The organism is Leclercia adecarboxylata, from assembly GCF_006171285.1.
Lineage (GTDB): Bacteria > Pseudomonadota > Gammaproteobacteria > Enterobacterales > Enterobacteriaceae > Enterobacter > Enterobacter barmai.
On sequence record NZ_CP040888.1, the window covers coordinates 173,015 to 230,685 of the forward strand.

A 57,671-nucleotide genomic window follows, 5' to 3' on the forward strand; every position below is an offset into this window, starting at 1 on the left:
ATCTTTCTCATAGTTCGGACAGCCGTCATTGCTCCAGCCAGCTTTTTCCAGCAGCTCGTCAATAGCGACCAGCTCAGCCATTGGTGCATGTTCGATAATGAAATAATGGACACGGCCCCAGGCATATGCGCGTGAACGGCCATCAACAGAAGTATCAGAAGTCGTCTGACGGGAAAGTTTCATGAGGTACTCCAGTTCTGCCCGGTACCGCCGGGGCGGTGGTGCGAAAGCCGCACCATGAATGACACTATGATCCTCCTAACTTCTATTGTCAATACAATTGAAGTGGCGTTGTATTTATTCATTATTTGGACCCGGCTCGTACGGAACGACCGTCGGGACTTGCCAATTATTCTGCGGTGAGCAGGGGGAAGGGAACATCCCACCGCTTGTTTCAAGATGTACAGCCAAGGAGGGCGCAGAATGCCTGACAGAATCATCGTGCAGCGGTAGCGAAAGACCTGACAAACGGGAAAAGTATCCTTTTATTCCAAAGCCAACCTCAGCTTTTAATGTCGCCAGTACGTTTCTTAAACATGCCAAATCGGTCTCTTATACGGCCGGATGGGCCCGATGAAAACGATAAAATGAGAAACAGAACCCGACACATCGCTGCTCTCTGGGAAAGCCGGTCAGCAGATGGAGCGCCAGGAACTAAATCCGCTGGTTTTAATAATGATTGAGGAGAACAAGATGAAAGATAACAAGACACGTCCTGTAGACTCGTATGCTCATGCTGATTTCATGGAGTCCGTCTTCAGCAACCTCAGGGCTTTCTGTGATGCGGAATGCCAGCGGCTAACTGCCGGTTATCCCCCAACTGTCAAACCAGAACAGCAAAGCACTGACGGCCAGCTGTCGGCGGCATAAATCATTACCTGCCAGTTCGTTCAAATTTCCGCTTCCTTAAGCCCGGGCCAAAAGCCCGGCTCAATCCAAAAACTGAACGTACCGGTTTACCTCTATATCTCCTCAATCCCCTGCGACTTACAAGAGACCCGCACCGGTTTAGCCATTCCTGTCCTGCCACTCTCTCATCACTGGCCCAGACAACCGGAAAAGTAACTTTTCTCTCCGACTCACCTTCTGAACCAGCTATTTTGCTTAAACGTAAAAACGGCCCACTGTTGTGAAGATTTAAAACGGACGGATCGAGTAGTATTGTCTCAGGAATTTTTTTTAAGAAAAGTTACTTTTTCTTCTGTGCAACCTATTAGAAAAAATGTCGAACCTGGTATTGTTGTGTTGTAGCGCAGTTAAACAACCAACCAAAAGAGAGAACAAAAATGTCCGCAATCGAAACTGAAGTAAAAAACAACAGCAACGAAATCAGCCTTCGTGGTTACCTGGAACGCACTGGTAACGGTGCCCGTAAAGGTAACGGCCTTATCATTGACCCTTCGGTTGTTGTAGAGCAGGAAGGCTTTAACACCCGCACGGCCGGTATGGGCGAGCTCTACTATTCAATGCCTCACGTTGTGGAACACCTGAACAGCCTGGCCGATGCCTACATGGAAGACCCGTTCAGCGTGACGCCTATCGTTGTTCAGATGGTTAATGGCGTACCTGTACTGCGTCAGGGGGCTTGCCGTATCCGTTCCATCGCTATTGCAAACCGCCAGCTGGAAGCAGAAGGGCGTGAACGCATTACTCGTATTCGCTGCGAAGAGTTTCGCGGTAGCGCTTCAAAAGCAGAACTCTTCACCCTGACCGGCAACTCCAACCTGGCGCTGTCTGTCGTAGCTGAAGCGCTTTCAATTAAGCGTCTTGTTGAAGATAAAGAAGAGCCTAAGACCTTTGCGGAACTGGCAAAAAAACGTGGTAAATCAGAGCAGCATCTTCGCCAGATGGTTCGCGTACTGGACCTGCCTTCTGAACTACAGACCATGCTTGTGAGCGATCAGGTGAGCATGTACGTTGCGCTGGACGAGTATATGTACAGCGGTGAGGATGCGGTAGATAACATCAACAAGGCGATCTCCATCTATGGTAAAGCGACGAAAAACACGCTGAAATTCGTCAAAGCTGCCAAGGTAGAAGAGCGCATGGCAGATCCGCAGACTCCGGAAAACTCCGGTGATGAGCAACCGGCAGGTAATGCTACCGTTAACACCCCGGTACCGGATCAACTGAATGATGAAAGCAATACAGAGACGCTGGTTACGCCACCGGTACAGGAACCAGCTCCGGCTCCAAAGGACAGCGCTCCTAAACAGAACCCGGCAGGTAAAGCACCATCCATGTCCAGCGTTCTGAACAAAAAGACCGTGACCGTCATTGCCGACACCGCGATCCCGATTTTTGAACGTATTGCTGAAGAAGCCAAGCTTAAAGAAGGTGAATCTGTCAGCACTGATACTTACACGCTTGTTCTGACCAATGATGAAATGAACGATATCATCAATGCTCATGCTGACCTGAAAGAGTACCTGCGTAAGCATGCTGAGAAGATGAATAAGGGACAGGCATGATTTTCTGACCGACCCCTCCATCCGGACGGGTCGGTAACTTTTTCAGGACAAGGGGAAACAGGGCAATGAAGAAGGCTTTTATCAACGTAGACAAGACTAACCCACTGCCAGTCCTGACGGATTCGGTGACCCGGGTAAGTATTCAGTGCACGGCAAAAGATGAAAACGGGGCAGGGATCGAAGTGAACATCCTCGACCTGATTCAGGATCATGATACGGATGAAGTGAAAGTGCAGTTTGGGAGCTCGCCTGTTCAGGCTCTGGCGATGCTCCGCCGGGTTATGACAGCACTGGAAAAGCAGGCAAATGCAGAACTGCAACAGAATTCCTGCTCGCGTATGCAGTAAACGGTAAAAGCAGAATGTTCCCTACTGGATAAACCCGGTGGACCTCACGGAGAGCAAGTCACCGAATGGTTCACTGTTAAGTGATATACATCCGGATTTATAAGGTTTTGCAGCATCCGAATAGGCAATAAATAGAATTATTTTGATTTATCTCAGCAAGGAAATGGAAAGCTACCAGATTTTAGGATAGCGAAATGCCTGTATCGCTACTCTGCTGAATTAGAAATGATTTTAAACGCAATGCATAATGATAGAATAGCAATGCCTTTAATTATTTGTCACGTCTGAATTATATGTAGACTTACGGAGAGGATATGGTAATTACTTATTCATTATCGGAAACGTTTAATATGTTTTTACGCGAGATTATTGCATCTGGACTTGCAGTTTTTTGCGCATGGTGCGTTTTGTGTCTTTTCTCTGATCAGGAACGAGGTAAAGAGGTTCCTGTTTCTATGAAAAAAATAACTTCAAAGTCAGCTTTCTCCTACTTTATCAGTTCTCAAATTGCCGCTTTTATTATCTCCTTGTTGGGTTCAATCTTAAGCACGAAATGGGACAACATCGTCTGGAATGATGAAATAAGACAGTTTTATCTGCATGTAGGATTTGGGCTGGTAGCTTGTGTATTCTGTCTGCTTGTAATCTTGCATGAGAAATTTATCAAAAGAAATTTAAATGTTTATTCTGGTTATTGTGGTTCACTGGCAGTTAGTCTCACAGGAATCTTTGTACTTTGTGCGTTATATCTGACATTTTCATTACCATTTCATTATGAAGAACGTCTACTTAATGATGCATCCTTGGTGGCTTCGGATGGCGTTGAAAATTCAGTCGTTTTTGCAGACGGTCGTTACTGGGTTTTTGAACTGGGCTTACCATATTTCAAACAGTCATTGCTCAAAGAGGTAAGAAGGGGCAGGTACCAGCTAATCTGCACTACAGAAAAAAAACCAACATGCTGGTCTGGCAAAAAACTTCCCGAAAAACCAACCTCTTTGAAAGCTAGTTCATAAAGATTTAAACTGCTCGCTTAAATCCACACTGGTCCAATTTTGAAAATTTATTGTGTTTTTAAAAGAAATTACAGTGAGGGTTATTAGCCAGTAGGTCGGAGTTTTATATAATACCCAAAAACACAGGAGGTATTATGAAAACCAATCTGGCCTATGCATCTAATTGCTCCGATTCTGTCTACTCCTATATTTATCAGGCACTGCAACAACGCTCTGGTGCCGAGAATGAAAGCCTTTATCAGCAGGCCATTTCCAGCTGCTGCACAGATAAACAAAAAAAGAAACTGGCCGGGTATTATGCCGGTCCATGGCAGCTGCTATTCAACGCGTGGTGTAACAATCGCGTCCCTAACACAGCGGTGCTGGCCCTTTTACTCCAGCAGTGCTTATCTCATTTCCAGTGCGAAGAAGTGATCGCAGCCTGGCAGTAACCCTATCAAGCCCCTTCGTATAGCGGAGGGGCAGGAGATATCTCATGTACAGAAACGACAGAAACGTGGATTCCTTCAACCTGGTTAATGCTCTTCAGCCGGTCTTTCGTAACACCGGCTGTGGGATGTTTGAATATGATCGTAAAAAGCAGAATGAAACCGCTGATTCAATCTTACGAGCGTTGGCGTTAAATGCCGATTTCGCGAGGGCCTTAAAACAGTACGTCCGGATTAATTCTGTACGACGGGTTGTTCAGTTCGATGACGGCTCGGTTCGCTATGGTATTCATGCCGAATTTGAAGGGCATAATAAAATTAATTCCTTCCGTATTTTTAAAGATGAAGATACAGACGCATTTGACTCCTATTTTTATTCGGTTTGCGATAATAAAGCTGAGCTGGTGGATTTTAAAATGGACTCTCTCGATATTCAATTGCAGGCAGTTTTTGAAAAGGTGACAGGTATTTTTCTGTCACATTAAATATTCAAATTTTCAATCCTCGGGCTGATAGACAAAAAACGCACTTTAGAATATAGATGAGATGAATATGAAAAACGTAAATATTTTGGATACCGATATTGCGGCCATTAATGCTCTTTCTGGCGTAGAACTGACTGACTTTCTCACTGCCGGGTATCAGGTAAACTGGTTAGGAGAAAGGGAGGTTTCGCTGGTGGGCTTTCCGTGTTTAGCAAGCAACAAGCAGCCGGTAGAAGTTGGTCCCGGCATTTTCATTAATCGCGTGTACAGCAGAGACAGCCAGTCTCTGAGCGGGAAATTGCGCTATGACCTGTCTAATGGTCTGGCAACGAGTGCATTTTCATTTTTCTCCCAGTCAGGCTGGTATGGGGGATTCCGTGTCGTATCTTTCCGTGACAACGGGCCAGCTGCGTTAATCAACATTGGTATTGTCCATGAGAATGTTTTGAATGCATTTTGTGCTGACTTCCCCCGGGCCAATGTGAGCGTAACCCGTTTTCATTGTGGCATGACGCTTGAGCAGATCCGAATGTTCATTTCAGACACTGCTTACGATATGCCGCTTTATAACAACGAGTCTGACTTTCGCAGGCTCGCCAGTTAGCATGGAGGCTGACTTCAGTGCTTACGCCTAAAAGCCGGTGAGCGAGGTGGCGGAACCGGTTGGCTTCGCCCAGTCTTACTTACTTCTCTCAAGGTACTGCGCTGCAAGCGTACGTAAAAAAAGTAAGTAGCTAAATGGCGTGAGCGATTAGTTCTATACGGGAAGAAGTCATAGTATTCTGAAATGATAGTTATCTCATACGAACGATAGTAATGGAGTTTCTTAATGGGCGTTGATATCTGCTGGCGATTTCAAAGGGAAGAAAAGCCTGGTAAATGGATTAATTTATCAAGCAATTATAAAGGGGACCGATCATATCTCCACTTTGCCTGGCTCGGATTTGATGTAGATCGTGAAAGGGCGAGCACATCAGCAGTTTTTATCCACGCATTACGCGGATTACCTGATGATATACCGTCCGAAGATGATGATTTATTCGGTGAACATTCATACTCATGGCTGACTTCGGAAGAAATTTTGTCAGCCATACCACCCGATAACGCCGGAGAGGTGATCCAGGAATTTGTCGAAGAAGTAAAGCGTCTCCACGTGGAGAACGGCAGCGTCCGTTTCGTCTTTGGATTTGAAGGGTAACCCGTAAGAAAGTAGCTATCTTACCCGGCTAGGTCTCCAATCTCTCAGATGCTCAAAGAGGGCCGGGCATGGTGCCCACACATCCCCTACCATTCCGATTTGATATTCGTCTAATACACCCTTTAAAGAAAACAAGCAGACGGCAATGAGACGTCGGATTAGCGTCAGCAAATATGAGACGTCAGTAGTCGATGTTTGTCCTGCGGAACGTGAATCTGTTTACAAGGGGTAAAGCCGTACCATCCATGAGGGCTCAGAGAGCCGGGGTCTCCTCCAGATCACTGGAAGTTATTGACTCTGGCAGGCCTATCCCTATGACTTTTTCCCGGATGGCAAATTAAGAGCGAACAGGGCCAAATTAGTACTCTTTTCTAAACGGAAATACTGAATCACCCTGATATAACTGGTCTCTCACAAGACAGGAGATCATCAATGGAACGTGTAATATTTTCAGTAATCTTTTTTATGATGCTGGGCGTACCTTTTTACCTTCTTTATAAAATTGCCCGGGACATTTTTGGTACCGCCGGTGCTGGTGAGCCTGCACAATTGCCTCAGGGCAAGCAAAGACGCTCAGGAGGCGCTGGTTCGGGTTCGATCTGGCAAGGACACCATCTACAGGGGAGCAGCCATTTGAACCCCCTCGGAGGTGATTGTAATGGTGAAAATAGCATAGCTGGTGGTTGTGATGGTGGCGGTGGAGGAGGTGACGGAGGTGGTGGTGGTGACTGATAGCCTGCAACTTTAACTATCAGGATGAAACCTATGTCCAGCAACCGGAAAAAGAATTCATTTCAACCGAAAAGCCCTGCCTTAAAGTGAAGCGTATTAAACGTGAAGGATGCTGAATTAGAGGGTATCGGTTTTATACTGAAGCGTAACTGGAAGAAGGATCTGAAATTAACTATTACGGAAAAGTAACTTTCTGACTCACCACGTACGCCCCTCGGTTATGCCATACAGTTTGATACGAAAACAGATCAGTAAGTAGATTGCTATACGCCGGAGAGAAGTCTATTTTTCATGCACCGAACCTGTTTGGCCTGCAATGGAAGCAGGTATAATAATCACATACAAAGGAGGGCATTATGAATACATTTTTATACGTGCTTTTGGCCTGGATTGTTGTGCTTTTTATCGCCAACAAACTGCTCGCAAGACGTAAGCCCAATACGGTTAAAATCCTGGTACAGCGCAACGGGAAAGCCGCAGAGGTTGATGCTGTAGTGGTTCAGGGTTCAAAGAGAGCTAACAACAGTTCTGTTGCGGACAGCGACGCGGTAGATAGTTATTTTGAAATGAATCCTTACTCCCGCGAAAACCAGGCGAATGGTTGGGCTATGCTGGCCAGAGACGATGACCAGCTTAAATAATCAGTTGAGTGTGATGTGTAAAGCAGCTTAAAACTCTAAATGGACGAACAGGGGAGGTGACAAAGATGACAACCAATACAACAACGACCACCTACCGCTCAGAAGAAATCGTGCCGTTCAGACGGCCCAAAGGGGATCTGGATAGTCGGTATATGCCTCAGGTGTATGCAATGGTGCGGAACTGGGCAAGTAACCCTGCTCAATATGGTGAGGGTGTACTGGCCTCCTACCGCCAACCGGCAGTAAACCTTGCCTACCAGGTAAAAGGAACTCGTGTTGTTTTAATTCTGGTACCAGTAGAGTGCGAGCCACCTGGAGTGATAATGACGGAAACAGTCCTGTGGCCGTCACTATCACTTGTAGAAGTCTTGCAGACCTTGCAGGAGGCCTGGCAAAATATTCCGGCGTTAAACCCCTGACGACTTCTGTCAATATCACCGGCTAGTGATTTACCTCTCTGCTGGTGGTCAGCCCGCCTAAGTTCAAATTATCTCTTTCTAAATTAGCCCGGATAAAAATCGGTCCCTCTAAAATAGCCTGCCCTGAGTAGGCTACGTCATACAAAGCGTTGGCCAGTCACCAGCTGGCTGGTGGCCATAATGCTCCACAGGATAAACCGTATCAGAACTACGCAAAGAAAAAGCCCCAACAATTTACCGATGGGGCCTTTTGCAGACATTTTACAGCCTTACCAATGATAGAGCGCTAAGGCTTCTGCTTAGTGAACAGACTTGCCCACAGATAATGGATAAAGTTGAGCAGAATGTATGTTACTCGTTGCTCGAATTTCATCGGGGCTTTGTACTTTGTCGTTATGTTATGAATATGAGTAAGGTCCGTATAGAGCCCTGGCGACTTCCTTGTTGACTTCAACACCGAACAGATGTGCTGAACAGACTCCGGTGTGAACAACCGTAGCCCTCGTCGTTGTTTGACTTTATGGATAAAATCGTCCATCCCCATACATAACCATTCCGGCTTGATGCCATCAAACTTACAACGTCCGTTTATGATGACGACATTGATACATTCCAGTTCTCTAGCCTTAAGAGCAGACTGAATAGCCCTGATGTGCCCCTGGTTTTGCTTAAACGGGTTCTGCAACTTGAGGGTTCGGGACTGAGTCCATTTCCGCCAGTGGCTTTCCTCCAGAGTACCGTAGAGCTTGCCTACGTAGTTTTTCTGCTCTATGACGTATATACCATGTGGGGCTACGAGAATGTGATCAACCTGCGTAGTGCTATGAGCCGACAACTGAAAGGTGAGATCACTAAGTAGCCCCTGAGCTTCTTCAGGAAGCCCAGATTCAATTGCCTTTGCAGTCCGCCGTTCCGCTATGGCAGAGGTCATAAATCCCAACAGACACAGCAACACGACGAAAATAAGGATAATGAAAGCTACCCCCGTAATGCTCCACAGCAGATTGAAAGCATCCATGTTACCTCACAGAGGGGTAGCTGGTGGCATTAACAGATTCTACTAAGCGGGTAGTGGTACCGGTAAGGCTCTCAATATTTGAAGACAGGCTCATCAGCATGCCGAGTGCAGAACGGAGATTACGATGAGGCTCATTGTAGTTTTTGAACGTGTCAGTGGAGTACATTTTTGAAAGACGTGTACGGATCTCTACTGACGTAAGATCTCCATCCACCAGGCCGTACTTAACTGCCTGAGGTGTTGGCCATACACGGCCTGAATAGAGAGAAACAGCATCGGCATCATGACGCGAGAGAAGCTTTTTACCCCGTCCAAGTTCAACATCAGTTATAAATTTTTCATGCATCGTGTTCAGGATCTCCTTCTGCATGAACTCCCTCGTTGAATCGGACAATGGGTGGAAGGGGTCAAGAGCATCTTTGAACTCACCGGCCGTAAGGGGCTCATTCTTGACGCCTACTGTGCTCATGATCTCTGACAGATTCCAGTGGTCCATACGCACACCGATAGAACCGATCAGGGCATTACTGTCGGCATAAATTGCATCAGCGGGCGATACCGCGTAATAGCATGCGGATGCGCATATGCCTTTCACACTAACGATGATTGGTTTATATGAGTCTGCGATATCAGAGAAAAAACGACCGGTACCGCTGGAGAGTACTTCGAGGGAGTTTTGCTTCGACCGTGCTTCATCGCCACGTTCTGTGCTCCCGGTTTTGTTACTCTTGTCAGCGGCTACAGATGAAAGAGAGCCACCGGCATCTGATACGCGTTCAATCTGTGGCTGGTGGTTTTTAAGCGCGTTTATCTGGCGGTAAATAATGATGGCGTCAGAGGGACCACCACCACCTGACTCTGCCTCGATAATAACTGCTTTGGCATGGGGATTATTGTAAGCTTTGGCAAGAGCTGTTGCGATCACTGTTCCATCGCCCGTTTCCGAGCCGGTACCCATCTCGCCAGAAATCCGTATTACAGCTATATGGTCTTTCTTCCCTTCAGCGTCCTGCCATTGTTCGTAAAGATTGTAGAAAGAAAACCCTACAGCGGTCATGGCAATTAGCGACATAGCAACTTTTGCCGTGGTATGAATGCGAAACATCTTATAAAAACGGTCAGCGTTATCATTGAGCGATTCTTTGATATTTGTAGGGGACTTCCTTTTTTTACTGCTTAACATCTGACCACCTTTACATGAGTTTTTGAAAGTTAGACCACAAGCGATTCAATGCAATTCCCAGTATCAATAAAGCGACTGGTGGGAAAAGTTGAGCGATATTGTTAAATAGTGACATATTTGGCATGACCAGGTAGACCATCGTTAAAGCACTGATCACCCAAAATGCTCGAAACCAAATACGATAAAACTGAACTGTAACCTTACCAAATACGTACCTCTTCAATTTCCACTGGTACATTCCATCTGCTAGCATGGCAAATAGATAGGGCAGAAAAACGATTAGCCACCCCAGGATTAAGTTCCACCGGAAAATGGACTGATAAAGTAAGAGGGGTATGTTTTTGGCCATAGTGTAATTAATAGAGGTAAATTTTTCAGCAACAATGTTAATACCTCTGGCTGGTTTTTTGGTGTCAGGGATCAGAATAGTATTCAGATAGTCAATTAACTTATAGTCATGTACCAACCAATTTAAAGTCGCTTCACTATTTGCAATGACAGACTTCCAACGGTCATTTGATATGATGGACCGGCTTGCATTAACCTCCTGAGTAATCTGATATTTGAGCTCCTCAGTATTCTGGAAAGCCAAGCTGTAACCAAAATAAATGACCATGCCAAAAAAAAGCATTGTTCTGAGCACTGCTGCCCTGCTTGTATTATCCGCAGCCATTGCTTTCCCTCCATTCACGAAAAAGAGCTAGCCTCTGATCGTGATTGCAATAGTTGTTACGCCACATCGTCGGGATACCCAGGAGCCAGTGGTACTGTTTAGGTATGATTTGGTCGATGAGGCTTAACTCCGCCAGTTCTTTATGCTCTGCGCTTTTCCACTCGATCTGTCCCACATCAGGAACAAATACAGCGGTCCTTGCTTTTGCGGCCTGGCGGGAAAATTCTATAAAGTTGATGCCCCACGGCGTCCAGTATCTGTACTGCTCGTTTAGGCCGATGTTAAACACCGGCAGAGAAAGAGTTGAGTCGGCAAAAGCCGAAATCACATTTTTGCAGACTCTTGGACTATCTATTTTTTCCTGTTCGGTTTTGAGATGAGTCAGCAGTGCACGGTCAATAATGCTGTTAAAGGTGTTTGTATAAAGGCCATTAGGGTCAGGAAGCTGATCTATGGCAGTAATGATTTTAAATTTTAACCGAGAAAGAAAGGGAGAGTCCTCAATAGTAACTATATGACTATGTGTTGTTTCTGGATGAATCTGGGGTTTGATGCGCTGTACTTGTTTAAAAGAGACACTACCTGGCAAATTAATGAATGCGCCCACCGTGCGTGTTAAATCGACGAAATAAGGCAAAAGATAACAACCAAGCATACGGGCATTCTTTTTTACAAGATCACACCGTACGTCATTGTTATCGAAAGAAATACGGAAACTAACGAATTTACGTTCAGGACCTTCGCTGGTGGTCAGTGATTGAATCCATTCATGGCATGATCCTTGTGGTACCGACCAGTAGCTGGTTTCACGGTCCCCAAAGGGATCAGTCGTGATCAACTCTCCCTTTAAAAGGAAAAGCTCAGACAGGGTATTTGCCATGGAGAATAGGGAATCGATATCGTTGCTCTGACAAAATTTTCCCAAATGATGAAACGCGTTTTTTTCTATCATAGTTAGCCGATCTCGAACTTCCTGAGAATCTGCGTACTTTAAACCCAAAGACTGAAAGCGCCTTTTTACGAGCGAGCGACATTTGCTGACTTTTAGTGCAGAGCTTAAAATTTGCTGGCGCGTCAGGACAATTTTTTCATCCATCAATGCAACTTCCTTAGAAATTTATTAAGATTTTTGATATCGAGATTTTGACGCAAAGTAACTTTTCCGGCCTTCTTGAAAAGCATTTCCGACAGAGTTGTGTTTGGCTTCATTTGTTTCTCAGCAACAGCAATAGGGATTTGGCCTACAACCTTCCTGCCATCTTGAAGCCTGGCAACTATGTGAAACATAGGGACCTGACCCAAGAGATCCTTTGGAATACTCTCTTCTAAAGTTGTCTGCTTTCTTTCTGAGATTGAACCTGAGAAGTTATTATGCGGCAAAGATGTTTCTGAACCGGTCGTATAAGTGACCATATTTGTGCTTATCGCACTCTTACCAAAGTTCTCTACAACAAGCGTCTGAGTAGGAGTATCGTTGACTCGCAAGCTTATATAATTGTTGCAGAGCCCCGTAATTCGATTGGCAGTTTCAACACTTGCCGCAGCAATAAAGTCGGAGATGGTTTGGGTGCAAATAAACAGTGCAATTTTCGCTGCACGACCCTGCGCCAGAAGGTTAATCATAGGGTTGTTAATGGCTGAGTGTGCCTCATCAACAAAAATACTTATCCTGGAATTAGCTGACATATCACCATCTTGAGCGTTGTAGCGACTACCGGCACAGGAGGTCAGATCTGACATTATTAATTGAGAAATAGCAGCTGCTGTATCGGGGTTTGAAAGGCCATCAAGCGAAATGTATAGCACCCCGCCAGTGCTGAACATCCCTTCGCTTGTTACAATTTCTCTTGATGATACTGAGTTCGGGTTAGGAGATAAAAGCTCATTTAAAGGTTTTTCAATGAGCATATCGAAAACAGGCATAATACCTGCGGTCATTTTAGCCATATGCTCTGGGTCGGACATTGAGTAATCAATAAGCTGGGAAACAGTATCTAACCAGTCTATTTGTTCGGACCCCTCGTAATTCATGAAATGAGCCGTAAACCATTCAGCGAGACGCTTGAAACGTACCGGCAAGGTATCGTTAGCGACGTACTTAACTTTTTCGGTCCAGACATCGTAACCATAATATCTCGCGTAACATGACTCCATTACCTTGACTGTAAGATTCACAATAGACATGTGGCTTTTCATGTTCTTGTGAATCAGATAAATAGAAGGCTTTTTCTCTATGTAAGAAAGCCCGGAAATCACATTGGAAACGAGAGCCTTGGCATACTGAACGAATGGGTTAACCTCACCGGGAACTGTCACCAAGCTCAAAAGACGAGATGTTAGGTCAGAAACATTAGTATAGGTGTTGCAGACATCAATACAGACCGAAGATGCTGGCTGGCCAGGATGAAATTTATAGAAAGGAAGACCGAGGGTCTTAGCCTCTTCCATTAGAGATTCTCGCCACTCTGCATCGTTCTTTGGATCTATGACAACAACAACATGACCAAGATGAAGCATGCTAATGCTTAGTAAACGCTGTAGCACCGTTTTCCCGGTACCCACGTTTCCGGTTATCAGAGTATGACCAAACCAATTGTCTTCAGTTACAAATATGGGTTCCCTACGTTCCACAGCAAAAATTGCATTGCTGCCGCCCATCTTACGAGCCATTGCGTCAAAATGTCTCTTAATTGGGTTGAAGACGAATGGCAACTCGATCTCACGTTTATCACTGGAGAGGTTAGCTATTTGATATGCCCGATCCGCATGTTCCGGACCCCACTCAAACCCATCACAAAAATAGGACTTTCGCTCGGGTATATCCTTATTTTTATTTTGATAATCCTGAACCAGTTGACGATACTTTCGCTCATTGGAGAAAAAGTTACTTTTGTTAATTACACGCAGTGAATCAAGACTAACGAACATGAAATGTCGCTTGAATACACGCCAATGAGCCATCAAAAATGGCGCTGCTGTTTTGCAACGATAAAGGCACAGCAAAAAAAGCAATATTGAGGTGAACAGAACTATTGGGGCGATGTCCAGTCCGTCTGAAGAAAGTCCCATATAAAGCATAGAAACCGAACAAATCAAAAGTATTGAGGCACTACGATACTCAAGAATAGGCCGATAAAAATTCTCTTGTGCATGGAGGTTAGTCCTCTTCGAATCTGACATTATAGGTTCCCAGCCTCTTTCAGGTTATTGATAATTCGTTCAATGTCCACTTTCGCCCGGTCTGATGCGGCCAGCAAAGTAGGCATGTTAAATGCATGGCATTTTGTATTGATCACAGCACCAGAATTAACGAGGTACTGAGGAAGCTTATTGAAAAGATCTTGAGCCTCTAACTGCGACCCAAATTTTTCCACGCAAGATTGGGTCAGATAGAGAGTATTAGGAGTACTTACCATAAATCTGTTTTTGCGCTTTCTTTTAAACGCCACCTCCATTTTGGACAGAATTTGATGCAGTACTAACGCAATTTCTACAAATTCAAGCTCTGTAACGTCACCTTCGCTTATAAGCGAGAATTCACCATTTTGGTCTGATTCAGTAGATGCAAAGACTTTACTGTTCAGATTGTGACCAGAAACAGGTGATGCTGGTTTTTGTACTTCTGCTTTGTCCGATGATTTATTCCGGTTGCGCTTGGGATTTTGTTTTTCTACCGGTGCTGTTGGGGCGAACAGTCTGGCCAGTGCTGGCGAAAGATGATGCCCCTTAGCGTCTGTGGGCGCATGCTCTCCATTTGATTCTTCAAGTACAGGAGGTAAGGCGGGCTCTTCACTTGCCATCACACTGGTTGCGGCTGCTTCGGTCTGGGAATACACAACTTCAGCTGGTGGTGGGCAGTTACCCTCAGTATCTGGTTCTGAGTTTTCTTGTCCTACAGAAACATCCATAGAGCGTTCATTCGTACCCTGGGGATCAGCGTTCTGTTCTCGGTTAAGTTCTGGTAATTCTGACGGCTCGGAGAGAAGCTTTTCATTATGGACCGAAGAGCTTGTTGCACAACTACCGACTTCTGGCCGAGAAACACTAAGCTGTGAGAAATCGGTATAATCAATGATCTCATGCTCTTCATCTTCTTTCTCAAAAAGATGTTGATAATGTTCATATTCCACAGCCTCAGTTTTCAGCGGACCAGTCGCGGATGCACTATCGGTTCCATGATATTCCACGTCGCCAGAATGTTCTTCGACTGCATTTACACGTGGGGGAGGCAGCTCAAGCGTTTGCTTTGGACGTGGGGCAGAGTTTTCAACAGAAGACTCATCATTAATCACTAATGCCTGATACATAGAAGTATTGAAAAGTGACTTTAAAGTTGTTGGCCTTCTTGGCTCATGATAGGTGAGCTGGAACCCGGCGCAGTTATCGCCGAGCTGGACTAAACGCAGATCGTCAATGTCCCTTACTATCCACATTCCATCGAGAGAGCCTTCTCTGAATGTCAGTTGGAAATAGGGCTCTTCACTGAATGCTTTTTCATCTAATCCCGGCAGCAATGCCATAGTGGTATCTATGTTGAGGTAGGGGACAGCATCAACACACACTATATAGTCATTGGAAAGTGGAGCGCTTAAAAGGAGTTCATGAAGTTGGTTGACCAGGACATGGGATTCCGTGTCCTTTGCCGATTCATCTTCACTTTCTTCTATATCAGGAATGACAGGATCAGCTGCTTCCTCACCCTCAGATTTAACTATCTGCGTGTCATTATCAATTTCATTATCACTTTCGGCTTTCTTCTCAAAATCGTCGGATGAGCCTTCATTTTTCTTAGAATGTATATCAACATCAATAGAGGCAGAGGAGCGGCCTAAATCATTAACCTTAAGAACAGCCGTCTCAACAGTATCAGTAATTTTAGTTATAACGTCCCGACCGGGCACTGGTCTTCTGTATTCAGTAACTGTTTTTTGCTCGTCAATGTAAATAAAGTCTTTATTGGCATTAACGCTAAAAAGACCCGGCACTGAGTCAGGGATTTTATAGGAATCAAAGATTAAACCAATCCACCTTAGCTTAAGAAGGTTATAGAATTCTAGTTTCCCTATCCCATTTCTAAAGATGTTTGATATTTCGTTTTCCGAATAGATACCCGGAATGAAGTAGTGAACGACACGCTCATCATCATAGGGCTCGACGTAACCACGTTGAACTAGGGATTCTACCAATACGGTCTTACCAGCCTCTCCCTGAGGGAAGTTATATTTATGTAATTCGAAATCATTGAGAACAAAATCAAGGAATGCGTTCTCGTTAAGGTATACCTCACCATTTACGATAATGATGTGCATAGGCTTAGCATTGTAATTGTTGATATTGATACTGGTAAAGTTGTGCTTGATGGTACTAATGGCCCTTGCTGCTGCATCATTAGAACGCAGACCCATGATAGGGTCACGTAAAACATTAAGGTCTGTACCAGTAGAATAGAAATCAGCGGTCCTCACGCATTTAGACAAAAAGTCATTCCCATCAGTATAAACGTTTAGGGCGGTGATCATTTTTGAATAAACACGTTCTTTATTTACCCGATCCAAAAATGCAAGACATACCGGGTTTAGGATTCGCTCAAGGAAAACGCTGGACCAGATATTATGTTGATTATGAATACGCTTTCGCCAGTGGATTTCGTATTCAACCACGTCATTTTCACGTGCCCAGTCAAGAAGACTTTGTGAGCTTGGCGTCCAAATGATCGGACTAGCTAAATTCAGGCTTACAATGTCGAGATCGTAAACCTTTCCGGCATCATGGACTAAACCACAGATAAACGCAGCATAGAGATATACTTTTCTACGGACTACTTCTTCATCTTGATATCCGATTGGTCTCAGTTCTGAGTGATGCGCATTTTTTAAAGAGAGTATGGCCACTTCCAGGCTGTGAGAAAGTAACCCACCAATACCATTATGATGATGATTTTCGGAAGCTGGCAAAAGATGTATCCAGCGAACATATTCAACCAAGGGCTTTAAAACTAAATTAGTAAATGTATATGCATCGTCCCTGATGTCGCTATCGCTGATAGCTAACATCATTGAAATTGAGTGCAGCTTTTCCCGATACAGAGACAGGATTGACTGTTCATTAAATGTCTGTATGCCCGTCGGACGAGTTGGATACTCGATGAATTTCAGGACTTCTGGATTTGGATGATCAGGAACAGTGTACTTCTGATCTCCTAGAATCTGCGCAAAAGGAGAGAGGCTTGATATATCCTCAATCATTACAGAGGTTGCATCATTCTCCTGAGATGAGAATATCCCCAAAATCCGTTTAATACATAAATACAGCGCCCTGAAATTCATCATCATACCTTATCGACGTTTGCCTGACAGTTCGGCTGCAATGTATGCCTGCACACTTTTATATTGCATTACTTTGGTGATGAACTCTGCTGGACTGTATGGCCCATCCTTACGGCGAGAAACATTCAGAGTCTTTTTCACATTCTCAACATATAAATTAATACTCTTTATAATGTTGTGAGACATAACCGGATAGTCGCTTACAGCCAGTAAACCCAATGAGTTGTACTCATACATTGTGTTCATGAGCTGGTTCATCTCGAAGATGTACTTGTAAAACCTCATGGTGTTGTGGTTATTGAAGTTGAGTTGTACTGGTTCAAAACTGAAAGGTACAAACTGAGTTGATGACATGAATGAGTCATTCTTGTCGAACTCAATTGACTTAATATAAGCAACAAGATTTTCTTTCATCTTATTGTTTTCTTCATGCAGCTCGTTGAACCAATCCTGAATAGCCTGAACAAGGTCAGGATGTTTAACTGCATCAACCGTTTTAAAGAGAGAGGAAATAGCGATACTCACATCATCAAAACCTCTGATGACTGCTCCATTTCTGGCAGTTAAAAACCGGTTAAAGTCTGGGGTGCCGGGGTTAATAATAACTTTGGCCATACCCTGGTGCTCTGGTCTACGTTGAGTAGAAGTTTGAGCGTTTACGCCTTGCTTTTTATTTGAACCTTTTACCATTACATCTTTTGGTTCAATGTTAATACGCTCATTGTCCGTGATAATTGCGTCGTTCATTGTGCCACCTTAGTTTTTGAGTATTGACGGATTTTTCGTCCAAGTTCGATATATGCTGAATGATAGAGCTCAAGCATTTCTCTGTAAGGCTCCAGCAATGCTTCCGTTTCAGAAATCATTTCGTATTCCCAGCTGGCATGGTTTACAAAACAGTTCTTAGAATATTTTCCACTTTTCATTGGTTGCACCCGTTTTGACATGTGGCTAGGCGCTCTTGTTTTATAAGGGCTGAACTGATGCCAAGTGATCGTTACTTTTCTGGCATTACCAATTAGCTCAACTTTTGGTGCGTAAGAACCCAGGTACTCCCTCTTTGGAACTTTGCTATGTCGGGTAAGGTTAATCTCTTGGTGGTTTCGTTCCTTCCACTTGATCCAGTATTTTGTAATGAGATCTTCAGCCTCAACACGCAAACCTTCAATCTGAGCACGTAAATTTTTACGTGTTAGCTCTATAGAACTTATAAGATTTGAATTACTCATGACGCCTCCTGATGTGAAATTACTATACCGGAGGAAATTTCCGTTTTTTTTCACGAACAGAAGATTTTTGAATGCTCTTTGATGAGGGAATTGAACAGATGTAATGCACTCGCTGTTTCCCCCATTCGGGAGGGGCCTTCAGAAACAGTAACAGCGAGTTTAGCCTCACTTCCATCGCTACCCCCTAAAGTTACTTTTGACAGAATGACCATTGTGGATTATTGCTTTTGATAATGTGCATTGCTCTATTAAAGTTATACATATATCTAGTGCCACTTTTCCAAAAAAAATGACCCTATGGAACTTTGTCCATAGTGACACTTTTATAAAAAGTGACCCTATGACGACATTACATAGGGTCACTTTTCAAACATAAGTGACCCTATGTGAGGCATTCATAGGGTCACTTTTCTTTGTTTAGTGATCCTATGTAAGCATGAGGTTGATGAAAAGTAAAAATGTCAGTTTATGACGGTCAGTGAAAGACGTCGTTATTCTAATCCAACGTTGGGAGGGGCTGGATTTAGGTTTTTTTTTAATCGCTTCACATTTCGTTAGCATGCGCAGGAATTTTTGATAAAATTCTGGTTAGTTTGGTTAAAAAGTGTTACAAGTAAGCGGTGTGGTTGAAGGGATAGATTTAAGGCTTATTCAAGCCTTAAGAAAATACTAAAAGTTACTTTTCACCCTACCGAACACCTAACAAAAAATCCATGTTGAAGATTTGAACAATTGTAATGGCGCAAGGACAATCAGCACATGTCAGAATCTGATAATTTAACTCGTAGCTTACTCGGTAAACTTTTCCGCACTGAGATTTCGCTTATTCGTAGTTACCGTGCATTTTTAATGTTATTGCCTGTGCATGGATCTTCTGCATATCAAACTGGGACTCCTCTTCTCCAGCGTCGCCTATTTGGGAAAGGATTTAGTACAGCCGCTGATTTAGCTTTTGAAGTGGAAACACGTCCAGGTAGTTTTTTGGTTCCGCGTACACTCGGAAAGGAAATTACATGGGAGAGGTTTTTTTCTGCGGTCTTGGACGGTGATTCCAATGTAATTCGTGAATATGATACAAATGATATTGACTATGGTATTTACGATGCCGGTGAAAAAGTGACTTTTCTGAATGGTACAGTGGATATCTATAATCCCAAGAAGATTCATGAGTTGCGTTCTAAATGTGTTGATATACAGAATGACTACTTTATGCAGGTGTTCTTTATCTCAATGCTCGCACCAGAGTTTGTAAGTATTTTCTTTGGTTTAAAACCAACTACAGCTGATGCTATTAAAGACATTGGTTATTCATCGTTAAAAACAATTAACGATGTCGTTCTTTTCCCACGTACAATTGCTTTCTCACAAGGGCATATTGAAGAGAGTGTTTCACTTAAAACGAAAGTTTTTGCCTGGGCTTATGAATTGTCTGCTGACATCCGGTTAGGAAAAGTTAGTGATGATTTGATGGAACTATTACGTTATGACACTATGTTCACCAGTCACCGTCAGGATGTGTTCAACACTTTAACAAATAAAGTTATGTTAAAGGATTATTGATATGGCAAAGGTCGATCAAACAAAAGCTAATGCTCTATTGCGAGCAGCAAGAACTATGTCGCTTGGGGCAAATAAAAATACAATACGAATTTTGTACGGTAATCATGTTGCTGAAAATATCGATTTTGAGCCTGGTGCAAAAACAAAACTCAAAAAAGGTATCCGGGGCTGGAGCAAACGCACAGATAACCGCCGAGCCTTTTCTGCTGTTATTGATGTCGCAGTTAACTATTTTGGTTTTGATCCAATAAATCCGGAAGCGAGTTTTCGGCAAATTGACTTCAACCGAATAATGAGTGTCCTTCATAATCTGGGATACTTTGTATGCGCACCGGAAGTTAATAAAATAATAGAAATCCTTACTTCTATGAAAGAAATTGAAGAACTAGGTGCCTGCGAAAAATGTAAACGCCCATACATTGTGCCAGTGACAAATGATGCTCATTGTCCACGTTGCAGATTATCTTCAACTGCTTCAGCCATAGAGAGGTATTCTCAAGAAGAATTAGATTAAATTTAAAAAAGATATCGCGAAACTTGCCTTGTCTGAATCTAAATATTGACTTAAGTCAAATTCTGTTGTTTGCTTTACAATCAAATATTAGTTACAACTTAAATATCAACTCTTGACAAGTAAAGATATAATTTGATTTTTCTTTATTCAGTTTTTCTTCGTTCCAAAAATGTGCACCTTTTTTTCTGTTGAAAACGTAAAACTACTTAGGTTCTCAAAACCTTCTATGCATGACGACTTCTTAATCGCTTTCAATTAATATATTTTATATTCTTGTCTAAGTTCGCTTCTTTGATCCTTAGCTATTCCTTTTTTGAAATATAGAAACAGCATTACTTGTGATGATTTTTTTCAGCTCTAAATACACCTGTTTTCAAAGCAATATTTGCTTTTAGATATTCGATAAAACCATGTTTTTGTTACACCGGATTTTTGACAACGTGCAAGATGGATGATCTTTCCATCACCGAGACTATCTTCTTAGTCAGCACTCCTTTTCCGTCCTTTTCAACATAAAAACGACCATGCTATACGAGCTCTAACCTTTTTTTTGTATGCCATCATAACCGCATCAGAAAAGGAGAACGGTCTATGACTCGTATTGCATTAGCGCCTTCAAAGATGGTTTTGCTTATGTCTTTGGTAATTACTGGTGCCCACGCCAGCCCTGAGCAACCCCTAATAAAAGATACGCCCTTTGTATCTGGCCAGGCTTATAAGAAGGGTTTCTTCTGGTATGACGATCCTGCTAAAAAAAGCGAAGCTGAACAAGAAGAGGTTTTGCCACCAACCGGTGCTGCTAGCTCGCCTTCAAAAGAGGAAATGGTAGATTTAAATTCAAAATGGCTAAAAGAGAATATGCCTCGACTGTTAACGCAGGCAATGGATAACCCTACCGCAGAAAATCTATCACGTTATTACACGGCGCAAAGGTTAATGCTGGATATCAGTACGCGTTTTTCTGACAAATCAAAAGATTATTTTCTTAAAAACCCGATGATGTCTGAAAAACGCAGGCAACCAGTGGAAAAGGTGGCACTGGATGCTCACCGCACTGTTGTTGAAAAAAATCAGCAAACGGTAATGAAAGATATCTTTACTAAGTCAGGTTTATTTTTCTTTTTCCAGAGTACTTGCCAGTTTTGCCACGAAGAAAGCCAAATACTTCAATTTATGCAGAACTATTATTCGGTAGATATTCTTCCAATCAGTATGGATGGAAGGCCATTGCATAATGGCCTTTTTCAGGATTTTAACATCCCCAACGCACAAATTATTGATCAATTTAAAATTCGAGAGGTACCTACAATTTTCCTGGTTTCAAAGGATGGGACATCAGCTCAGCGCATTAGTGAAGGCATGATCTCCGCTGATGAATTAAAGAACACTATTATACTTGCCGCGAAGGGCATGAATCTGATCGATGACGCTTCGTTCCAGTCAACTCTAGATATTAAAAGGCAATATACCATCGGCGATGATGGCGTTATTACCGTTAATAAATCCGAAATGGAATCAGACCCATTCCTACTTCAAAAAATAATGGACCAAAAACTCGAAGGCTATGACATGCCTACGGCCGATCCGGTCAATTATCTCAATGCTGGCGGCAGTTTTGGAGGCACTTATGCGCAGTAATGCCGTTTTCAACTTCAAAAAGTTACTTTTGTCTCTTTCTGTTTGTGCTGCAATTTTAGCCCCGACTGCAAATGCAGACAACGCAATGCGTAACATTTTCAATGGCATGATGACGTCTACCAGCCCGGCCACCTTTTCCACAGCAACCCGTACAGGCATAGTTGGCGGGTCAATGTCTTACCGAACAACAAACGTTAATACCAACCTTGTTTCCATGTCGTTTCCAAAAGCTTCTGTCGGTTGTAACGGTATTGACGTTTTTCTTGGGTCCTTCAGCATGATCAACGGGGACCAGCTTGTGCAGGTGGCCCGTGGTATTGCCCAGGGTGCGGCTATCTATGCTTTTAACGTTGCTGTTTCAGCTATTTGTGCTGACTGTGCTGCAACGATTAATGACATCCAAAACAAACTGCAAGCGCTAAATAAATTTGCGAAAGATTCATGCAATGCAACTTACTCTTTCCTTTCTGAAAACGTGGGTACGCCAAGCCAGTTCGCTAACTCAGTTAGCTCTGGACCAGCCTCAATTCTGGGATCGATTAATGGTCTTATTCCTGATTTTGGCTCATCGATGACAAAGTCACCTGAAGCTGTCACTTCTCAGGTTAAAGCAAAGGATCCCGAAGAGTTCGCTGAAAAATTCAGTGGTAACCTCTTCTATATGTCGTTCATGGATATTGATAAGGGAACGATGAACATCGGAGGGGTAACGGAGTTATCCGGTTATAAACTGGCAGAACAACTTATGTCTCTCGTAGGTACTGTCATTATCAACTGGGATAGCAAAGGCGAAAAAGCGGGAATGGAAGTCCGCCCGTCTACCATGACTGTCACGGATTACATCATGGGGCCACCAGCTGGCGGATCAATTAAAATGCTCAAGTGTTCTCCGGCACCAGATCCATCATCCCCACGAAAGGCTCAGTGCCTTGTCATGTCAGAAGTTAATGACGGTGGTTTTAAGGGATTGAAGGATACCATTTCTGATCTTCTTTTAAACGTACAGAAAAAAATCATCAACGACGTTCGTGTTTCAGATGATGAATTACGCATTATCTCCTATATCGGCATCCCGACCATTATCGACTCTTTGCAAACATTCGAAGCACCGGAAGGGTACGCATACATTCAGGACATCAGCACTATTGCTGCGACGAGCCTCGTAATAAACATGTTGCGCCAGGTTGAGGCCAAAATTTCAACCATGAGCATACCGAGTGAGTCGCTGTCGGGTAAAAGGGATGATCTCAACCGATTAACAGACAATCTCTCAAAACAGGTTAAAGCCGCCTATGAGCTATCGCACAGCCAGGTCGGTACCAGCTCGGACGTCATTTCAACCTGGGATAACCGTCGCCTGCAACGGAAGGCTTTCACTGAAAGTATTCGTGGCACACGTAACTGAGGTCTGACATGGATTACAACATATATACCCTGGGTGATATTGATTTTGTCTGGTCGGCTTTTACCGGTATTGCCCTGATCTTTTCTCAATATACTGGTGTAAAAGAGTTCCTGACCACGGCCGCCGTTGTAGCAGGTGTGAGCCTATTCTATAAAACGTGGCTATGGCTTCAGGCTCCGACCAAAAATGAATTACCGTTTTTCTCCTGGTTTTTGGGGTTGATCCTTTTCATGATGGCAATGGTTCGAGTGGATGTAACTATTGAATCTGTAAAGTCGGGAGAGGTCAGAAACGTCGACGGAATTCCAATTTTTATTGCTGCGATGGCAACCGTCACCACTAACTTAAGCCAGGGTTTGCTGAAGGATTATAAAACAGCGTTTGATCCGCTTTCTCCGGTGGACCTGTCTGCAACAACTCTGGACGATGACATCACCCTCGGTCCGATGATCCGATTCGTGAAGTTTTTGCAATGGGGCGGCGATAGCCAGGGCTACTGTTCCGCATTTCCTGAACCGGCCAGCGGGCTAGGGCCAATGAACGTATGTGCTACCGTTCAGTCTCTTGCATACAACTGCCTGAAGGCTACCCAAAACTCAAGCGCAAATATTGCCGGTAAAGAAACTATTTTTAACGATATTTTCTCAGCTAATCTGGCAGATAGCATGGACCGGATTAATCAGGCGATGAAAGGCGCACTGAAGAATGCCTCTGCCAGTATTGTTGGCGCTAACGGTTCAAAATCTGGTACGTGTGATGAGGTCTGGTCAACTGTGAAACAGGTTACCAGTACAGCTGAAGCTCGCCAGACTATTTCCCTTATAGGACAGACAAACGGCATCCTTACTCCAGACGAAGCAAATGGTGCACCTACCGGCGCAAGCTTTACTGATGTTATGGCGTCAGCAAATGGTATGTACGGTAAGGCTATTGGTTCGTATGACGCCACCCTGAACCTGTTCATTATGAATGAGCTCAGAAATGGCGCAAGCAAATATAAGACCCCACTCGGTCTGGCTTCCGATATGCAGTTGTTTGAGGCTTCTCTGAAGCGAACCAACACAATGGCTTCACAGGGCCAGTTGTGGTTACAACTGTCGGGAGCAGCAATCGCATTCCTTGAAATGTTTGCTTATATGGTTGCTCCATTTGCTTTGCTTATGCTGCTGGCGTTAGGTGGTAATGGTGTTGCCGCTGCGGCGAAATATTTGCAACTTATCCTCTTCGTGAATATGTGGCCGCTTACGGCAGTAATGGTCAACGCGTATGTGAAGAAAGTCGCGACGGCCGACTTGGATACCTGGAGCACCCTCAACAGCCAGAATAATGCCGTCACGTGGATGGGACTCCCAGGGCTTGCGGAAACATACAGTTCATACCTGTCTGTTGCTTCCGCCCTCTATGCTCTGATTCCGGTACTCACATTATTCCTGATGACACAGTCGATTCACCCGATGATGAATGCGGTTAAGGGAGTGACCCCCGATGCGCCGGTGGATACTGGTCATGTAACGCCCAAAGTATGGGATGGCCCTAACAGCGGTAAATCTTCATTTGGTGACGTGACACGAACCGCCTTAACCAGTACCGGTCAGGGATACAGCGATGGCGGCGCAGTTGATTCAAGTAATTTCCGTCTTGGAATGTGGAATGCTGGTTCAAGTATCGCTAACAGCCAGGGACAAGGATCAGCTGTAACCTCATCAGTTATGAGTGCGGCAAGTAATTCATTCCAGGCTGGTTACAGTCAGATGAGCGAAATTGGAAGGTCAGGACAGTCGAGCCAGCAGTTCTCAACCAACCTGCAAACAATGAAGCAGATCTCGGATAAGATTGGTGCCTCTGTAGCAGAAGGTATTGCAACGAAACATGGGGTGAGTGCGTCTCAGATGGCCAGCATTGCTTCAAATGTTATTCTCAACGCTGGGCTTAATGGAGGTGTTGGAACTGGCAATGGAGCCGGGCTGAAAGCGGCTGTAGCAGGGCAATTGAGTAGCGGTGCATCTAAGACCAATACAGGCAGTGACTCGCTTTCAAATGACCTTTCAAAAGCAATCACGAATCAGCTTAGCCAGGATTCTGCGTTAACTGACCAGTTCAGTAAAGCGGCGTCTCAGGTAAGCAGCGATCAGATATCCAATACTAATGCGTTTAAAGAAGCATCGTCGAAAATGAACCAGGCGACACAGACGATGGCGCAAAATATTTCTACATCGGTTTCGACTAACGCAAGCTCCAATAGTGGAATGAGCCTTGATTCTAAACAAAGCATTAACCTGGACAGGTTCTCCGATTCTATTCGCAACAAAAACTTCAGTGATGATGATGTAAGGAATTTTGCTCGTAAGAATGGGCTGGATGAGAATGCGTTTATGGAGAAATTCAACTCCTATAACGATACCTTCAAGGCCAGTAATCAGCTTGGATCGCAGCTTCAACGTACTGACGCGCTTGTGGCTGCAACCCGAGATTTCAGTGAGCAAAAAATTGCGATTGATACCGCCCGGGGAGAGACGGCCGAAAGTAATAAACAGGATCTCCGTGAAACCTCCAGCCTGCTTAAAAGTCTGGTTTCCGACTTCGGTGGTAATGCACAGCAGCTGCTACCTATCACCAATCAGCTCGACAGAATTTCAGGTGACGGGTCAGGAATTAATACTATCACTCAGGCACAGGATAGAACTCCTGACAGCGTAAATACGTCTGGCGTGATGAGTGCGTCACGCGTAGGGGAACTGGGTGGAAGTGTAGATTCGCAGGCTAAACTCGGTCTTTCCTCCAACGCTCAGGACGCGACACAGCATGTCCCTGGAAAAAGTGAAGCTGGCTTTACTCCGTATAACCTTGATAACGCGGGCAAAGGCGATATTCAGGGAATACATAACAACAACGTGGGCCGCACTTATTCTGATGAAGAAAGGAATGTGCTTAATTCTCTCGAAAAGAATGGACCTGTACTGAATAATCAGGGTGTAGAGAAAGTCGTCAATTCGGGTCAGGATGTCAGAAATGCAGAAGGCACATTTAACGATCTGGAAAAGGTTGGAGGTCGGGTGGTTGGTGATGGAATGGATCAACGAGCCACTGCTTTGAACAGTATGTATCAGAGCGGGCAAGTTCGTGGCTTATCTAATAACACTGATAACTACTTTAGTCGTGTTGCCAACAACCCGAACTTAAGCCGGGACGATAAGCGAGCTGAATTGGCACAGCAAGCTGTCTTTACCTATGGTGCCAGCACCATGGCTACCGGTGCCGAAAGAGAGCAGCTCAAAGCGGATACCCAGAAGATCCTTAATGAACTGGGTAACTATAACGTTAACTGGAGTATGAATGACGTTAAGAGCATCCATAGCAGTTTCAACACTCATAACAGAGCTGATGGTTCACTTGAGTCAGTCGTACGGGCAAACCTGGGAGAAGGTGGGTCGGGCGGTGGTCTCGTTGGTAACCGCACTCAGACCGTCACAGATCGCTTGGTTGGGGAAAAGATAGAGGCCAACACTGAGCGGGGCGCGATTTCTGGTGCGCTACTCGGGGGCCAGCAATTTGTTTCGGATACGCTAACCAGCGTTGGGGCGAAACCGGTAAATGAGATGCTTACGGGAGCGGGCATCCTTCAAACCCAGACATCGATAGCAAATGATGCCTCTAACCCTGCAAATATGCCTGATTCTCTCCAGGGTAAAGTCCTTAATCACATGCAGATGTCTGATGGCGTCGCAGCTGTAAGTGACCGGTATCAGAGTATTAGCAGCGACGGCGTTTCGACTTATGCGAATGCAGCGCAGAACTCTGAAAGGGCTATCCGGCAGCAATTGACGGATGACCCACGCTTTGGGCCTCAGAAAGCAGATGAATTCATTCAGTACATGAAGTCAGAGCTGAGCAACACAAATGAGCCTTACCAGTCACGTGTCGATAAAGCGGATCAGTGGCTTAATGAAAATAAAAAATAAGGGAGGTTGAATATAACCTCCTGAAATGACTATCAATAGATTGTAAATTACTGCTAAACAATTAAGGCCGCAAAGTATGTGTTTGCGGCCTTTTTTTCAGAAGTACCGCTCTTGCGGAACATTCAACTGACGGTTTGAATCAGTGAAGACAAAAATCTATCAAACTCTGTATGAGATTCAATAACATAATCAGTAGATGCTTTGTCTCTTATCTGAAAGCAGTCGTCTGCAAAACTATAAGCGAAAAGTGACATGCCATCTTCTCCGATTAACACCTTATCAGTGAGATTTGGGTCAACGTAGATTTCATTGTCTCGTGCTTCAAAGTTGCGTATGTAAATATTTGACCACAATAGATTTTCGTTCTCTGCCTGAACAAGGTTATAAAACGTAAGTCCGTTGTACTCAAAACCATCCATAGCATTAAACACTTGGGCATAATCAAGCCTGGTTTTAATGAGTTTCTGTATATCTATATAGGCGCTCTTTTTGTGATCTGCCCACTCCACTGGAGGCGGATTGCAGATTAAGTCTTTCAAGACTTCCGGGGCTACCGGGCTGGCTAAAGGGTAGTGATCTGCAACCATCAACCTCTTTAAGCTGCTGAGTAGTTGAGTTAAATCTTTCATGAGCGCCTCTTACTTTCCTACCGGGTAGATAACACCGTTCGGCGATGGCCATAGAACTTTGGTGCTTGAATTATACGGTAGATCCTTCGTAATGATGGATTGTGCTTTCGACAGTGCTGAATGGTATGGTGAATTCTGAATAAGTACCAGGTTGTCTATAGCGTTTGTGCCACCATCATCAAGAGGGATCTTGTGGTGAACCTGCCACCCAGAGGGGACCTTGCCTGTTGCAAGTTTCATCAAATCGTTAGGTTCAAACGTAGCCAGGGCATCTGGGTGGTCTGAAAGTGATTTAAGGAAGTTAGGGCGTACAGTATTGTTGAATTGTCCACGGAGAGCTAAATATTCAGCTCTGTCTCGGCGCATGTAGTTCAATTCGCTAACATTCATATCATCGAGCAAAACGTGTGCTTTTTTGTACTTGCCGAGATAACTTGTCAATTCATCCGCAGACCTTGGATTTCGGATAACCAGAAGTGAAGCCGCTGCAACCAGCATACCTGAAGTTGTTTCGTTCAATACCTGGTCATAGCCTTCAACAGCTTCGCCGCCAAGTTGTTCAGCCGTATGTCGAAATCCCTCCACATTTCCATTATAAAGCCCGCCAGCTGCGAGAAGACGACCAGCCGCTTTGGAATTAATGGTTTTTGTTGATTGGGCGTGCTGTGCTGGTGTCGTTGATCGAACGTAATACCCCGGGCGTTTCAACTGACGAGAGATGATATCGCGCAGACGGGTAAAGAGGGACAGGGGCAGGTCATTGCGTAGGTTGCCATTTGATATAACCCCCGGCCCGGCATTGCCGGTTATGTCTTTTCTAAGCAGAACGATCTTACCGTATCTGATGTCGTCAAGCGTATCGCGGTAAGCGAGCCAGGGGCGTTGATGGTGGAACTGGTGATACCGGCTGACAAACTGTGTATATCCCTGCGGTAAATTCCATTCCTGAATAATCCGGTTTGGCAGGGCGGTATCTTCGAGGTCATGTACCGCCGTGGCCGGATGTATGATGTGGGGAATATCCTCAAGGTATATGTCATCCAGTGACTTAGCCTGACAGTGATGCAGCATAATGTCCCTTTCTTGTCGAATTCATATGAGACATTATTGCGTATGGTATAAAACAATCAATCCTAAAGTGGATGGGCGTACGAGATCAGCAGTGACAGGGTAAAAGGAAAGTTACTTTGTTCATCAGCGTCCCATGAGCTGATGGTACCTTGCGTTAAGAGCTGCAAGGTCAGATTCGGTGAGGCCCGTGTAATAATCGGTTTTGTGCAAATGCGGATAACCGGCCGGAAATAATGATTCGTCGTCATCAAGGCAGATAAATGCTTTAACTCGATGTGAAAAGACAAAGTCCTCACACTCGGCAGCCCGCACACCAGTCTGTCCGTGTTTTAAATATACCGAACCGGTTGCACCTATGATTTTGTCTCTATAAGGCACCCGGAACAGAGATTTCAGATAACTTGTATTAGCGCACTCACGCCATGAGCTGGAGATAACAATCACCATGGCAGGGCAGTTATCCAGCAATTTCTCTAACAGTGGCATTCGCTCAAAGGTTTCATTTTTACACCTGTGGCAAACCCCATCGAAATCTAAGAAAAGCACGACATGCGAATCAGGGAGAGGGGCCCATAAACCAGCTGTTGTTTCTTCATGAACACATACTTCTTCATGATGAGGGTTTTTCTGGATCAAGAAAGAAGAGAGAATCTTAAATAAATTTCTTGCAGAAGAAGACAATATATTACTCCTGAGTCAGTGTGAAATATTTGTGGTGGTTTACCCAAGCCACTCGATGATCTTCTGTAATATCGGGTTGTATTTATTTAACAACAGGAGTCGGGTTTTGCTCCGGGACATTTTTAGCTATATGGCCATTGTATCGAGGAGGTTGCTGGGTCCATTGATAAAGCTCACCCATCCCGTTACGCTGCTGGATCCGGCGATTGTACTTTACCATGAAGTTAAATATGTACTTTGCACGTACCTTTGGGGTTTTGCTGTTGTAATCTGCAATCCCTTCAAACACATTGCCCTTGCGATCAACAATTTTTCTATAGAGCCACCATGTTCCAACCCAGAAACTTGCGCAAGCATCGTAAGCCAGAACCCGCCACGTTACCGTCGGGAAATGCTTTTTTATTTCAGGTAGATTGGATGAGTTGATCTGCATTGGGCCAATATCATAAGTGCCGTTAGTATTCCTGCTGAAAGTACCAACCTTACCGCCTTCATTGTCAAACAACGTAAAAACCAGTTCAGCATCAATTCCGAAGTAGCGGGCGGCATCCGTAATGCACTGAGTGTAAATCTCATCAGGAACGGGAATAGGTTTCACATCATCTGCTGGTGGTGTAAACACAACGATTTCTCCACTGAATCTACGTTTTATCTATTCTCCCATATATCTATCGACTTTCTTTCGGCTTTACCCGTTGATTTAAGCGTTTAAGCAAAATTCTGGAATTTTGGGGCGTGATAATATTAGTGCTCGATTTAAGGAGCGGAAATGAAAAAAATTATTAAGGCATCGGTATTACTTCTTTCATTAAGTACCGCCTTCACGATGAATGCCGAGCCGGTTAATACAATGGTACTGCCAGATGCAGCCCGGGATAAGCTCAAAGCCATTGGGCTTTCAATCGAGCACGTCGAACCCTCGCCAGTAAAAGATATTTTTACGGTGATTTCCAGGGAGGGGGTAAGTTACGTGAGCAAAGACGGAGATTACATTTTTACCGGAAGCTTATTCCACGTGAAAGGTAAAGATGTGATAAACACCACTGAGCAGGCCATTTTAATGGGCGTCCGGGAATTCGCATCCAAAACAAAATCCATCGACTACAAATCACCAAACGAAAAATACCGGCTTGCTATCTTTACCGATATAACCTGTGGATACTGCCAAAAACTGCATCATGATCTGAAGTCTTATCTTGATGCCGGTATTTCGATTAAGTTTCTTGCATTCCCACGTGCAGGACTGAACTCGGTAGTAGCCGGGAACATGGCCAAAATCTGGTGTTCAGCAAAGCCAAACGAAGCTCTGGATGCAGCGATGAATCCGGTTTCAACTATCCCGGAAGGACGTCCTGATGAGGCTTGCTTAAACATTATCAAATCGCATTTCCAGGTGGCCTCAACAATCCCGCTGCAAGGTACTCCTACCATGGTGACACTAAGCGGCAAACCGCAGTTATTTACGGGGTGGCTGAGCCCGGAAAACCTGGTGACCCAAATGGGCGCTGCGCAAAAGTAACTTTTCCGACTGTAAGAGGTGTGTATGAAATCTACTTTACTGAGTACGTTAATGCTGGTTGCTGTAGGTGTACAGCCCGTTTTCGCTGCACAATGTCAGTACGGAGCCTGTGGAACGGAAAACGATCCCGGAATCGGATTTCTGATGTCATCGGTACAAATGGATAAAGGTGAACATCTAAAGGAACTCTCTGGTGTTGCGACCACAGGTGACACCATCTCTAAAAAGATGGAAAGCTACCTGGGAAATAAAAAGCTCAAGGTAAACACCGACAGTACCCGCAAGGGGCCGGGTAATACCACCATCAGGCCTACAGATGAGCTCGCCCCAACGAGGCAACTAAAAGTTATCCGGCCCGAACTGGTAAAAAATCCCGATTCGCAGCTCGTGGTAGCTTTCAATGAGCGCCTGGCCTGATTTATTGACTGAGAGCGTCCAGAAGGAAAAAAGATGTCGATACTCAGTAGCTTCGTCATCAGAGCAACGGGGATACCTGACAAAAAGTATCTCCGGGATCCCGTAATAAAACGTTGTTATAAACGTCTGAGTCGTAGGGTGCCTGCTCTAATGACGGGGTGGCTTCTGTGCATTCTGGGTTCAGGGTATGTCAGTATGGCACTGGAACAGCCTGATAGCACTGTATTACTCAGTCTGCTGCTGTTGTATGTTATGTCAGGCATTTTACTGATGCAGTTCCAGTATATGTATTCAGAGCGAAGCATAGGCTACAAGTTCTACCTGGAAGTGCTTATGAATGCAGCTGCCAGTACTCAACATAAAGAACAGTTACAGTATCTGTTCATTAATAAGCCCAATTCCATCACGATGGGCGATCTTTACCGACTTTATGATTTTAATGGGGGAGGGCGATAGCCACGTTAATGTGCGTGTCCAAAAGTCACTTTTGAACATTCTCTTCCCGCCGTCTGCTTTCAGTTCCAGGGGATCACTGCAACATAATTTCCGGAACGCAGCGGCGCATCAAATTTATCAGTAAAGGCGTCGATCATTGCTGAATAAGCAATGCTGTCTGACGGCACAGGTGCATTGCTTTGCATACTCACTTTCAGAACCTGCTTTGCTCCTTTCGCTGACGGGTATACCTCGACATCCAGCTGTCGCATATAGTGCATCTGCGACATCGTCTCAGTGCCTATTACCCCATCGACTGGCTTGTAGTCATAGTCAGTATGCAATTCGCCATGCTTGTCAGTTCTCGTTGTCTTTTTATCTACAACGTAGCCTGTCACCCCAGTAAGAAGCTGCTCGCTATACTGCATGTTCTCCTGTGAGCTGCTGATTCGGAACCTGAGCACATAATCTGGCTGGTGAGTGGAAATAATGACTCCTTTTTTTGCTAATCCATCAGCAAAACGGCCTGAAAACATTCTGGACTGAATACTTTCGTCCGGAGGGACTATCTGAAACCTTTTATTTGTAACAGGACGAGGCATTAGATCGTACGCATCTACCTGGTTTGCGAAATGATATCCGCATCCACTCAAAAGCATTGCGGTTGTGAGTATAAAGCCCTGCCTAATCATCCTTTAATCTCCAAAAAGCATTGTTTCACGAATAATTCCGATTTACCGGGCCAGTATAATCCATCGCAGGTTAATAACTAACAGGCTGAAAAGCATAAAGGTAGCTATGTCTAAAGAATTTTATTTAAAACCGATGGCCACGATTTTAATTTCTGCGGTTATTGCTACCGCTGCCTCGGCGTTAATCACGGCAACTTATTTTAAACCGAAGGTGCTCAGTGAGGAAGAAATTGGCAAAATTGCCGCTACTTACCTGGTAAAAAATCCCCATTATTTAGTGGAAGCAGGTAAGGCGCTGGAAAATCAGAACGTGAGTGCCTCAGTGGAACGAATAATTCCATATGCGCCAGCTCTGCTGGATACCAAGGAGACGCCAAACATCGGCCCTGATGACGCCGACGTCGCGGTAATCGAGTTCTTCGACTATCAGTGTATTTACTGCATGCGGGTTACACCTGTTGTTGAATCGGTAATGAATCAGAGCAAAGATGTAAAATTCTTCTTTAAAGAATTCCCGATTTTTGCCGGTTCAAAACCTGTATCTGCCATGGGGGCCGCTACGGGTCTGCACGTCTATCAGAATTTCGGTGCTGAAGCCTATCGTAAGTACCACAACAACCTGATGGCTGTGGCTCATACCTTCATGACCTCTCAACGCAAATTCGAACTCACTGACTTTAATACTGTGGTGGAAAAGTCAGGGTTTAACAGCACGTTTTCTGACAGGGAAAAAAACCGGTATGAAAACGTGATCTCCGGCAATATGCAGCTGGGCGAAGCGCTCGGGATCACCGGCACACCCGGTTTCATCATTATGAATATGAAAAAGCCGAATGCGGCGACTACCACATTTATCCCCGGGGCTATGGACGCAGCAACTTTGCAGGGCGCAATCGAAAAAGCTCGCGGGGCCTAAAGTTACTTTCACATTTGATGAGTACGGCCATGCCGGTCATGGCCGCTACGCTTTTACAACGAGTAATTCATCCCAGCGGGTCGTATATCTCGGTGATAGCATGGCCTGCTTCATACGAAAATCCTGTTGAATGCCTTCCCCCAGTAAAAACAGAGCTCCGCGCTTTTCTTTATTGAACCGGTCCATAACTTTCATCAGTGCCTGACTGCCAGGCCTGGCCGGGCGAGTATCAAACAGGCTGAGTTGCTCTGTGCCGTCAGTCATAGCGGAGAGCATTACCCCTGCTTTCGCATACGCTATCCCGGGTCTGTAAATGCGGTTCAGGATGGTCATGGCTGCATCAACCAGATCGCGGGTGTCCTGTGTAGCGGTAAGCGGCTCGATACCACAATTGCTGTAGCGGTTTTCACCTTGCGCATAATTGCTACTCTGAATGAAGACTGTGATTTGACGGGTCCACGAGCCATCCTTGCGCAGCTGCTCTGCCGCCCGGGCGGTAAAAAATGAAACTGCCTCATGTAGCTTGCCTATCTCATTAAGGCGCTGACCAAAACTTCTGGAAACGATAATCTGTTGCCTGACAGGAGGAGACTCGTGCAGCCGGAAACATGGTTCGCCATGCAGTTCCCGCCAGGTACGCTCGATTTCAACGCCAAAGCTTTTACGTAAAAAGCGAACGTCGCTATTATAAAAATCACCGGCAGTGATGATCCCGAAAGCCGACAGGCGTTCACTAATCTTTCGACCAATACCCCATATTTCTCTGGTACTGATCAGGCTCAGGAGCTTCCTGATCCTGGCCTGATCAGTCAAAACTACAACCCCGCCTGTAGCTGCCCATCGTTTGCTCGCATAGGTGCATAATTTAGCGAGGGTTTTGGTGCTTGAACAACCCACACCACAGGTAAGGGACAGATTATGAAGAAGTGTACTTCTGATCAACCGGCCGTAATCTTCATAATCTATTATCTTGTTCATGTTTTTCAATAACATGAAATTTTCATCTATGCTATATCGACTCGATTGAGGCGCGAAGCTTTCCAGCGTTTCATGGAAGCGATTTGAGTAGTCTTCATACAAAGTAAAGTTAGAGCTCCGGACTTCGATCCGGTGTTGCTGAATCAAATCCCTGCACTTAAAAATTGGGGTCCCACGCTTAATACCAACGCTTTTAGCCAGTTTATTCATTGCAATGACGGACGAATCGTTATTGCTGGCTATGATGAGCGGCTTTTTTGACAGCTTGGGATCCATCGCACACTCAAATGCCGCATAGGCTCCGTTAATATCAACGTGCATGTACATGGCTGAACTGATTCAGTGCAAAGGTGACGACGCCCCATATCTCAAGGGATTCAGGATTTACACGTATCGGCTTATAGGCTGGATTAGAAGGCATCAAAAGCAGCTCAGGATACGTGTGTAAGATCTTTACCGTAAACTCTCCATCCACCAGCGCAACGACGATAGAGCCGTGTCGTGCTGTTAAAGACCGATCCACAACCAGTATTGCTCCATCATTGATACCGGCATTGATCATACTGAGGCCCGCCGCCCTGACAAAGAAGGTTGAGGGGCGGTTGCGGACTACATATTCATGCAAATTTAATTCATTATCTTCATGCCCGGCGCACGGACTCATCACTCCACAGCTTAGTAAATCACTGAAAAAAGGTGCCATTTCGTAAGGCTTGTTGCTAATGTGCTCAAGGATAACAGACATAGCTACACTCGAATTCCTGTACTGTATGTATAAACAGTATTGCGAGTTGAAGAGAAAAGATCAAATCTCTCCGGTAACGCTATCAAGCCTGACGAAAAATTAAGCTTTATCATAAACATCAAAAACCATCTTTTACCGATAATGGCGAGCTGGCCTACGAAGAAGGTATACAAGCTAGGATGAAAGGATTCTGATGCTCCTCCCACCAAATTTTTTATCTCCTGAAGACCAGGCTGAGTACGATGCTTATATGGCAAGGTTCAGCGAGGTAAATCACTATTATGAGCATTGCACTGTCCCCGTGATTGACTGGTTTTTTAAACAAGCAACCGAGGCGCTGCATCATGGTCTATGGTTACCGGCCTGTACGAGCTTTCTGAATGGGATCGAAACATCACTCAGGGTTACGCTGAAGTTGAAATCAACTGTTAACGTTCAGCAGTCAGTTCCTGTACTGGTGGACTTAGATGGTACGTCAGTAATGAGTAACGCTTTAATGCGAAAGGCTAAGCAGGAAGGGATGCCGATAGAATTACTGTCATTTCCAGCCGAGAAGAATATGTTGGCAAAGATAGACGCTGGTAAAAAACCTGAAGCAGATATCGTCAGGCTTAGAAATAGTCTATGCCATGGCAACATTCTGGAGTTCATTATGAGTGTTAAAGTCGGTTCTCCAGATCCCATACGAATTTTTACTCCTGGTAACTGCTGTGGTTTAGCGCTTTTACTTTCGGCCTTATCGAAGAAATGGACGGTAGGCTTGCATCAATACTGGATCGACAACAATCTGACGTCCTGCTGAAACCTCATAAATCATGCCTACTAAAGTCACGTGCAAAAAAACGTTGTAGCATGATATGTTTAAAGTCAAAACAGTGGGTTCTATGTTTTGACGGCAAACATGATATAACTAATACTTCATAAGTAGATATCAATAGTCATAATGGAGTGAACTATGAAATTAAAAAATATTCTGCTGTGTGCGATGATGTCAGTCGCTTTTGGCTCCTCTGCTAATACTACACATAAAGTTGAAAACGAACCTATCCCAAACATTATTCTTGATGGTAAGGTTGATGATATTTGTAAAGATGCAAGCATCCGAACTGAACTTAATCATGATAAAGCAAAGGAACTGGTAACCACCAACCTGAAGCAGGCATTACCATTAAATACGGTACCGGATAAGTTGGATGAAGTTGCAGAAGCCTTTGTAAACCGCGACAAAGGCGCTTCAGAAACAGCAGACCATTGCCTTGTTAATGTACGTAATAAATACTGGGAAATGTATCCCTCTGAAGATAAGTAGCATTTATTATTAAAGGCTTCACTTAAGAAGCCTTTTTTAACCCTTTGCGAAACCTGCTTTAAAAGCAATGCGCTATTCATATCTAAGAATCTATTTAATTAATGAATAATAGTGGACGGATTCATTTCTAGTGAATGCCGAAGTTGGTGTTTTTTGAGTTATTAGACGGTAAGTGCAATCTGGTATGATTCACCTAACATACGAATCTGGAAGGAAAGGTATATGGGTGACCTGGTCAGCAAAAATAACATTGACCGTTTAGAGCGATTTCATTCTTTGCTGGCGGGTCAGTACTGGACGTCCACTGACAGCATCCCTGAAGAGGGTATTGTGGCAGGGGATACGCTGCTCATTACGTCTTTGCGTTACGTTGAAGATAAGCTGCACACAGTGATTCTACGCGCCCATCCCCGCGTTTACGGTCAGACTGTAGCTATTGTCACTGAAGACAGCAGCGGCAACCGTAGGGAACGTGGCAAAGAAATGCGAGAGCATCGCTTCCTGGTTAAGGATTTTCTGTCCAGTTTTGTATTTGAACCCGACCATAAGGTAATCCGGGATGCTGAACTCAGACAAGCTCAGGAAGAAGTGAATAGCCTACAGGCATCGCTTACAGCCCTCGTGAGCGATGCTCAGGGGCTCCGTGACCTTGCGATTGAGCAATTAGGTACAGATGACCGTGAAAACCCTGTGACGGGCCTTAGCGTTGCGTTAGTGCCCCCACAAGAGCAGCAGGCGGTAACCTCACTGGCGATTGGATCAGTTCAAAATGCTCTGTCCTCTGGTATTTCAGATACCCGCATTGAACAAATCAGAGAAGCGGCCTTAAAAGAAGGGCAGATCAGCACAGCCATCAGCAAAATCATCACACAACGAACGCAGGCAATCGCTAATGCCAGCAAAAGAATGCTGCCCTATTTCGAGGAAGTTGCAGCGGCAAGTCTGGCCACTACAGAAGAAGCCATGGAATATGTGAAGAAAATCCACGATGGCGTTGGCAGTCTGGAACTGTATACCGGCAAAGACGTTGAGGTAGTGAATATCGTGAAGGGTGAATCCGCTCCATCACACCTCCCGCTCCAGGTCGTTCAGGCAAAGCTGATGGTGGATGAAGAGCTGGCCGTATGGTGCGATCTCGATAGCTGGTTCGACTTCTCTGATATGGAAAAATTTCATGAAACTTTACGAACCAGCCCCGGGCTGGTGGAGCAGATTTTTCCGTCCGAACGTTCCATCGTATGTATGGCCACAACACGACGTTATATCGATTACCGCGATCCCTGGGAAAATCATGTCCGCAATGACAGGAACCGGGTTGTATTCCTTCTGGTCCGGGACGGTCAAAATATTCATCAGGTTTACTCTTCGGTAGAAAGCCATCTTGGGGCTTCGCAGCTATTCCCTTCCGCCAGCGAACAGGAAGCACATTTCCAGGGGATTGATGGCAGCACCATAAAGTTTGAGGACGTCAGTTATACCGACCGACTGAAGCAGCATGATCTTATGGCACTTCACTACCGTCGTTTCCTGATCCTTATCTGCGGCCTCGATCACCGGCTCAAACTATTTGGTGATTTCTATGATACCAATACCCCTTACAGTTTTCTGAGCCTTGAGTTCCAGGAACGGTACTTCCAATTTCTGCACGACAAAGACGGTTCTGGCCTTTTGGGTATGGCTGAGACACGGCCGTCTCTGCAAAGTTATCTTGAACAGGCAAACTCATGCCTTCAGTCCGGATCCCGGGTAATGTGCAACTGGGATTCGTTGATGAACCCAGTGACAGCACCAGGAGCAGTTCAGGAAGACAACAGCTACTCTGGCTATAAATGGCTTGGGAGAACCCATAAAAACTATGAGCCGGTTATTGCATTCCGTCAGGGAGACGATATCTGTGTCAACGCAACAGTAAACAGATACTCAACGGATCGAGATTTCAATTGTAAGGTGAATTTGTCTTTATTTAAGGAGTCCAGCAGGAATGATGCTGAACTGGGTTTCCTGTGCATGGATACCATTAAAGCGGAGGAGCTCGAATGGTACATTCACAGACGTAAATTCAGGTCTAATCACCTGTTTTACATTCGCTTCTTCAAGATGGCTTTAAATTATATTCGTGCCGAGCGTGAGGCAGAAGAACCTTACCGGCAGATGCTGAGCCAGGCTCTGGCCGATGGAAATATTGGCCAGCCTAATCTGAGATCAGAGTTGATAGATCGATGCATTGTAGCCTGGCGAGCTGATAACAGGGGGGCGACGCTGGAAGCTGCCATGAGTACAGAGAAGGGCTCCAAAGAGCTCCTGAACCAGCTCTATATGCTCGCTGATGTGGGGCTCAAACATCTTCCCGGGGTTCGTAATTTTATTAGCAGCAAAGGCTATGAGCTGGTCAGGTTATCGGTAAATGCTTCAGGGAAACTTGTTGCATATGCCGCACCAGCAAATTTTGAATGCGACAACCGGATGGAAGGGCATGCCTGGGTTCATCGAATGGTACTTGCTACATCCCGAAATGTCTTAAACGTCACTCATCAACGTTTTGCGAAAATGAAACACTTCTTACCAGCTGAAAACACCCTGTTCGAAGATGAACAGCTGGTGGCCACATGGTCGGGCAAAAAGACTGCTTTCAAAAGCTTCGAAGAGAAGCAGCGTTATTTTGATACATGCTCCCGTGGCGCTCAGGCTCTTAAGCAGTTTTTAAAGCTGAACGATCCGGTGATTTACACCAATCTGCTTGGCCAGTGGATTGAGGCCTATGAAAGTATCAATGAAACCAGTGAGTACGTACAGCAAGTAAGCCTAATGGCTCCTGTTGCGGTCAAGAGCGAAAAAGGTAAAGCCAGCCTCATCTATATTGGCACTAAAGACCTGGCCGACTGGTTTTATCAGAAAGCGCCGACACCCGAGTTGCAGGCGCTGTTCCTTGAGGAATACCTGTCCAAATTTGAAAATAAAGAGGTCAATAAAGAAAAGCTACTTTCACGCAGAAATACCGCTCTGTCTCTCAGTTTTTACACCATGGACAACGGGGAAGTACCAGATGAAATCCTCGTCACCAAATCAGTTGATAATGCCAGACGGTGGTATTCAGGAATGTTCACAAGCATGCCAACGATGTTAAATGACCAGTGGTCCTGCCATGTTGCGCATTTTTCCCGTAACGGAAAACTCTATTTGACGCCTGATCTGGTCACTGATGAAGGGGAACCTGGTTTTGATGAAATACTCGGGTATCCGCGCCCGGAGGGGCTGGTACCGGTAACCGTGTGTGAGTTTGAAATTGACCACTTTAACCGACGTGGCATTGATGCGAATGGTGATAAGGTGAATATTACACAGTGGGTCGATATTTATCAGGGTGAGCGTGAGGTTACGGAACTGCTGGGGCCTATTTCTGAAGAAGGGGTGAACATCAAAACCTACAGGATGGACACTCTTGAGCAGGCGATGAAAAACATCTCCCGGGGCTCGACGCGCCTCAGACCGTCAACGGAGAATAGCGAGTGGCAACAGCCAGCAGAAGGTGTGAGCCGCTATGTACTTCGGTCATGGTAAAACGCGGGGGCAGGTGCCATCAAAACATCAAACAAAAAGCCATTACAGGCTCAAAGACCCCTTATCGCTCAAATTTGAAAGAGATAAGGCTTTATGATGGCAACGAGGATTATCACCCATCTCGCCGGAGTAACTGGCATAAAAATTGTTTAATCTTTATGCCAGCGCTTCGGCATTTGCTGGCAAGGAGACAGTGTTGAAAGACCATATCGTACCCCCACGAAAAACTAGCGCGAGTTTATCTTATCAACTCAAACGTATTGGGCGCATGCTCCTTCTTTTACTGAGCTTGGCTTTTATAGTTTACGGATTCGTACTGGCTTTCCATCCGCCGCTAACAACCTGGCTACTTCAACCCGGTGGACACTTTGCCCCAGATGACCGATTCATACTGGTTAGTGTTAAGGTTCAGTTTACAACCGGAATAATGGGGCTAATTGTTTGGCGCTTATGGTAAAAGTGGCAAGCAATGATGGGAGAAGGATAACGTTGCTCAGCTCAATCCGGTTTACTGATTGCTTAAATAGAAGGCAGTCATGCCTACATCAGAAAGGAGAAGCATAGATGGTAGAAGCACGTTATCAAGGCAAGCCTGTTAGCAGTCTTCCTGAAGAAGCTTTTGCTGAAGGGTTATCGCGATCCGGTTTAAGCCCCGTTCTGCTACTGGCATCCCCGACCACAGTACCCGTTACCACGGATGAGCGCTGGTGGCTCGCAAAGGAAAACGTGTCAGGACATTACGGCAGGATTTTTTATGCTGCGGTGCGGGAGTTGGTCATAAGGTCGGATATCATCTCAGTAGTGAGAAGTATTGCAGATGAGAATTTCACGTCCGAACATATGGGGTACTTCGAGCGACTTACCTCTGATGAAAAAGAAGTCGTGTTTAGTGATTACCTGCGCACTCTCGCTGAAGGCGGTCTTACCTGCACTGAGAAGAATCTCGTCAAACTGACGCAAGATTTATACCCGATTGATGCAACTCCTGACAACATTAGAAAGCTATCCACGGACAGGGATGCACTGAACGAACTACACATCGATGGTATGGTACTTTTTATTACCGGCCCTGCGCTTTGATTATGGAGATAATACATGCGGTGTTATCCCTGTTAAGGGTTAAGGTAACATTCTTCTAGAATTACAGAAAAATAGAGGTCTAACATGATAGTAAATAAAAACAGGTTTATGCATAAAAACGGGAAAAGGTTTAAGTCCATCGGAAGGTATTTAAGATTTTGGCAAGCAGTAGCGTCCTCTGGTTTACCCATGGACATGGTAATACGGGAAAAACCATATCAACTTATGGTCGCTTTGATTGCTTTATATACGGCCATCCCTGTTGTTACAATAGTAATTTTATCTGGTCAGCAATCGCATAAGTTGGAACTAATTGCTGTGCATTTCAGTACAATTATCACGATGGTGTTTGTTTTGCGTCGAAAGATGGGGAAACGTTGGCTGGATTTATTTGAAGAAAAATTAGCCATTTATAAACCTAATGATAAACTCGCGCTTAGCGAATTACACGAAAGCATACGTGAGAAAAATGGGCTAGACTTGCAGGATTTACAAGATTGGTACTGGAAAGAGAAGATGACATATGAGTATCACAAAGAACGTAAAACAACTATAAGCTATCAAAAATTCAAGTAGCGTTTTAAAATGACAGGGGAGGGCTATTGTGATTTATTAAGTCGGCAAGGTTATTAGGTAGGGGTGTTCAATATGATAAATTCTTCGAGTGAGGTTATTTCAAGAGTTGTTCTGGGCCTTTGAGATAGCTAATTATCATTACAGACTTTATCGAAAGGTATGAATTATGAACATTACCGACAAAGAACTTAGCTCAAATACAGTGAGACAGTATGGATGGAACTTAGGAGAGTTCAATCACTCAACGCCTTTTACATCTCATTTTATTTATATCACCGACTATCATAAAGATAATACATGGATGATTTCACTTTCGCAGGAGGATTTTAATACAACCAAAATTTTAACATCGTTAAGTCTAGGGAAGGTGCGAACAAGTTCCTGATATGAGATCATCATATTCATCCGGAGCGCATCCCAGAGGGACATCATGAGCCATCAACTCACCTTCGCCGATAGTGAATTCAGCACTAAGCGCCGTCAGACCCGAAAAGAGATTTTCCTCTCCCGCATGGAGCAGATTCTGCCATGGCAGAATATGACCGCTGTCATCGAGCCGTTTTATCCCAAGGCGGGCAATGGCCGACGGCCCTATCCGCTGGAGACCATGCTGCGTATTCACTGCATGCAGCATTGGTACAACCTGAGCGACGGTGCCATGGAAGATGCCCTGTACGAAATCGCCTCCATGCGCCTGTTTGCCCGATTATCCCTGGATAGCGCCCTGCCGGATCGCACCACCATCATGAATTTCCGCCACCTGCTCGAGCAGCATCAACTGGCCCGTCAATTGTTCAAGACCATCAATTGCTGGCTGGCCGAAGCAGGCGTCATGATGACCCAAGGCACTTTGGTGGATGCCACCATCATTGAGGCACCCAGCTCTACCAAGAACAAAGAGCAGCAACGCGATCCGGAGATGCATCAGACCAAGAAAGGCAATCAGTGGCACTTTGGCATGAAGGCCCACATTGGTGTCGATGCCAAGAGTGGCCTGACCCACAGCCTGGTCACCACCGCGGCCAACGAGCATGACCTCAATCAGCTGGGTAATCTGCTTCATGGAGAGGAGCAATTTGTCTCAGCCGATGCCGGCTACCAAGGAGCGCCACAGCGCGAGGAGCTGGCCGAGGTGGATGTGGACTGGCTGATCGCCGAGCGTCCCGGCAAGGTAAAAACCTTGAAGCAGCATCCGCGCAAGAACAAAACGGCCATCAACATCGAATACATGAAAGCCAGCATCCGTGCCAGGGTGGAGCACCCGTTTCGCATCATCAAGCGGCAGTTCGGCTTCGTGAAAGCCAGATACAAGGGGCTGCTGAAAAACGATAACCAACTGGCGATGTTATTCACCCTGGCCAACCTGTTTCGGGTGGACCAAATGATACGTCAGTGGGAGAGATCTCAGTAAAAACCGGAAATAACGCCAGAAATGGTGGAAAAAATAGCCTAAATAGGCTGATTCGATGTGTTTGCGGGAAAAAAATCGGCCCAGATCCGCGAAATTTTAATCAGCGAGTCAGCTTGGGAAGAAATGGGCTTTGTTGAATAAATCAGATTTCGGGTAAGTCTCCCCCGTAGCGGGTTGTGTTTTCAGGCAATACGCACGCTTTCAGGCATACCTGCTTTCGTCATTTTGTTCAGCGCTCGTACCAGGGCCATAGCCTCCGCAACCTGACCATCGTAGTCACGCAGCGTCAGTGAACCCCCGAACAGCTGTTTTACCCGGTACATCGCCGTTTCCGCTATCGAGCGACGGTTGTAATCTGTTGTCCATTTCCACCGCGCATTACTCCCGGTCATTCGCTGATTAGCCACTGCACGGTTACGGTCTGCATATTCACCGGGCCAGTAACCCGCACCTTTTCGGGGAGGGATAAGCGCGCTGATTTTCTTACGCCGCAGTTCATCGTGACAGAGCCGGGTGTCGTAAGCGCCGTCTGCCGATGCTGCCCTGATTTTTCTGTGAGTCTGCCGGATAAGACCCGGGAAGGCTTCTGAGTCCGTCACATTGTTCAGCGACAGGTCAGCGCAGATGATTTCATGTGTTTTACTGTCAACGGCGAGATGCAGCTTACGCCAGATACGGCGGCGTTCCTGGCCATGCTTTTTGACTTTCCACTCGCCTTCACCGAAGACCTTCAGCCCGGTGGAATCAATTACCAGGTGTGCGATTTCACCCCGGGTGGGCGTTTTGAAACTGACGTTAACCGACTTTGCCCGCCTGCTGACACAGCTGTAATCCGGGCAGCGTAGCGGAACGTTCATCAGAGAAAAAATGGAATCAATAAAGCCCTGCGCAGCGCGCAGGGTCAGCCTGAATACGCGTTTAATGACCAGCACAGTCGTGATGGCAAGGTCAGAATAGCGCTGAGGTCTGCCTCGTGAAGAAGGTGTTGCTGACTCATACCAGGCCTGAATAGCTTCATCATCCAGCCAGAAAGTTATGGAGCCACGGTTGATGAGGGCTTTATTGTAGGTGGGCCAGTTGGTGATTTTGAACTTTTGCTTTGCCACGGAACGGTCTGCGTTGTCGGGAAGATACGTGATCTGATCCTTCAACTCAGCAAAAGTTCGATTTATTCAACAAAGCCTCCATTTTGATAAAAAGCAGTCAAACCATCAGAACCAACTATTCCTTTATAATAGTAGGTTGAGTCGGGGGAAGCATACGTATTTGAAAGCGTATTATACATTCCCGATAGAACCCAAACAGACTCACCTGGAGCTAGAACATTATCACATACTGGAAGCTTCCAATTAGGTGGGGCTTTGACAATAGTATTTTTTTCTACTTTTAAAAGAGCGAGGTCCCGGTTCTTAGGATCATCAATATTGATAACTGTTGCTGGTTGGCTCCCATTCCTTGTTATTATACTTAGACTATAATCCTTGCTTGCATCAAGCCATAAATGTGAAGCTGTAAGAATATGTTGTTCATCGATCCAAGTACCTGAGCCGGAGATTGTCTTATTTCCAGACTTGATTTGAATTTTTACAGCTGAGTCCGAAAGCTCAAAATCATTGTGGTGCATACTTTGTTTATGAGGATTATCGGTGGAACAAGCAGAAATCAGTAAGGCTGAAAGAGCTAAAACCTTTCTATACATAGTCAGTTTCCTTCGAATAAGGCGAGTTTGGTTTCTAGAATATTTTATCCAGCGAGGAATTCTTCTAACGTGCTATCTTGGTACTGGGGATATATCTGCTTCATCATGCCAAAAGCAGCAACCGCTACGCTTTCTAAGTCGGAATAGAATTTAGGCTCCGTATTAAGATCATCACCATTCTTCAGAACGCCCTCGAAGCAGCTATAATCATTTCCGAACTCTTGAACAATAATCCAGCGCCCATCACGGAAACCTACGAGCATAACCGCTGAATTAGGATAGTCGCCAGCAGGCGTTAGCCAATCAAAGTGATAGTGCTTTATCGTATCATATTTCAGATGTACATTCATTATTCCTCCGTTGGCGATTACATTATTTGAGTTTTTTCATGGACTCTAAAGAAGCGAGGTAGGAATTATAGCGATCACCAAATTTTTCTTTCGCACGCTTAACGCGCATTTTCTCCGCGAGCTCAGTCTTGTTTTCTGCCTGGTAGGTCCTATTATTTTGCGTCTTTACTTCGGCCCCTGGGCCTGCTGCGTACGTTTTGTTTTTCTCGCTAATACACGCTCGGCATTTACTCTTGAGGCCAAACTTGCCCTTGAGCTCTTTTCCAAACTGTTCAAAGGGTTTAACTTGCTGACATGATTTGCATTTTTTAAAGCCCGGGGGGAGGTAGGTGTCAGCCATGAGCTGCTCCAGTAGGTATTGATTATAGGTGATTTTAACTTAAAGACGACGTCACTTTCAAATAAATCGACTACTTAACGCTGATCTTACATAATCATGATTATGCGCACTAACATGTGTAATGGCTCAATAGTAATGTCCGCCTGTGGCTCAATTCAGATGTCCGCGCTATGGTAAGCTTCACTGGTCCGTTTAAACTACCGGGAGGCATATCATGAGCGCAGAAAGCTCAGGAGTGTTTACTTTGAAAGAGATCAACCGGATCAAGATTATACAGGACGTCATTGAACGTCGCATCACAACGCGCCGTGCGGCCGAGCACCTCGGTATCAGCGACAGGCAATGCCGCAGACTTCTTGCCCGTTACCGTGAAGGCGGACCGCTTGGTATGGCCAGCAGACGATGTGGCATGCGTGGTAACCGCCAGTTGCCACCCGGGCTCGCAGATCAGGCTCTGGAACTGATCAAGACGCGTTATGCTGATTTCGGTCCGACTCTGGCGCGTGAAAAGCTCGAAGAACTCCACGGACTGTTTCTTGGCAAAGAAACTGTCCGGCGCATCATGGTGCGGGCTGGCTTATGGGTTCCCCGTAAACAACGTGCCGCAAGGATCCCTCAACCACGGTACCGGCGTCCGTGTACTGGTGAGCTGATACAAATAGATGGCTGTGATCACGACTGGTTTGAAGGCCGTGGCCCGGCCTGCACCGCGCTGGTCTATGTTGATGATGCAACCAGCAAACTGATGGAACTGTTGTTTGTTAAATCGGAGTCCACGTTTTCTTACTTCGAAGCCACGCGGCGCTATATCGATAAGCATGGTAAACCGCTGGCACTGTACAGCGATAAAGCCGGTGTTTTTCGTGTTAACAATAAACACGCCACAGGCGGAGACGGGCATACTCAGTTTGGGCGAGCCATGCATGAACTGAACATCCAGACTATCTGTGCAGAAACCAGTCCCGCCAAAGGGCGTGTAGAACGAGCTCACCTCACTTTACAGGATCGTCTGGTCAAAGAGCTGCGGTTACAGGGCATTTGTTCAATGGAGGCTGCAAATGACTTCGCTGAGGCCTATATGGCTGACTATAACCGCCGTTTTGGCAAAGTACCGCGACATGATTTTGACGTACACCGTGCTGTAGAACATGATGAGGACCTGGGGCTTATTTTCACTGTTCGTGAAAAACGTAAAGTCTCAAAATCGTTGACGATACAATATGATAAAATGTTGTACCTGATTGAAGACAGCGAACTGAGTCGCCGTGCAATAGGTAAATATATCGATGTGTATCACTATCCTGATGGCAGAAAAGAGCTGCGCCTGAACGGTACGCTACTTCCCTACTCTACCTACGACCGACTGTCAGAAATCGACCAGGGCGCGATTGTCGATAACAAGCGTCTTGGCCGAACCCTGGAGTTTATCAGTCTGGTGCAGAGCAAGCGGGATAACACGCGCTCTCAGTCAATTCCCGCTGGAGATGGCCCTTCCCGACGACGGCCAAAGCAGGAAGGGAAGAAATCCCAGCGCTCACTGGATAATGATGACATGCTCGAAGCACTCAAACAGCTTCAGTCACGTTCAGAGGACATTTTTGGTAAAAGAGCCCGCTGATGGTACTCACTGGCCGGACAGTGGTTGCTCACCAGTTGATATTGTCCGGCCAGACCCATGATGTATTATTCATTTCGTTCAGCATCTTTATGTCCTGCTTTTCACGGGCATACTTACCCCATAATGAATGAAAAGAACGAACAATACTGATTAACTGCTTTTTTCTTTGCTCCGGAGATAGGCTGATAAAATAGCAGCACCTGCTGTCAATATTATCCTCAATGAAATTAAAATCAGAGTCTGATGCATATTTTACTGTTAGCATAATATCATTCGACGTTGTTCTCTCAGACTCTGTTAATGCTGATTCTATCAGGTATTCAAAGGCATACATGACAGACAGCTGGTTTTTGTCTGTCTGAATATAACCCATTGAGTTTCTGAGTATTGAGGACTGTACCAGGACCAGAGGCCATAAAAGCTCAACACCATAAAGCTTATATGTATCATGTTGATCATACTGATGTTGCTCAACACGACGATTACCTTCCCGTGCTTTACGAATATCATAGGCAAGGGATAACATAAATCCGTCTTTAACTTTAATCAGTGGGCTTTCATCCACGATGTAATGAATGAGTTCATGTAATTCATTCAGGGCTTCTGAATCTCCCCACAGTATAAAACCTGCATTGTTCGGCGTTAACTCGTATCGAAGCATGGGCTCAATCATCCTGTTGTTTCAGTCGGAGGAAAGTCTATCAGTAAAGAGAATGAGAGATCAAAGTGGTCATTTTAATTGAGCTGGATAACGGACATTTCAATTGAGCCTTGACAAACATGTGTAGTAGCAAAGTTGTAATGTCCGATAATGGCTAAGTTAAGATGTCCGGCGTGTATAATCAAGTAAGGATTACCATGACGGCTCTCGCAGCGGAGTTTTTCACTTTGGATGAAGTTAACAGACTCAAGATCATTCAGGACGTCATCGACCGGCGTCTGACAACACAGATGGCAGCTCAGCAGCTTGGTATCTCCGACCGTCAGTGCCGCCGTCTGCTTGCGCGTTATCGTGAAGATGGTCCGCTTGGCATGACCAGCCGCCGTCGTGGTAAATCCAGCAACAATCAGCTGCCTCTGGGACTGGCCGCATACGCGCTGAATATTATTCGCGAGCGCTACAACGATTTCGGTCCGACACTGGCCTGTGAAAAGCTGTCTGAGGTTCACGGTGTTCATCTTTCTAAAGAAACCGTCCGTAAACTGATGACTCAGGCCAGTCTTTGGGTCCCACGTAAGCAACGTGCGCCAAAAATTCAGCAGCCGCGTTTCCGCCGTGCCTGTGCCGGTGAACTCATACAAATCGACGGCTGCGACCACCACTGGTTTGAAAACCGGGGACCTAAGTGTACGGCGCTGGTTTACGTTGATGACGCAACCAGTCGTTTAATGCAGCTTCTTTTCGTGAAATCTGAGTCTACTTTCACCTATTTTGAAGCGACCCGGGGCTATATTGAAAAACATGGCAAGCCGCTGGCACTGTACAGCGACAAAGCCAGTGTATTCAGGATCAACAATAAAAACGCAACCGGCGGCGACGGCGATACCCAGTTTGGCCGTGCGATGCATGAACTGAACATTCAGACCATTTGTGCAGAAACCAGTGCTGCCAAAGGCCGCGTTGAACGGGCGCACCTAACGCTTCAGGACCGCCTGGTCAAGGAGCTCAGGCTCCAGGGTATCAGTTCCATGGAAGCTGCGAACGCATTTGCCGAAGAGTTCATGAACGATTACAACCGTCGTTTCGCAAAAGCGCCTCGCCAGGCGTTTGATGTTCATCGGGAACTGGATGTCGATGATGATCTTGATATGGTATTTAACTGGCGTGAAGCTCGTAAAGTGTCGAAATCACTCACAGTGCAGTACGACAAAGTCCTTTATCTGATTGAAGACAGCGAATTCAGTCGTCGGGCGATTGGTAAATACATCGATGTCTGGCATTACCCGGATGGACATAAAGAGCTCCGGCTTAATGGCGTGTCACTTCCCTACTCCACCTATGACAAGCTTTCTGAAATCGATCAGGGGGCCATTGTGGACAACAAACGTCTGGGGCGGGCCCTGGAAATGGCGCAGCTGGTCCAGGCCGAGCGGGATAATAACCGGTCGCAGTCCGTTCCATCCGGCGACGGTCCTTCACGCAGGCGTAAAGCCCCCACAACGAAGAAATCTCAGCGCTCCCTTGATCAGGACGATATGTTCAATGCCCTGGTGAAACTTCAGTCACGCTCTGAAGAGATATTTGGAAAGAAACCGATTTAAAGCCCGGTAATCCATCCGGGCATGCCTGGCTGTCAGATTTTGGCCTGATTGACCCGTGCCGCGAGCTCCTGATGACTCTCTTTCCTTTCGCTGTAGCGGTCGGACAGGTAGGCTGTGTGCCCTTTCAGGAGTAACGTCATTTTGAACAACTCTTCGGTAACGTCGACAATCCTGTCATACCAGGGTGAGGGTTTCATGCGCCCTTCATCATCAAATTCCTGCCATGCCTTTGGCACTGACGACTGATTGGGGATGGTGAACATCCGCATCCAGCGGCCAAGTATCCGCATCTGATTGACCGTGTTAAACGACTGTGAACCACCACAAACCTGCATGACGGCCAGCGTTTTACCCTGGGAAGGACGAACAGCACCTTCACTCAGGGGTATCCAGTCAATCTGGGCCTTCATCACCGAGCTCATGGCGCCATGTCTTTCCGGAGAACTCCAGACCATTCCGTCACACCACCTGACCAGCTCGCGGAGTTCAAGCACTTTGGGGTGACTTTCGGGCGCATCATCGGGTAACGGCAGACCGGATGGGTTAAATATTTTCACCTCAGCCCCCATCTTTGCCAGCAACCGCCCGGCCTCTTCCGCTGCAAAACGACTGTAGGACCGCTCTCGTACTGAACCGTACAGGATGAGAATTCGCGGCATGGTTTCGTTGTTGCCCGTAAGTTTGCTGGCAAGCGCATCATCAAAATAAGCCGGTTCGATTGCTGGTAAGTCGGTCATAAAAAATCTCCATTTCATAAGCTATGCTTTAAAAGTTATCACATATGAAATACCATATGTATTGTTATTTTTTTACGAGGTTAAGCATGCTACAGCCTGTTCAGCTTTTTAAACTGCTCGCCGACGAGACCCGTTCAACTATCGTGATGCTTCTCAGGGAGTCCGGTGAAATGTGCGTCTGTGACATCTGTGCGGCAACCGCAGAGTCTCAGCCAAAAATTTCTCGCCATATGGCCCTTTTACGTGAAGCCGAGCTGGTCATCGACCGTCGCGAAGGAAAATGGGTGCATTACCGACTGTCGCCACACATGCCAGCATGGGCTGCGGGTATTATTGATACAGCCTGGAACTGTGAACGAGAAAACATACGCAACAAGCTCAGTAGCGTGGCATCTGTCTCCTGCTGATGGCGATATATATATCCGAATAAACAAATGTGAATGGAGTTTCTGATGTTACTGGCTGGTGCTATCTTTTTATTCACGCTCGTCCTGGTTATCTGGCAACCCAGAGGGCTGGGGATTGGCTGGAGTGCCTCACTGGGCGCAATTCTGGCATTGCTGACTGGCGTCGTTCATCTGGGGGATATTCCGGTGGTCTGGCAGATAGTGTGGAATGCGACCGCCACCTTTATCGCCGTGATCATCATCAGTCTTCTGCTCGACGAATCCGGCTTCTTTGAATGGGCCGCGCTGCACGTTGCCCGTTGGGGGAATGGCCGGGGGCGGCTGCTCTTCACCTGGATCGTCCTGCTTGGTGCGATGGTTGCGGCACTGTTTGCCAACGACGGTGCGGCACTGATCCTGACACCTATCGTTATCGCGATGCTGCTGGCGCTGGGATTCAGCCGGGGGGCAACCTTAGCGTTTATCATGGCCGCAGGGTTTATCGCTGACACGGCAAGCCTGCCACTGATTGTCTCAAACCTGGTGAATATCGTCTCGGCGGATTTCTTTAAGCTTGGTTTCTCAGAATATGCCGCCGTGATGGTCCCGGTTAACCTGGCCGCGATTGCGGCTACGCTGGTGATGCTGCATCTGTTTTTCCGTAAGGACATTCCCGCCGTTTACGACGTTTCTCTGTTGAAAGAACCGAAAGACGCTATACGTGATATGAATACCTTTAAAACCGGCTGGCTGGTTCTGGTGTTGCTTCTGGTGGGATTCTTCGGACTGGAGCCGCTGGGCGTACCGGTCAGTTTGGTCGCAGCCGCTGGTGCATTGCTTCTGTTTGCTGTTGCGAAAAAAGGGCATGCCATTAACACCGGTAAGGTGCTGCGTGGTGCGCCCTGGCAAATCGTTATCTTCTCGCTGGGGATGTACCTGGTGGTCTACGGCTTACGAAATGCCGGTCTGACCCACTATCTCTCTTCCTTGCTGAATCAGCTGGCAGAGCAGGGATTGTGGGCGGCAACGCTGGGTACGGGCTTCCTGACGGCCTTCCTGTCATCAGTGATGAACAATATGCCGACCGTGCTGGTCGGGGCGCTGTCGATTGATGGCAGCACAGCGACCGGTGTTATCAAAGAAGCGATGATTTACGCCAACGTCATCGGCAGCGACCTGGGGCCAAAAATTACCCCTATCGGCAGTCTGGCAACGTTACTGTGGCTGCACGTTCTGTCGCAGAAAAATATCAAAATTACCTGGGGATATTACTTCCGGGTGGGCATTGTCATGACAATCCCCGTGCTGTTTGTCACGCTTGCAGCACTGGCGCTTCGTCTGTCTTTCACTTTGTAATGAGATACTGATATGAGCAACATTACCATTTATCACAACCCGGCCTGCGGCACGTCACGCAATACCCTTGAAATGATCCGCAACAGCGGTACAGAGCCGACCGTTATTCATTATCTTGAAACCCCACCATCACGAGCTGAGCTGGTAAAACTCATTGCGGATATGGGGATCACGGTACGAGCGCTGCTGCGTAAGAATGTCGAACCTTTTGAAGCGTTAGGGCTGGCGGAAGACCGCTTTACTGACGAGCAGTTAATCGATTTTATGTTGCAGCACCCTGTTCTGATCAATCGCCCTATCGTGGTAACGCCGCTGGGTACCCGGCTATGTCGCCCTTCTGAAGTCGTGCTGGATATTCTTCCCGATGCGCAGAAAAGCGCGTTCACGAAAGAGGACGGTGAGAAGGTAGTTGATGAAAAAGGTAACCGGCTGAACTAAACGTGTTCTTGTGACGAAGGGCGAGAGAACTCGCCCTTTTTTATTTAAGATAATCAGTGCTAACGGAGGATAAGAAGCGGTTGTTGCGTCTTTTGCAGCATTTCGGAGGTATGACTACCGATAAAGAACTGCCGCAACCTGGAATGACCGTAGGCCCCCATCACTATCAGATCGACAGCATTTTCCTCGGCGTAACGAATAAGCGCGTCCCCGACTGATTGCCCGGTAAGATGTGTTGTGCTGTTTTCTATATCCGCGTCACGTAAAATTTGCTGTGCGGTCAGCAGCTCTTCCTTCTTACCGTTTACCATGACAAGGTGGCACTCCAGCCCCCTGAGTAAGGGACTCATCGTCAGACGTTCCAGGTTACTCCTGCTTTCTTCACTGCCATCATAAGCCAGCATGACTCTGGAAGGCACTGAGTAGTTCTCCGGAACAACCAGTAGGGGTTTCTTTTGCAGACGAATAACGCTTTCCAGATGAGAGCCTACCGGATGCTGGCTACCCCGACGCCCCAGCACCATGAGACGAAGGTCGCTCAGCTCTGCCAGAACTTCATCCGGTGTACCGTGTTTTTGCATCAAAAGCACATCCGGGCTTCCCTGTTTTTGAAGCAGTTCAGCACAACTTTCCAGTATTGCTTTCCCCTGGGCCATCAGCAGGCGATTACGTTGCCCTTCAATTTCTACCAGCTCATCGGTCAGCAATTGCTGACTGTCTATGCCGAGAGTGCCGGTCAGGTCTGACACTACCGGGGTGCTGTCTTTTTCGATAACGTGCAACAGTGCTAGCTGTGATTGCAAAGTGCGGGCTGCCCACGCCGCATATTCACACACTGACCGCGTTGAAAGTGAACCGTCCACACAGGCTGTAACAGTATTATTCATAGTTTTCCCTCCAGTCTGTTAATGACCGCCCATCAGTTTTTCGACTTCTTCAGGTTTATCGTGAACACCAAACCGGTCAACGATGGTGCGGGTGGCTTCATTCATCCCACGTACTTCAACCCCGGCGCCCTCTCTGCGGAACTTAATGACCACCTTATCCAGGGCGCTGACGGACGTGATGTCCCAGAAATGGGCATGTGAAACGTCTATCACCACATTCTCAATCGCTTCACGGAAATCAAAGTGGCTCGTAAAGCGGTCTGCTGAAGCAAAGAATACCTGGCCGGTGACGGTATACGTCCGGCTCGTCCCCTCCAGAACTGAGGTTACACGCATGAACCGGGATACTTTAGTGGCAAAGTTGAGCGAAGCAATCAGTACACCGGTCAGCACACCGAAGGCCAGATTATGTGTTGCCACCACAACCGCGACGGTGGCAAGCATGACCACGCTGGTTGAAAGGGGGTGTGTCCGCAGGTTGGCAATGGAGCGCCAGGAGAATGTCCCGATGGAAACCATAATCATCACCGCGACCAGCGCTGCCATCGGGATTTGGGAGACCCAGTCGCGCAGGAACACAATCAGGCAAAGCAGCACCACGCCCGCCGTGAGGGTTGAAAGTCGTCCGCGTCCACCGGATTTTACGTTGATAACAGATTGCCCAATCATCGCGCAGCCTGCCATTCCTCCGATAAAGGATGTGCAGATGTTCGCGATGCCCTGAGCTTTGCACTCCCTGTTTTTGTCGCTTGGCGTGTCGGTCATGTCATCCACGATAGTGGCGGTCATCATCGACTCAAGCAGGCCAACCACCGCAAGCCCCGCAGAATATGGCAGGATGATGAGCAGCGTCTGAAGATTTAAAGGCACGTCCGGGAGCAGGAAGACCGGCAGACTGTCGGGAAGTTTCCCCATATCCCCGACGGTTCGCACATCCAGATGCAGCCACATGGCAATCCCAGTCAGCACCACGATGCACACAAGCGGTGAAGGAATGGTTTTGTTGATATAAGGGAAGAGATAGATGATCCCCAGCCCTGCCGCAGTCATGGCATAAACATGCCATGTCACATTGGTCAGCTCAGGCAACTGGGCCATAAAAATCAGTATTGCCAGTGCATTAACAAACCCCGTGACCACTGAGCGTGAAACAAAACGCATCAGCCCGCCAAGCTTCAGATATCCGGCTATCAGCTGGAATACCCCGGTCAGTATGGAGGCAGCCAGTAAATACTGTAAGCCATGATCTTTCACCAGCGTCACCATCAGGAGAGCCATTGCACCGGTGGAGGACGAAATCATCGCCGGACGTCCGCCAAAGAAGGCCATAACGAGAGGAATACAGAACGCCGAGTAGAGGCCCACCTGGGGATCAACACCGGCGATAATGGAAAAGGCGATCGCTTCTGGAATGAGTGCGAGCGCGACAACAATACCGGCCAGAACGTCACCACGGACGTTACCCAGCCAGTCCTTACGCGTCGAGGACAGCAACATAGTAATTTCTCAGTTTTTAGATACAGTCAGCCCTGGAGGGCTACATTTTTACGTACGGTAAAGCACATCCGCAGACGGGATGTTATTGAGTGCGTGCTGAGGCTTGCTCAGTACGACAGAGGAAGGAAAAACTCAGGGTGGCGTAATACGCATAGCGGTTGTCAGATTCTCCATAGCGGATGTGTATATATTGTCGGCTCTGTTGTCAGGAAGAACTTACAGAACACGTCGCGTTTGAACATGAAACACTTCAAAGCAGCCCAATACTACAAATAAAGCGAATACGGGGTCAACCCAACAAGGTACTCAAACGAAGAGGTTAAGATGCGATTTTTATCCAGGAATTCAATATTATCAAAGGACATTTGAACTTTGCCCCACCCCGGACATCTCTACTTAGCTTTGACAAACATGTGTAACAGCAAAGTTGTAATGTCCGCCTTGGGCTAAGTTAAGATGTCCGGCGTGTATAATCAAGTAAGGATTACCATGACGGCTCTCGCAGCGGAGTTTTTCACTTTGGATGAAGTTAACCGACTCAAGATTATTCAGGAAGTCATCGACCGGCGTCTGACAACACAGGTGGCAGCTCAGCGGCTTGGGATATCCGACCGTCAGTGCCGCCGTCTTCTTGCTCGTTATCGTGAAGATGGTCCACTTGGAATGACCAGCCGTCGCCGTGGTAAAGCAAGCAACCATCAGTTGCCTCAGGGACTGGCTGCTTACGCGCTCAATATTATTCGAGAACGCTATAACGATTTCGGCCCGACGCTGGCCTGTGAAAAGCTGTCTGAGATTCATGGCGTACATCTTTCCAAAGAAACTGTGCGTAAGCTGATGACTCAGGCCAGTCTGTGGGTCCCACGTAAGCAACGTGCGCCAAAAATTCAGCAGCCTCGTTACCGTCGTGCCTGTGCCGGTGAACTCATACAAATCGACGGCTGTGATCATCACTGGTTTGAAAACCGGGGACCTAAGTGTACGGCACTGGTTTACGTAGACGATGCAACCAGTCGCTTAATGCAGCTTCGTTTCGTGAAATCTGAGTCTACTTTCACCTACTTTGAAGCGACACGTGGTTATATCGAAAAACATGGTAAACCGCTGGCACTGTACAGCGACAAAGCCAGTGTATTCAGGATCAACAATAAAAATGCAACCGGCGGCGACGGCGATACCCAGTTTGGCCGTGCGATGCACGAACTGAACATTCAGACCATCTGTGCAGAAACCAGCGCAGCAAAAGGTCGTGTTGAGCGGGCGCATCAGACCCTTCAGGACAGACTGGTCAAGGAACTCAGGCTTCAGGACATCAGCACCATGGAAGCTGCAAACGCATTTGCCGAAGAGTTCATGAACGATTACAACCGACGTTTCTCAAAAGCGCCTCGCCAGGAGTTCGATGTTCACCGGGAACTGGATGTCGATGATGATCTTGATATGGTGTTTACTTGGCGTGAAGCCCGCCGCGTGTCGAAATCACTCACGGTGCAGTACGACAAAGTGCTTTATCTCATTGAAGACAGCGAATTCAGTCGTCGGGCAATTGGTAAATATATTGATGTTTGGCATTACCCTGACGGACATAAAGAGCTCCGGCTTAATGGCATATCACTTCCCTACTCTACCTATGACAAACTATCTGAAATCGATCAGGGTGCCATTGTGGACAATAAACGTCTTGGCCGTGCGCTGGAAATGGCGCAACTGGTGCAGGCCGAACGGGATAATAACCGGTCACAATCAGTGCCATCCGGTGACGGCCCTTCACGCAGGCGCAAAGCCCCCACGACGAAAAAATCCCAGCGTTCTTTGGATCAGGACGATATGTTCAATGCGCTTGTAAAACTTCAGTCACGATCTGAAGAAATATTTGGTAAGAAACAGATATGAAAACCCGGAGGATAACTCCGGGTATATTAACTATCGGGGTAAAATTTTCAAGTTCTCTTCAAAATAATCATCATAAATAGCCTCATTATTCTTCCGCATGAATCTGTGGAGACAATTGGGCACAGGATTCGAGGTCGATCGATGGGCATAAACCTCATCCTGAATCGATCTTAAATCATGAGATAAGATGTCATCGTTTATAATGCCACTTATCTTTATATTCTGTATTTTTTTCTCAATAAAATCTTTAACACGCATAATTCGATTAATAGATTTGTTGTTTTCAACGTATAACATTATCACATGTCTAAAAAACGGGAGCATGAAAACAATATAAAACAAAAAATCTTCCAGCGAGGATTTAGACCATAAACCATATGCAAGAAGTACCAAAAAGGAAAGTAACATAGTGATAAAATATATTTTACTCATTACATCGCGCTGTGCCTTATCCCAGCCAAAATTTTTCGCATGACATAATAATGCCAATATGTTTTCATTAGCATGATAATCTTTATTTAGATACCAGTTAATAAACTCATCATTTTTGTTTCTTTTTTTGTAATACCTTGAAGCCTTAAAGACATTTTCTCTGCCAACCGGCTTCCCTACTTTTAATTCACTCCATGGAATGTGTAAGACATCACAGTCAAACATTTCCTGAATTGTGGCTGCACATTTTTTCATTGAGGAAATCATTGTGGAAAAAATAATTGTGATGACCAACACGATTATACCGTAATAACCGAGATAAGGAGCTATAGTCAAATGAGGGAATAGCCCCATTTTCTTTATCACTGTAGTAAATATTACAATAGCGACAGATATTACGACACTAAGAAAAAACACTACCCAGTTAACAAATTTAACCTGTGAGTAAGTCCGCCTCATTGCCATTAGTAACTCAATGTTTTTACTATCATTTTGGCGCAAAAATATTTGACTCATT

Annotated in this window: 57 protein-coding genes (1 of these 57 cut by a window edge); 32 read left to right on the forward strand and 25 right to left on the reverse strand. The window is 45.9% G+C overall.

All coding sequences use genetic code 11. The features are described from left to right. Nucleotides 1-183 carry the beginning of a DUF5417 domain-containing protein gene (locus tag FHN83_RS00895; RefSeq protein ID WP_000778029.1) on the reverse strand. It extends 762 nt beyond the left edge of the window, so the window shows 183 of its 945 coding nt (coding positions 1-183); its start codon is at nucleotides 181-183; its stop codon lies off the left edge, out of view. Nucleotides 184-693: 510 nt separating this feature from the next. Here FHN83_RS00895 and FHN83_RS28100 point away from each other — a divergent pair. From FHN83_RS28100 to FHN83_RS00945, 11 genes are all read left to right on the forward strand, one after another. Continuing rightward, on the forward strand, nucleotides 694-870 hold the full coding sequence (locus FHN83_RS28100; RefSeq protein ID WP_001371930.1) for a hypothetical protein: 177 nt from the start codon (nucleotides 694-696) through the stop codon (nucleotides 868-870). 416 nt (nucleotides 871-1,286) lie between these two features. Next, nucleotides 1,287-2,471, forward strand: coding sequence for a hypothetical protein (locus tag FHN83_RS00900; protein WP_001272971.1), 1,185 nt, complete (start codon nucleotides 1,287-1,289; stop codon nucleotides 2,469-2,471). 65 nt (nucleotides 2,472-2,536) lie between these two features. Continuing rightward, nucleotides 2,537-2,818, forward strand: a complete 282-nt coding sequence (locus FHN83_RS00905) for a hypothetical protein (RefSeq protein ID WP_000708863.1) — start codon at nucleotides 2,537-2,539, stop codon at nucleotides 2,816-2,818. Between the two features lie 314 nt (nucleotides 2,819-3,132). Beyond that, nucleotides 3,133-3,834 carry a hypothetical protein gene (locus FHN83_RS00910; protein WP_000237191.1) on the forward strand — a complete coding sequence of 234 codons (702 nt, stop codon included), beginning with the start codon at nucleotides 3,133-3,135 and terminating at the stop codon, nucleotides 3,832-3,834. A 134-nt stretch (nucleotides 3,835-3,968) separates the two neighbouring features. After that, nucleotides 3,969-4,265: a hypothetical protein gene (locus FHN83_RS00915; RefSeq protein ID WP_000856246.1), complete on the forward strand. Its 297-nt coding sequence runs from the start codon at nucleotides 3,969-3,971 to the stop codon at nucleotides 4,263-4,265. A 44-nt stretch (nucleotides 4,266-4,309) separates the two neighbouring features. After that, nucleotides 4,310-4,747 (forward strand): hypothetical protein, encoded by a 438-nt coding sequence (locus tag FHN83_RS00920; RefSeq protein WP_000286108.1) that lies wholly within the window; start codon nucleotides 4,310-4,312, stop codon nucleotides 4,745-4,747. 67 nt (nucleotides 4,748-4,814) lie between these two features. Further along, entirely contained in the window at nucleotides 4,815-5,351 is a 537-nt protein-coding gene (locus tag FHN83_RS00925) for a hypothetical protein (RefSeq protein ID WP_000800251.1), read from the forward strand. Nucleotides 5,352-5,576: 225 nt separating this feature from the next. After that, nucleotides 5,577-5,945: a hypothetical protein gene (locus FHN83_RS00930; protein ID WP_000537761.1), complete on the forward strand. Its 369-nt coding sequence runs from the start codon at nucleotides 5,577-5,579 to the stop codon at nucleotides 5,943-5,945. Between the two features lie 432 nt (nucleotides 5,946-6,377). Continuing rightward, the gene (locus FHN83_RS00935; protein ID WP_000442693.1) at nucleotides 6,378-6,677 is read left to right on the forward strand and encodes a hypothetical protein; all 300 of its coding nucleotides are present in this window, start codon (nucleotides 6,378-6,380) and stop codon (nucleotides 6,675-6,677) included. 356 nt (nucleotides 6,678-7,033) lie between these two features. Continuing rightward, a complete protein-coding gene (locus FHN83_RS00940; RefSeq protein WP_001091367.1) occupies nucleotides 7,034-7,318 on the forward strand; it encodes a hypothetical protein in 285 nt (94 codons plus the stop codon). Nucleotides 7,319-7,383: 65 nt separating this feature from the next. Then, nucleotides 7,384-7,737, forward strand: coding sequence for a hypothetical protein (locus tag FHN83_RS00945; protein WP_000210769.1), 354 nt, complete (start codon nucleotides 7,384-7,386; stop codon nucleotides 7,735-7,737). 286 nt (nucleotides 7,738-8,023) lie between these two features. Here FHN83_RS00945 and FHN83_RS00950 read toward each other — a convergent pair whose 3' ends face one another. From FHN83_RS00950 to mobI, 8 genes are read right to left on the reverse strand one after another with little or no spacing between them, the layout of a single operon-like run. Then, a complete protein-coding gene (locus FHN83_RS00950; RefSeq protein ID WP_000338612.1) occupies nucleotides 8,024-8,755 on the reverse strand; it encodes a nuclease-related domain-containing protein in 732 nt (243 codons plus the stop codon). 1 nt (nucleotide 8,756) lies between these two features. After that, complete coding sequence (locus FHN83_RS00955) at nucleotides 8,757-9,938, reverse strand: S49 family peptidase (RefSeq protein ID WP_000952985.1); 1,182 nt, start codon at nucleotides 9,936-9,938, stop codon at nucleotides 8,757-8,759. A gap of 10 nt (nucleotides 9,939-9,948) precedes the next feature. Beyond that, nucleotides 9,949-10,611, reverse strand: coding sequence for a DUF4400 domain-containing protein (locus FHN83_RS00960; RefSeq protein ID WP_000718549.1), 663 nt, complete (start codon nucleotides 10,609-10,611; stop codon nucleotides 9,949-9,951). Next, nucleotides 10,598-11,707: a hypothetical protein gene (locus FHN83_RS00965; protein WP_000343600.1), complete on the reverse strand. Its 1,110-nt coding sequence runs from the start codon at nucleotides 11,705-11,707 to the stop codon at nucleotides 10,598-10,600. Before FHN83_RS00965 ends, FHN83_RS00960 begins: the two co-directional genes overlap by 14 nt. Then, nucleotides 11,707-13,791, reverse strand: a complete 2,085-nt coding sequence (traD, locus tag FHN83_RS00970) for a conjugative transfer system coupling protein TraD (RefSeq protein WP_001284073.1) — start codon at nucleotides 13,789-13,791, stop codon at nucleotides 11,707-11,709. Before traD ends, FHN83_RS00965 begins: the two co-directional genes overlap by 1 nt. After that, nucleotides 13,791-16,937, reverse strand: coding sequence for a MobH family relaxase (mobH, locus tag FHN83_RS00975; protein ID WP_001011152.1), 3,147 nt, complete (start codon nucleotides 16,935-16,937; stop codon nucleotides 13,791-13,793). Before mobH ends, traD begins: the two co-directional genes overlap by 1 nt. Before the next feature lie 9 nt (nucleotides 16,938-16,946). Continuing rightward, the gene (locus FHN83_RS00980; protein ID WP_000995978.1) at nucleotides 16,947-17,684 is read right to left on the reverse strand and encodes a hypothetical protein; all 738 of its coding nucleotides are present in this window, start codon (nucleotides 17,682-17,684) and stop codon (nucleotides 16,947-16,949) included. Next, a complete protein-coding gene (gene mobI / locus FHN83_RS00985; RefSeq protein ID WP_000071885.1) occupies nucleotides 17,681-18,166 on the reverse strand; it encodes a conjugative transfer protein MobI(A/C) in 486 nt (161 codons plus the stop codon). Before mobI ends, FHN83_RS00980 begins: the two co-directional genes overlap by 4 nt. Before the next feature lie 759 nt (nucleotides 18,167-18,925). Here mobI and FHN83_RS00990 point away from each other — a divergent pair. From FHN83_RS00990 to FHN83_RS01010, 5 genes are all read left to right on the forward strand, one after another. Beyond that, the gene (locus tag FHN83_RS00990; protein ID WP_000004208.1) at nucleotides 18,926-19,726 is read left to right on the forward strand and encodes a hypothetical protein; all 801 of its coding nucleotides are present in this window, start codon (nucleotides 18,926-18,928) and stop codon (nucleotides 19,724-19,726) included. Between the two features lies 1 nt (nucleotide 19,727). Next, nucleotides 19,728-20,240: a hypothetical protein gene (locus FHN83_RS00995; protein ID WP_001140952.1), complete on the forward strand. Its 513-nt coding sequence runs from the start codon at nucleotides 19,728-19,730 to the stop codon at nucleotides 20,238-20,240. Nucleotides 20,241-20,831: 591 nt separating this feature from the next. Beyond that, complete coding sequence (locus FHN83_RS01000; RefSeq protein ID WP_094935607.1) at nucleotides 20,832-21,878, forward strand: thioredoxin family protein; 1,047 nt, start codon at nucleotides 20,832-20,834, stop codon at nucleotides 21,876-21,878. Then, on the forward strand, nucleotides 21,868-23,283 hold the full coding sequence (trhH, locus tag FHN83_RS01005; protein ID WP_001257292.1) for an IncHI-type conjugal transfer protein TrhH: 1,416 nt from the start codon (nucleotides 21,868-21,870) through the stop codon (nucleotides 23,281-23,283). The genes FHN83_RS01000 and trhH overlap by 11 nt, the downstream gene beginning before the upstream one ends. An 8-nt stretch (nucleotides 23,284-23,291) precedes the next feature. Further along, a complete protein-coding gene (locus tag FHN83_RS01010) occupies nucleotides 23,292-27,242 on the forward strand; it encodes a conjugal transfer protein TraG N-terminal domain-containing protein (protein ID WP_000386160.1) in 3,951 nt (1,316 codons plus the stop codon). Nucleotides 27,243-27,364: 122 nt separating this feature from the next. Here the strand turns inward: FHN83_RS01010 and FHN83_RS01015 are convergent, their stop codons facing one another. The 4 genes from FHN83_RS01015 to FHN83_RS01030 form a co-directional block, all read right to left on the reverse strand. Further along, on the reverse strand, nucleotides 27,365-27,871 hold the full coding sequence (locus FHN83_RS01015; RefSeq protein ID WP_000654195.1) for a YrhA family protein: 507 nt from the start codon (nucleotides 27,869-27,871) through the stop codon (nucleotides 27,365-27,367). Between the two features lie 9 nt (nucleotides 27,872-27,880). Beyond that, complete coding sequence (locus FHN83_RS01020) at nucleotides 27,881-28,942, reverse strand: HNH endonuclease signature motif containing protein (RefSeq protein ID WP_000902297.1); 1,062 nt, start codon at nucleotides 28,940-28,942, stop codon at nucleotides 27,881-27,883. A 123-nt stretch (nucleotides 28,943-29,065) separates the two neighbouring features. Beyond that, on the reverse strand, nucleotides 29,066-29,623 hold the full coding sequence (locus FHN83_RS01025) for an HAD domain-containing protein (protein WP_001371950.1): 558 nt from the start codon (nucleotides 29,621-29,623) through the stop codon (nucleotides 29,066-29,068). An 82-nt stretch (nucleotides 29,624-29,705) separates the two neighbouring features. Further along, nucleotides 29,706-30,245, reverse strand: a complete 540-nt coding sequence (locus tag FHN83_RS01030) for a lytic transglycosylase domain-containing protein (protein ID WP_000494968.1) — start codon at nucleotides 30,243-30,245, stop codon at nucleotides 29,706-29,708. Between the two features lie 147 nt (nucleotides 30,246-30,392). On the opposite strand from FHN83_RS01030, the gene FHN83_RS01035 reads away from it, so the two are divergent. The 3 genes from FHN83_RS01035 to FHN83_RS28455 all read left to right on the forward strand — a co-directional run bounded on the left by FHN83_RS01035 (nucleotide 30,393) and on the right by FHN83_RS28455 (nucleotide 32,015). After that, a complete protein-coding gene (locus FHN83_RS01035) occupies nucleotides 30,393-31,142 on the forward strand; it encodes a thioredoxin fold domain-containing protein (RefSeq protein ID WP_139563069.1) in 750 nt (249 codons plus the stop codon). 24 nt (nucleotides 31,143-31,166) lie between these two features. Beyond that, the gene (locus FHN83_RS01040; RefSeq protein ID WP_000843243.1) at nucleotides 31,167-31,559 is read left to right on the forward strand and encodes a hypothetical protein; all 393 of its coding nucleotides are present in this window, start codon (nucleotides 31,167-31,169) and stop codon (nucleotides 31,557-31,559) included. A gap of 195 nt (nucleotides 31,560-31,754) precedes the next feature. Next, a complete protein-coding gene (locus FHN83_RS28455) occupies nucleotides 31,755-32,015 on the forward strand; it encodes a hypothetical protein (protein ID WP_001439466.1) in 261 nt (86 codons plus the stop codon). Nucleotides 32,016-32,074: 59 nt separating this feature from the next. Here the strand turns inward: FHN83_RS28455 and FHN83_RS01050 are convergent, their stop codons facing one another. After that, complete coding sequence (locus tag FHN83_RS01050; protein ID WP_223230168.1) at nucleotides 32,075-32,530, reverse strand: hypothetical protein; 456 nt, start codon at nucleotides 32,528-32,530, stop codon at nucleotides 32,075-32,077. Nucleotides 32,531-32,792: 262 nt separating this feature from the next. Between FHN83_RS01050 and FHN83_RS01055 the strand changes: the two genes are divergently transcribed. Beyond that, nucleotides 32,793-33,602, forward strand: a complete 810-nt coding sequence (locus tag FHN83_RS01055; protein ID WP_000031378.1) for a DsbA family protein — start codon at nucleotides 32,793-32,795, stop codon at nucleotides 33,600-33,602. Between the two features lie 45 nt (nucleotides 33,603-33,647). On the opposite strand, the gene umuC is transcribed toward FHN83_RS01055, so the two are convergent. Continuing rightward, nucleotides 33,648-34,901 (reverse strand): translesion error-prone DNA polymerase V subunit UmuC, encoded by a 1,254-nt coding sequence (gene umuC, locus FHN83_RS01060; RefSeq protein ID WP_001371894.1) that lies wholly within the window; start codon nucleotides 34,899-34,901, stop codon nucleotides 33,648-33,650. Then, nucleotides 34,891-35,325, reverse strand: a complete 435-nt coding sequence (umuD, locus tag FHN83_RS01065) for a translesion error-prone DNA polymerase V autoproteolytic subunit (protein ID WP_000111290.1) — start codon at nucleotides 35,323-35,325, stop codon at nucleotides 34,891-34,893. The genes umuC and umuD overlap by 11 nt, the downstream gene beginning before the upstream one ends. Nucleotides 35,326-35,518: 193 nt before the next feature. Between umuD and FHN83_RS01070 the strand changes: the two genes are divergently transcribed. The 6 genes from FHN83_RS01070 to FHN83_RS01100 all read left to right on the forward strand — a co-directional run bounded on the left by FHN83_RS01070 (nucleotide 35,519) and on the right by FHN83_RS01100 (nucleotide 43,259). Further along, entirely contained in the window at nucleotides 35,519-36,127 is a 609-nt protein-coding gene (locus tag FHN83_RS01070) for a hypothetical protein (protein WP_000926374.1), read from the forward strand. Nucleotides 36,128-36,280: 153 nt separating this feature from the next. Next, nucleotides 36,281-36,634, forward strand: a complete 354-nt coding sequence (locus FHN83_RS01075) for a hypothetical protein (RefSeq protein WP_000769182.1) — start codon at nucleotides 36,281-36,283, stop codon at nucleotides 36,632-36,634. A gap of 222 nt (nucleotides 36,635-36,856) precedes the next feature. Continuing rightward, nucleotides 36,857-40,192 (forward strand): hypothetical protein, encoded by a 3,336-nt coding sequence (locus FHN83_RS01080; protein WP_000502666.1) that lies wholly within the window; start codon nucleotides 36,857-36,859, stop codon nucleotides 40,190-40,192. A gap of 564 nt (nucleotides 40,193-40,756) precedes the next feature. Next, the gene (locus FHN83_RS01085; protein WP_000228894.1) at nucleotides 40,757-41,272 is read left to right on the forward strand and encodes a hypothetical protein; all 516 of its coding nucleotides are present in this window, start codon (nucleotides 40,757-40,759) and stop codon (nucleotides 41,270-41,272) included. Between the two features lie 84 nt (nucleotides 41,273-41,356). Further along, nucleotides 41,357-41,848, forward strand: coding sequence for a hypothetical protein (locus tag FHN83_RS01090; RefSeq protein WP_000636790.1), 492 nt, complete (start codon nucleotides 41,357-41,359; stop codon nucleotides 41,846-41,848). A gap of 430 nt (nucleotides 41,849-42,278) precedes the next feature. After that, a complete protein-coding gene (locus FHN83_RS01100; RefSeq protein WP_119735251.1) occupies nucleotides 42,279-43,259 on the forward strand; it encodes an IS5-like element ISKpn26 family transposase in 981 nt (326 codons plus the stop codon). Between the two features lie 182 nt (nucleotides 43,260-43,441). On the opposite strand, the gene FHN83_RS01105 is transcribed toward FHN83_RS01100, so the two are convergent. Genes FHN83_RS01105 through FHN83_RS01120 form a run of 4 tightly spaced genes read right to left on the reverse strand, consistent with a single transcriptional unit; the run spans nucleotide 43,442 to nucleotide 45,648 of the window. Further along, complete coding sequence (locus FHN83_RS01105; RefSeq protein ID WP_013815099.1) at nucleotides 43,442-44,410, reverse strand: IS5-like element IS903B family transposase; 969 nt, start codon at nucleotides 44,408-44,410, stop codon at nucleotides 43,442-43,444. A gap of 17 nt (nucleotides 44,411-44,427) precedes the next feature. Beyond that, on the reverse strand, nucleotides 44,428-44,958 hold the full coding sequence (locus tag FHN83_RS01110) for a trypsin-like serine protease (RefSeq protein WP_223290065.1): 531 nt from the start codon (nucleotides 44,956-44,958) through the stop codon (nucleotides 44,428-44,430). Nucleotides 44,959-45,002: 44 nt separating this feature from the next. After that, on the reverse strand, nucleotides 45,003-45,308 hold the full coding sequence (locus tag FHN83_RS01115; protein ID WP_001100610.1) for a hypothetical protein: 306 nt from the start codon (nucleotides 45,306-45,308) through the stop codon (nucleotides 45,003-45,005). A gap of 22 nt (nucleotides 45,309-45,330) precedes the next feature. Beyond that, on the reverse strand, nucleotides 45,331-45,648 hold the full coding sequence (locus FHN83_RS01120; RefSeq protein ID WP_000785965.1) for a hypothetical protein: 318 nt from the start codon (nucleotides 45,646-45,648) through the stop codon (nucleotides 45,331-45,333). 214 nt (nucleotides 45,649-45,862) lie between these two features. On the opposite strand from FHN83_RS01120, the gene FHN83_RS01125 reads away from it, so the two are divergent. Continuing rightward, on the forward strand, nucleotides 45,863-47,266 hold the full coding sequence (locus tag FHN83_RS01125; RefSeq protein ID WP_001567368.1) for an ISNCY-like element ISKpn21 family transposase: 1,404 nt from the start codon (nucleotides 45,863-45,865) through the stop codon (nucleotides 47,264-47,266). 28 nt (nucleotides 47,267-47,294) lie between these two features. Here the strand turns inward: FHN83_RS01125 and FHN83_RS01130 are convergent, their stop codons facing one another. Beyond that, the gene (locus tag FHN83_RS01130) at nucleotides 47,295-47,927 is read right to left on the reverse strand and encodes a DUF6904 family protein (protein WP_001567369.1); all 633 of its coding nucleotides are present in this window, start codon (nucleotides 47,925-47,927) and stop codon (nucleotides 47,295-47,297) included. 197 nt (nucleotides 47,928-48,124) lie between these two features. On the opposite strand from FHN83_RS01130, the gene FHN83_RS01135 reads away from it, so the two are divergent. After that, nucleotides 48,125-49,528, forward strand: a complete 1,404-nt coding sequence (locus FHN83_RS01135; RefSeq protein ID WP_058687697.1) for an ISNCY family transposase — start codon at nucleotides 48,125-48,127, stop codon at nucleotides 49,526-49,528. 32 nt (nucleotides 49,529-49,560) lie between these two features. Here FHN83_RS01135 and arsH read toward each other — a convergent pair whose 3' ends face one another. Continuing rightward, complete coding sequence (gene arsH / locus FHN83_RS01140) at nucleotides 49,561-50,265, reverse strand: arsenical resistance protein ArsH (RefSeq protein ID WP_000130816.1); 705 nt, start codon at nucleotides 50,263-50,265, stop codon at nucleotides 49,561-49,563. An 86-nt stretch (nucleotides 50,266-50,351) separates the two neighbouring features. Here arsH and FHN83_RS01145 point away from each other — a divergent pair, with 86 nt between their 5' ends. Genes FHN83_RS01145 through arsC form a run of 3 tightly spaced genes read left to right on the forward strand, consistent with a single transcriptional unit; the run spans nucleotide 50,352 to nucleotide 52,445 of the window. Beyond that, nucleotides 50,352-50,672: a transcriptional regulator gene (locus tag FHN83_RS01145; RefSeq protein WP_000941305.1), complete on the forward strand. Its 321-nt coding sequence runs from the start codon at nucleotides 50,352-50,354 to the stop codon at nucleotides 50,670-50,672. Between the two features lie 45 nt (nucleotides 50,673-50,717). Further along, a complete protein-coding gene (locus FHN83_RS01150; RefSeq protein ID WP_054628791.1) occupies nucleotides 50,718-52,007 on the forward strand; it encodes an arsenic transporter in 1,290 nt (429 codons plus the stop codon). Between the two features lie 12 nt (nucleotides 52,008-52,019). Next, nucleotides 52,020-52,445, forward strand: coding sequence for a glutaredoxin-dependent arsenate reductase (gene arsC, locus FHN83_RS01155; protein WP_000065802.1), 426 nt, complete (start codon nucleotides 52,020-52,022; stop codon nucleotides 52,443-52,445). 59 nt (nucleotides 52,446-52,504) lie between these two features. On the opposite strand, the gene FHN83_RS01160 is transcribed toward arsC, so the two are convergent. Further along, the gene (locus tag FHN83_RS01160) at nucleotides 52,505-53,332 is read right to left on the reverse strand and encodes a universal stress protein (RefSeq protein WP_001066652.1); all 828 of its coding nucleotides are present in this window, start codon (nucleotides 53,330-53,332) and stop codon (nucleotides 52,505-52,507) included. Nucleotides 53,333-53,350: 18 nt separating this feature from the next. Then, nucleotides 53,351-54,829, reverse strand: coding sequence for a SulP family inorganic anion transporter (locus FHN83_RS01165; RefSeq protein ID WP_139563070.1), 1,479 nt, complete (start codon nucleotides 54,827-54,829; stop codon nucleotides 53,351-53,353). A 489-nt stretch (nucleotides 54,830-55,318) separates the two neighbouring features. Here FHN83_RS01165 and FHN83_RS01170 point away from each other — a divergent pair, with 489 nt between their 5' ends. Continuing rightward, nucleotides 55,319-56,722, forward strand: coding sequence for an ISNCY family transposase (locus FHN83_RS01170; protein WP_008786701.1), 1,404 nt, complete (start codon nucleotides 55,319-55,321; stop codon nucleotides 56,720-56,722). A gap of 30 nt (nucleotides 56,723-56,752) precedes the next feature. On the opposite strand, the gene FHN83_RS01175 is transcribed toward FHN83_RS01170, so the two are convergent. Next, nucleotides 56,753-57,670, reverse strand: coding sequence for an S-4TM family putative pore-forming effector (locus FHN83_RS01175; protein WP_008786702.1), 918 nt, complete (start codon nucleotides 57,668-57,670; stop codon nucleotides 56,753-56,755). Nucleotide 57,671 lies beyond the last annotated feature (1 nt).

Coding starts and splice junctions, on each gene's coding strand:
- FHN83_RS01020 (WP_000902297.1), bottom strand. CDS start 28,942: ATGCTGCATCACTGTCAGGCTAAGTCACTGGATGACATATACCTTGAG.
- FHN83_RS01035 (WP_139563069.1), top strand. CDS start 30,393: ATGAAAAAAATTATTAAGGCATCGGTATTACTTCTTTCATTAAGTACC.
- traD (WP_001284073.1), bottom strand. CDS start 13,791: ATGTCAGATTCGAAGAGGACTAACCTCCATGCACAAGAGAATTTTTAT.
- FHN83_RS00905 (WP_000708863.1), top strand. CDS start 2,537: ATGAAGAAGGCTTTTATCAACGTAGACAAGACTAACCCACTGCCAGTC.
- FHN83_RS28455 (WP_001439466.1), top strand. CDS start 31,755: ATGGCACTGGAACAGCCTGATAGCACTGTATTACTCAGTCTGCTGCTG.
- FHN83_RS01115 (WP_001100610.1), bottom strand. CDS start 45,308: ATGAATGTACATCTGAAATATGATACGATAAAGCACTATCACTTTGAT.
- FHN83_RS00915 (WP_000856246.1), top strand. CDS start 3,969: ATGAAAACCAATCTGGCCTATGCATCTAATTGCTCCGATTCTGTCTAC.
- FHN83_RS00945 (WP_000210769.1), top strand. CDS start 7,384: ATGACAACCAATACAACAACGACCACCTACCGCTCAGAAGAAATCGTG.
- FHN83_RS01100 (WP_119735251.1), top strand. CDS start 42,279: ATGAGCCATCAACTCACCTTCGCCGATAGTGAATTCAGCACTAAGCGC.
- umuC (WP_001371894.1), bottom strand. CDS start 34,901: ATGCACGTTGATATTAACGGAGCCTATGCGGCATTTGAGTGTGCGATG.
- FHN83_RS00925 (WP_000800251.1), top strand. CDS start 4,815: ATGAAAAACGTAAATATTTTGGATACCGATATTGCGGCCATTAATGCT.
- FHN83_RS01110 (WP_223290065.1), bottom strand. CDS start 44,958: ATGTATAGAAAGGTTTTAGCTCTTTCAGCCTTACTGATTTCTGCTTGT.
- FHN83_RS01170 (WP_008786701.1), top strand. CDS start 55,319: ATGACGGCTCTCGCAGCGGAGTTTTTCACTTTGGATGAAGTTAACCGA.
- FHN83_RS00940 (WP_001091367.1), top strand. CDS start 7,034: ATGAATACATTTTTATACGTGCTTTTGGCCTGGATTGTTGTGCTTTTT.
- FHN83_RS01135 (WP_058687697.1), top strand. CDS start 48,125: ATGACGGCTCTCGCAGCGGAGTTTTTCACTTTGGATGAAGTTAACAGA.
- FHN83_RS00965 (WP_000343600.1), bottom strand. CDS start 11,707: ATGGATGAAAAAATTGTCCTGACGCGCCAGCAAATTTTAAGCTCTGCA.
- mobI (WP_000071885.1), bottom strand. CDS start 18,166: ATGAGTAATTCAAATCTTATAAGTTCTATAGAGCTAACACGTAAAAAT.
- trhH (WP_001257292.1), top strand. CDS start 21,868: ATGCGCAGTAATGCCGTTTTCAACTTCAAAAAGTTACTTTTGTCTCTT.
- FHN83_RS01120 (WP_000785965.1), bottom strand. CDS start 45,648: ATGGCTGACACCTACCTCCCCCCGGGCTTTAAAAAATGCAAATCATGT.
- FHN83_RS00955 (WP_000952985.1), bottom strand. CDS start 9,938: ATGTTAAGCAGTAAAAAAAGGAAGTCCCCTACAAATATCAAAGAATCG.
- FHN83_RS00990 (WP_000004208.1), top strand. CDS start 18,926: ATGTCAGAATCTGATAATTTAACTCGTAGCTTACTCGGTAAACTTTTC.
- FHN83_RS01175 (WP_008786702.1), bottom strand. CDS start 57,670: ATGAGTCAAATATTTTTGCGCCAAAATGATAGTAAAAACATTGAGTTA.
- FHN83_RS00930 (WP_000537761.1), top strand. CDS start 5,577: ATGGGCGTTGATATCTGCTGGCGATTTCAAAGGGAAGAAAAGCCTGGT.
- FHN83_RS01055 (WP_000031378.1), top strand. CDS start 32,793: ATGTCTAAAGAATTTTATTTAAAACCGATGGCCACGATTTTAATTTCT.
- FHN83_RS01090 (WP_000636790.1), top strand. CDS start 41,357: ATGATAGTAAATAAAAACAGGTTTATGCATAAAAACGGGAAAAGGTTT.
- FHN83_RS01015 (WP_000654195.1), bottom strand. CDS start 27,871: ATGAAAGATTTAACTCAACTACTCAGCAGCTTAAAGAGGTTGATGGTT.
- FHN83_RS01050 (WP_223230168.1), bottom strand. CDS start 32,530: ATGTTTTCAGGCCGTTTTGCTGATGGATTAGCAAAAAAAGGAGTCATT.
- FHN83_RS01070 (WP_000926374.1), top strand. CDS start 35,519: ATGCTCCTCCCACCAAATTTTTTATCTCCTGAAGACCAGGCTGAGTAC.
- FHN83_RS00910 (WP_000237191.1), top strand. CDS start 3,133: ATGGTAATTACTTATTCATTATCGGAAACGTTTAATATGTTTTTACGC.
- FHN83_RS01160 (WP_001066652.1), bottom strand. CDS start 53,332: ATGAATAATACTGTTACAGCCTGTGTGGACGGTTCACTTTCAACGCGG.
- FHN83_RS01040 (WP_000843243.1), top strand. CDS start 31,167: ATGAAATCTACTTTACTGAGTACGTTAATGCTGGTTGCTGTAGGTGTA.
- FHN83_RS01075 (WP_000769182.1), top strand. CDS start 36,281: ATGAAATTAAAAAATATTCTGCTGTGTGCGATGATGTCAGTCGCTTTT.
- FHN83_RS01145 (WP_000941305.1), top strand. CDS start 50,352: ATGCTACAGCCTGTTCAGCTTTTTAAACTGCTCGCCGACGAGACCCGT.
- FHN83_RS01150 (WP_054628791.1), top strand. CDS start 50,718: ATGTTACTGGCTGGTGCTATCTTTTTATTCACGCTCGTCCTGGTTATC.
- FHN83_RS00950 (WP_000338612.1), bottom strand. CDS start 8,755: ATGGATGCTTTCAATCTGCTGTGGAGCATTACGGGGGTAGCTTTCATT.
- FHN83_RS01165 (WP_139563070.1), bottom strand. CDS start 54,829: ATGTTGCTGTCCTCGACGCGTAAGGACTGGCTGGGTAACGTCCGTGGT.
- FHN83_RS00960 (WP_000718549.1), bottom strand. CDS start 10,611: ATGGCTGCGGATAATACAAGCAGGGCAGCAGTGCTCAGAACAATGCTT.
- mobH (WP_001011152.1), bottom strand. CDS start 16,937: ATGAATTTCAGGGCGCTGTATTTATGTATTAAACGGATTTTGGGGATA.
- FHN83_RS01130 (WP_001567369.1), bottom strand. CDS start 47,927: ATGCTTCGATACGAGTTAACGCCGAACAATGCAGGTTTTATACTGTGG.
- arsH (WP_000130816.1), bottom strand. CDS start 50,265: ATGACCGACTTACCAGCAATCGAACCGGCTTATTTTGATGATGCGCTT.
- FHN83_RS00900 (WP_001272971.1), top strand. CDS start 1,287: ATGTCCGCAATCGAAACTGAAGTAAAAAACAACAGCAACGAAATCAGC.
- FHN83_RS01125 (WP_001567368.1), top strand. CDS start 45,863: ATGAGCGCAGAAAGCTCAGGAGTGTTTACTTTGAAAGAGATCAACCGG.
- umuD (WP_000111290.1), bottom strand. CDS start 35,325: ATGTCTGTTATCCTTGAGCACATTAGCAACAAGCCTTACGAAATGGCA.
- FHN83_RS00920 (WP_000286108.1), top strand. CDS start 4,310: ATGTACAGAAACGACAGAAACGTGGATTCCTTCAACCTGGTTAATGCT.
- FHN83_RS01085 (WP_000228894.1), top strand. CDS start 40,757: ATGGTAGAAGCACGTTATCAAGGCAAGCCTGTTAGCAGTCTTCCTGAA.
- FHN83_RS01010 (WP_000386160.1), top strand. CDS start 23,292: ATGGATTACAACATATATACCCTGGGTGATATTGATTTTGTCTGGTCG.
- FHN83_RS28100 (WP_001371930.1), top strand. CDS start 694: ATGAAAGATAACAAGACACGTCCTGTAGACTCGTATGCTCATGCTGAT.
- arsC (WP_000065802.1), top strand. CDS start 52,020: ATGAGCAACATTACCATTTATCACAACCCGGCCTGCGGCACGTCACGC.
- FHN83_RS00935 (WP_000442693.1), top strand. CDS start 6,378: ATGGAACGTGTAATATTTTCAGTAATCTTTTTTATGATGCTGGGCGTA.
- FHN83_RS01080 (WP_000502666.1), top strand. CDS start 36,857: ATGGGTGACCTGGTCAGCAAAAATAACATTGACCGTTTAGAGCGATTT.
- FHN83_RS00980 (WP_000995978.1), bottom strand. CDS start 17,684: ATGAACGACGCAATTATCACGGACAATGAGCGTATTAACATTGAACCA.
- FHN83_RS01000 (WP_094935607.1), top strand. CDS start 20,832: ATGACTCGTATTGCATTAGCGCCTTCAAAGATGGTTTTGCTTATGTCT.
- FHN83_RS00995 (WP_001140952.1), top strand. CDS start 19,728: ATGGCAAAGGTCGATCAAACAAAAGCTAATGCTCTATTGCGAGCAGCA.